The organism is Ruminiclostridium hungatei, from assembly GCF_002051585.1.
In the GTDB taxonomy this organism is placed as follows: Bacteria; Bacillota; Clostridia; order Acetivibrionales; family DSM-1351; genus Ruminiclostridium; species Ruminiclostridium hungatei.
In genome coordinates this window covers 57,672-114,489 of sequence record NZ_MZGX01000014.1, presented here as the reverse complement: position 1 = coordinate 114,489, position 56,818 = coordinate 57,672, and the positions used below count along the sequence as shown (strand labels likewise).

At 42.8% G+C, this 56,818-nt stretch carries 60 protein-coding genes and 2 tRNA genes (2 of these 62 only partly in view); 9 read left to right on the top strand and 53 right to left on the bottom strand.

What is annotated here, in order from left to right; all coding sequences use genetic code 11:
- Positions 1 to 199 carry the beginning of a LacI family DNA-binding transcriptional regulator gene (locus tag CLHUN_RS11645; RefSeq protein ID WP_080064766.1) on the bottom strand. It extends 821 nt beyond the left edge of the window, so the window shows 199 of its 1,020 coding nt (coding positions 1-199); its start codon is at positions 197 to 199; its stop codon lies beyond the left edge, outside the window.
- A gap of 208 nt (positions 200 to 407) precedes the next feature.
- Between CLHUN_RS11645 and CLHUN_RS11640 the strand changes: the two genes are divergently transcribed.
- Genes CLHUN_RS11640 through CLHUN_RS11630 form a run of 3 tightly spaced genes read left to right on the top strand, consistent with a single transcriptional unit; the run spans position 408 to position 3,920 of the window.
- Complete coding sequence (locus CLHUN_RS11640; protein ID WP_080064765.1) at positions 408 to 1,418, top strand: glycoside hydrolase family 130 protein; 1,011 nt, start codon at positions 408 to 410, stop codon at positions 1,416 to 1,418.
- Complete coding sequence (locus tag CLHUN_RS11635; protein ID WP_242656505.1) at positions 1,399 to 2,700, top strand: AGE family epimerase/isomerase; 1,302 nt, start codon at positions 1,399 to 1,401, stop codon at positions 2,698 to 2,700. The genes CLHUN_RS11640 and CLHUN_RS11635 overlap by 20 nt, the downstream gene beginning before the upstream one ends.
- Positions 2,701 to 2,711: 11 nt before the next feature.
- Positions 2,712 to 3,920: a glycoside hydrolase family 130 protein gene (locus CLHUN_RS11630; protein WP_080064764.1), complete on the top strand. Its 1,209-nt coding sequence runs from the start codon at positions 2,712 to 2,714 to the stop codon at positions 3,918 to 3,920.
- On the opposite strand, the gene CLHUN_RS11625 is transcribed toward CLHUN_RS11630, so the two are convergent.
- Positions 3,894 to 4,901, bottom strand: coding sequence for a CobW family GTP-binding protein (locus tag CLHUN_RS11625; protein WP_080064763.1), 1,008 nt, complete (start codon positions 4,899 to 4,901; stop codon positions 3,894 to 3,896). The genes CLHUN_RS11630 and CLHUN_RS11625 overlap by 27 nt on opposite strands.
- A gap of 179 nt (positions 4,902 to 5,080) precedes the next feature.
- Between CLHUN_RS11625 and CLHUN_RS11620 the strand changes: the two genes are divergently transcribed.
- On the top strand, positions 5,081 to 5,497 hold the full coding sequence (locus CLHUN_RS11620; protein WP_080064762.1) for a Fur family transcriptional regulator: 417 nt from the start codon (positions 5,081 to 5,083) through the stop codon (positions 5,495 to 5,497).
- Here the strand turns inward: CLHUN_RS11620 and CLHUN_RS11615 are convergent.
- The 3 genes from CLHUN_RS11615 to CLHUN_RS11605 form a co-directional block, all read right to left on the bottom strand.
- On the bottom strand, positions 5,487 to 6,056 hold the full coding sequence (locus CLHUN_RS11615) for a GNAT family N-acetyltransferase (RefSeq protein WP_080064761.1): 570 nt from the start codon (positions 6,054 to 6,056) through the stop codon (positions 5,487 to 5,489). The two genes, CLHUN_RS11620 and CLHUN_RS11615, sit on opposite strands and share 11 nt — an antisense overlap.
- A 109-nt stretch (positions 6,057 to 6,165) precedes the next feature.
- Entirely contained in the window at positions 6,166 to 7,671 is a 1,506-nt protein-coding gene (locus CLHUN_RS11610; protein ID WP_080064760.1) for a hypothetical protein, read from the bottom strand.
- 128 nt (positions 7,672 to 7,799) lie between these two features.
- Positions 7,800 to 8,267: a phage holin family protein gene (locus CLHUN_RS11605; protein ID WP_080064759.1), complete on the bottom strand. Its 468-nt coding sequence runs from the start codon at positions 8,265 to 8,267 to the stop codon at positions 7,800 to 7,802.
- A 583-nt stretch (positions 8,268 to 8,850) separates the two neighbouring features.
- Here CLHUN_RS11605 and CLHUN_RS11600 point away from each other — a divergent pair.
- Positions 8,851 to 9,777, top strand: coding sequence for a DUF2935 domain-containing protein (locus tag CLHUN_RS11600; RefSeq protein ID WP_080064758.1), 927 nt, complete (start codon positions 8,851 to 8,853; stop codon positions 9,775 to 9,777).
- A gap of 119 nt (positions 9,778 to 9,896) precedes the next feature.
- On the opposite strand, the gene CLHUN_RS11595 is transcribed toward CLHUN_RS11600, so the two are convergent.
- From CLHUN_RS11595 to CLHUN_RS11575, 5 genes are all read right to left on the bottom strand, one after another.
- Positions 9,897 to 9,972, bottom strand: a tRNA-Met gene (locus tag CLHUN_RS11595).
- 211 nt (positions 9,973 to 10,183) lie between these two features.
- Positions 10,184 to 11,362, bottom strand: a complete 1,179-nt coding sequence (locus tag CLHUN_RS11590; RefSeq protein WP_080064757.1) for a MalY/PatB family protein — start codon at positions 11,360 to 11,362, stop codon at positions 10,184 to 10,186.
- A 98-nt stretch (positions 11,363 to 11,460) separates the two neighbouring features.
- On the bottom strand, positions 11,461 to 11,727 hold the full coding sequence (locus tag CLHUN_RS11585) for a hypothetical protein (RefSeq protein WP_080064756.1): 267 nt from the start codon (positions 11,725 to 11,727) through the stop codon (positions 11,461 to 11,463).
- A 148-nt stretch (positions 11,728 to 11,875) separates the two neighbouring features.
- A complete protein-coding gene (locus tag CLHUN_RS11580; protein ID WP_080064755.1) occupies positions 11,876 to 12,343 on the bottom strand; it encodes a phage holin family protein in 468 nt (155 codons plus the stop codon).
- Positions 12,336 to 13,031, bottom strand: a complete 696-nt coding sequence (locus CLHUN_RS11575) for a peptidoglycan recognition protein family protein (protein ID WP_080064754.1) — start codon at positions 13,029 to 13,031, stop codon at positions 12,336 to 12,338. The genes CLHUN_RS11580 and CLHUN_RS11575 overlap by 8 nt, the downstream gene beginning before the upstream one ends.
- 227 nt (positions 13,032 to 13,258) lie before the next feature.
- Here CLHUN_RS11575 and CLHUN_RS11570 point away from each other — a divergent pair, with 227 nt between their 5' ends.
- Entirely contained in the window at positions 13,259 to 13,435 is a 177-nt protein-coding gene (locus tag CLHUN_RS11570) for an aspartyl-phosphate phosphatase Spo0E family protein (protein ID WP_080064753.1), read from the top strand.
- 81 nt (positions 13,436 to 13,516) lie between these two features.
- Here the strand turns inward: CLHUN_RS11570 and CLHUN_RS11565 are convergent, their stop codons facing one another.
- The 16 genes from CLHUN_RS11565 to CLHUN_RS11490 form a co-directional block, all read right to left on the bottom strand.
- A complete protein-coding gene (locus tag CLHUN_RS11565; protein ID WP_080064752.1) occupies positions 13,517 to 15,961 on the bottom strand; it encodes a LamG-like jellyroll fold domain-containing protein in 2,445 nt (814 codons plus the stop codon).
- A gap of 295 nt (positions 15,962 to 16,256) precedes the next feature.
- Entirely contained in the window at positions 16,257 to 18,737 is a 2,481-nt protein-coding gene (locus CLHUN_RS11560; protein WP_080064751.1) for a hypothetical protein, read from the bottom strand.
- A 3-nt stretch (positions 18,738 to 18,740) separates the two neighbouring features.
- Positions 18,741 to 19,295 (bottom strand): putative phage tail protein, encoded by a 555-nt coding sequence (locus tag CLHUN_RS11555; protein WP_242656504.1) that lies wholly within the window; start codon positions 19,293 to 19,295, stop codon positions 18,741 to 18,743.
- Positions 19,279 to 20,334, bottom strand: a complete 1,056-nt coding sequence (locus CLHUN_RS11550) for a baseplate J/gp47 family protein (RefSeq protein WP_080064749.1) — start codon at positions 20,332 to 20,334, stop codon at positions 19,279 to 19,281. Before CLHUN_RS11550 ends, CLHUN_RS11555 begins: the two co-directional genes overlap by 17 nt.
- The gene (locus CLHUN_RS11545; RefSeq protein ID WP_080064748.1) at positions 20,334 to 20,735 is read right to left on the bottom strand and encodes a DUF2634 domain-containing protein; all 402 of its coding nucleotides are present in this window, start codon (positions 20,733 to 20,735) and stop codon (positions 20,334 to 20,336) included. Before CLHUN_RS11545 ends, CLHUN_RS11550 begins: the two co-directional genes overlap by 1 nt.
- Positions 20,732 to 21,076 carry a DUF2577 domain-containing protein gene (locus CLHUN_RS11540; protein WP_340148334.1) on the bottom strand — a complete coding sequence of 115 codons (345 nt, stop codon included), beginning with the start codon at positions 21,074 to 21,076 and terminating at the stop codon, positions 20,732 to 20,734. Before CLHUN_RS11540 ends, CLHUN_RS11545 begins: the two co-directional genes overlap by 4 nt.
- Position 21,077: 1 nt before the next feature.
- Positions 21,078 to 22,040, bottom strand: coding sequence for an XkdQ/YqbQ family protein (locus CLHUN_RS11535; RefSeq protein WP_080064746.1), 963 nt, complete (start codon positions 22,038 to 22,040; stop codon positions 21,078 to 21,080).
- Positions 22,033 to 22,737: a LysM peptidoglycan-binding domain-containing protein gene (locus CLHUN_RS11530; protein ID WP_080064745.1), complete on the bottom strand. Its 705-nt coding sequence runs from the start codon at positions 22,735 to 22,737 to the stop codon at positions 22,033 to 22,035. The genes CLHUN_RS11535 and CLHUN_RS11530 overlap by 8 nt, the downstream gene beginning before the upstream one ends.
- The gene (locus CLHUN_RS11525) at positions 22,737 to 24,683 is read right to left on the bottom strand and encodes a tape measure protein (protein WP_080064744.1); all 1,947 of its coding nucleotides are present in this window, start codon (positions 24,681 to 24,683) and stop codon (positions 22,737 to 22,739) included. The genes CLHUN_RS11530 and CLHUN_RS11525 overlap by 1 nt, the downstream gene beginning before the upstream one ends.
- A 276-nt stretch (positions 24,684 to 24,959) precedes the next feature.
- Positions 24,960 to 25,391, bottom strand: coding sequence for a phage tail assembly chaperone (locus CLHUN_RS11515; protein WP_080064743.1), 432 nt, complete (start codon positions 25,389 to 25,391; stop codon positions 24,960 to 24,962).
- A 16-nt stretch (positions 25,392 to 25,407) separates the two neighbouring features.
- Positions 25,408 to 25,878, bottom strand: coding sequence for a phage tail tube protein (locus CLHUN_RS11510; RefSeq protein WP_080064742.1), 471 nt, complete (start codon positions 25,876 to 25,878; stop codon positions 25,408 to 25,410).
- Between the two features lie 20 nt (positions 25,879 to 25,898).
- Complete coding sequence (locus CLHUN_RS11505; protein ID WP_080064741.1) at positions 25,899 to 27,203, bottom strand: phage tail sheath family protein; 1,305 nt, start codon at positions 27,201 to 27,203, stop codon at positions 25,899 to 25,901.
- 1 nt (position 27,204) lies between these two features.
- Positions 27,205 to 27,411: a hypothetical protein gene (locus tag CLHUN_RS11500; protein WP_242656503.1), complete on the bottom strand. Its 207-nt coding sequence runs from the start codon at positions 27,409 to 27,411 to the stop codon at positions 27,205 to 27,207.
- Positions 27,412 to 27,460: 49 nt separating this feature from the next.
- Entirely contained in the window at positions 27,461 to 27,889 is a 429-nt protein-coding gene (locus tag CLHUN_RS11495) for a phage tail terminator family protein (protein ID WP_080064740.1), read from the bottom strand.
- 353 nt (positions 27,890 to 28,242) lie between these two features.
- Entirely contained in the window at positions 28,243 to 28,395 is a 153-nt protein-coding gene (locus CLHUN_RS22135) for a hypothetical protein (protein WP_165755730.1), read from the bottom strand.
- Positions 28,396 to 28,483: 88 nt separating this feature from the next.
- A complete protein-coding gene (locus tag CLHUN_RS11490) occupies positions 28,484 to 28,939 on the bottom strand; it encodes a sigma factor-like helix-turn-helix DNA-binding protein (RefSeq protein ID WP_080064739.1) in 456 nt (151 codons plus the stop codon).
- 315 nt (positions 28,940 to 29,254) lie between these two features.
- On the opposite strand from CLHUN_RS11490, the gene CLHUN_RS11485 reads away from it, so the two are divergent.
- Positions 29,255 to 29,581 (top strand): helix-turn-helix domain-containing protein, encoded by a 327-nt coding sequence (locus tag CLHUN_RS11485; protein ID WP_080064738.1) that lies wholly within the window; start codon positions 29,255 to 29,257, stop codon positions 29,579 to 29,581.
- Positions 29,582 to 29,681: 100 nt separating this feature from the next.
- Here the strand turns inward: CLHUN_RS11485 and CLHUN_RS11480 are convergent, their stop codons facing one another.
- The 18 genes from CLHUN_RS11480 to purR all read right to left on the bottom strand — a co-directional run bounded on the left by CLHUN_RS11480 (position 29,682) and on the right by purR (position 45,915).
- Positions 29,682 to 30,566: a hypothetical protein gene (locus tag CLHUN_RS11480; RefSeq protein WP_080064737.1), complete on the bottom strand. Its 885-nt coding sequence runs from the start codon at positions 30,564 to 30,566 to the stop codon at positions 29,682 to 29,684.
- 343 nt (positions 30,567 to 30,909) lie between these two features.
- Positions 30,910 to 30,998 (bottom strand) — tRNA-Leu (locus CLHUN_RS11475).
- Positions 30,999 to 31,096: 98 nt separating this feature from the next.
- Complete coding sequence (locus CLHUN_RS11470; protein ID WP_080064736.1) at positions 31,097 to 31,528, bottom strand: S1 RNA-binding domain-containing protein; 432 nt, start codon at positions 31,526 to 31,528, stop codon at positions 31,097 to 31,099.
- Between the two features lie 103 nt (positions 31,529 to 31,631).
- A complete protein-coding gene (locus CLHUN_RS11465) occupies positions 31,632 to 31,910 on the bottom strand; it encodes an FtsB family cell division protein (protein WP_080064735.1) in 279 nt (92 codons plus the stop codon).
- A gap of 109 nt (positions 31,911 to 32,019) precedes the next feature.
- Entirely contained in the window at positions 32,020 to 32,634 is a 615-nt protein-coding gene (yabQ, locus tag CLHUN_RS11460) for a spore cortex biosynthesis protein YabQ (RefSeq protein ID WP_080064734.1), read from the bottom strand.
- Between the two features lie 45 nt (positions 32,635 to 32,679).
- Entirely contained in the window at positions 32,680 to 32,964 is a 285-nt protein-coding gene (gene yabP / locus CLHUN_RS11455; protein ID WP_080064733.1) for a sporulation protein YabP, read from the bottom strand.
- A 128-nt stretch (positions 32,965 to 33,092) separates the two neighbouring features.
- Entirely contained in the window at positions 33,093 to 33,332 is a 240-nt protein-coding gene (locus CLHUN_RS11450) for an RNA-binding S4 domain-containing protein (RefSeq protein WP_080064732.1), read from the bottom strand.
- Positions 33,333 to 33,384: 52 nt separating this feature from the next.
- Positions 33,385 to 33,660, bottom strand: a complete 276-nt coding sequence (locus CLHUN_RS11445) for an HU family DNA-binding protein (RefSeq protein WP_080064731.1) — start codon at positions 33,658 to 33,660, stop codon at positions 33,385 to 33,387.
- A gap of 106 nt (positions 33,661 to 33,766) precedes the next feature.
- Positions 33,767 to 34,570, bottom strand: a complete 804-nt coding sequence (gene mazG / locus CLHUN_RS11440) for a nucleoside triphosphate pyrophosphohydrolase (RefSeq protein WP_080064730.1) — start codon at positions 34,568 to 34,570, stop codon at positions 33,767 to 33,769.
- Between the two features lie 518 nt (positions 34,571 to 35,088).
- On the bottom strand, positions 35,089 to 35,487 hold the full coding sequence (locus CLHUN_RS11435; protein ID WP_080064777.1) for a single-stranded DNA-binding protein: 399 nt from the start codon (positions 35,485 to 35,487) through the stop codon (positions 35,089 to 35,091).
- A 526-nt stretch (positions 35,488 to 36,013) separates the two neighbouring features.
- Positions 36,014 to 36,568 (bottom strand): stage V sporulation protein T, encoded by a 555-nt coding sequence (gene spoVT / locus CLHUN_RS11430; RefSeq protein ID WP_080064729.1) that lies wholly within the window; start codon positions 36,566 to 36,568, stop codon positions 36,014 to 36,016.
- A 154-nt stretch (positions 36,569 to 36,722) separates the two neighbouring features.
- Positions 36,723 to 37,820, bottom strand: coding sequence for a peptidylprolyl isomerase (locus CLHUN_RS11425; RefSeq protein ID WP_080064728.1), 1,098 nt, complete (start codon positions 37,818 to 37,820; stop codon positions 36,723 to 36,725).
- 86 nt (positions 37,821 to 37,906) lie between these two features.
- Positions 37,907 to 41,431 (bottom strand): transcription-repair coupling factor, encoded by a 3,525-nt coding sequence (gene mfd / locus CLHUN_RS11420; RefSeq protein WP_080064727.1) that lies wholly within the window; start codon positions 41,429 to 41,431, stop codon positions 37,907 to 37,909.
- Between the two features lie 11 nt (positions 41,432 to 41,442).
- The gene (gene pth, locus CLHUN_RS11415; RefSeq protein WP_080064776.1) at positions 41,443 to 42,012 is read right to left on the bottom strand and encodes an aminoacyl-tRNA hydrolase; all 570 of its coding nucleotides are present in this window, start codon (positions 42,010 to 42,012) and stop codon (positions 41,443 to 41,445) included.
- A 192-nt stretch (positions 42,013 to 42,204) separates the two neighbouring features.
- Positions 42,205 to 43,164 (bottom strand): ribose-phosphate diphosphokinase, encoded by a 960-nt coding sequence (locus CLHUN_RS11410; RefSeq protein ID WP_080064726.1) that lies wholly within the window; start codon positions 43,162 to 43,164, stop codon positions 42,205 to 42,207.
- 45 nt (positions 43,165 to 43,209) lie between these two features.
- Positions 43,210 to 44,394, bottom strand: coding sequence for a UDP-N-acetylglucosamine pyrophosphorylase (locus tag CLHUN_RS11405; RefSeq protein WP_080064725.1), 1,185 nt, complete (start codon positions 44,392 to 44,394; stop codon positions 43,210 to 43,212).
- A 180-nt stretch (positions 44,395 to 44,574) separates the two neighbouring features.
- Positions 44,575 to 44,835 (bottom strand): septation regulator SpoVG, encoded by a 261-nt coding sequence (gene spoVG, locus CLHUN_RS11400; RefSeq protein WP_004628899.1) that lies wholly within the window; start codon positions 44,833 to 44,835, stop codon positions 44,575 to 44,577.
- Between the two features lie 270 nt (positions 44,836 to 45,105).
- Entirely contained in the window at positions 45,106 to 45,915 is an 810-nt protein-coding gene (gene purR / locus CLHUN_RS11395) for a pur operon repressor (protein ID WP_080064724.1), read from the bottom strand.
- Between the two features lie 319 nt (positions 45,916 to 46,234).
- Between purR and murC the strand changes: the two genes are divergently transcribed.
- Positions 46,235 to 47,638 carry a UDP-N-acetylmuramate--L-alanine ligase gene (gene murC, locus CLHUN_RS11390; protein WP_080064723.1) on the top strand — a complete coding sequence of 468 codons (1,404 nt, stop codon included), beginning with the start codon at positions 46,235 to 46,237 and terminating at the stop codon, positions 47,636 to 47,638.
- Positions 47,639 to 47,835: 197 nt separating this feature from the next.
- Here the strand turns inward: murC and fabZ are convergent, their stop codons facing one another.
- The 9 genes from fabZ to CLHUN_RS11345 all read right to left on the bottom strand — a co-directional run bounded on the left by fabZ (position 47,836) and on the right by CLHUN_RS11345 (position 56,126).
- The gene (fabZ, locus tag CLHUN_RS11385) at positions 47,836 to 48,264 is read right to left on the bottom strand and encodes a 3-hydroxyacyl-ACP dehydratase FabZ (protein ID WP_080064722.1); all 429 of its coding nucleotides are present in this window, start codon (positions 48,262 to 48,264) and stop codon (positions 47,836 to 47,838) included.
- 131 nt (positions 48,265 to 48,395) lie between these two features.
- Positions 48,396 to 49,571 carry a phosphodiester glycosidase family protein gene (locus CLHUN_RS11380; RefSeq protein WP_080064721.1) on the bottom strand — a complete coding sequence of 392 codons (1,176 nt, stop codon included), beginning with the start codon at positions 49,569 to 49,571 and terminating at the stop codon, positions 48,396 to 48,398.
- On the bottom strand, positions 49,558 to 49,956 hold the full coding sequence (locus tag CLHUN_RS11375; protein WP_080064720.1) for a rod-binding protein: 399 nt from the start codon (positions 49,954 to 49,956) through the stop codon (positions 49,558 to 49,560). Before CLHUN_RS11375 ends, CLHUN_RS11380 begins: the two co-directional genes overlap by 14 nt.
- 111 nt (positions 49,957 to 50,067) lie before the next feature.
- Positions 50,068 to 50,880 (bottom strand): flagellar basal-body rod protein FlgG, encoded by an 813-nt coding sequence (gene flgG / locus CLHUN_RS11370; RefSeq protein WP_080064719.1) that lies wholly within the window; start codon positions 50,878 to 50,880, stop codon positions 50,068 to 50,070.
- Positions 50,881 to 50,990: 110 nt separating this feature from the next.
- Positions 50,991 to 51,779, bottom strand: coding sequence for a flagellar hook-basal body protein (locus CLHUN_RS11365; RefSeq protein WP_080064718.1), 789 nt, complete (start codon positions 51,777 to 51,779; stop codon positions 50,991 to 50,993).
- Between the two features lie 122 nt (positions 51,780 to 51,901).
- Complete coding sequence (mreB, locus tag CLHUN_RS11360) at positions 51,902 to 52,927, bottom strand: rod shape-determining protein (protein ID WP_080064717.1); 1,026 nt, start codon at positions 52,925 to 52,927, stop codon at positions 51,902 to 51,904.
- Between the two features lie 206 nt (positions 52,928 to 53,133).
- Positions 53,134 to 54,324, bottom strand: coding sequence for a [FeFe] hydrogenase H-cluster maturation GTPase HydF (gene hydF, locus CLHUN_RS11355; RefSeq protein ID WP_080064716.1), 1,191 nt, complete (start codon positions 54,322 to 54,324; stop codon positions 53,134 to 53,136).
- A 114-nt stretch (positions 54,325 to 54,438) separates the two neighbouring features.
- Positions 54,439 to 55,851 (bottom strand): [FeFe] hydrogenase H-cluster radical SAM maturase HydG, encoded by a 1,413-nt coding sequence (gene hydG, locus CLHUN_RS11350; RefSeq protein ID WP_080064715.1) that lies wholly within the window; start codon positions 55,849 to 55,851, stop codon positions 54,439 to 54,441.
- 29 nt (positions 55,852 to 55,880) lie between these two features.
- Positions 55,881 to 56,126, bottom strand: a complete 246-nt coding sequence (locus tag CLHUN_RS11345; protein WP_080064714.1) for a TM1266 family iron-only hydrogenase system putative regulator — start codon at positions 56,124 to 56,126, stop codon at positions 55,881 to 55,883.
- A 642-nt stretch (positions 56,127 to 56,768) separates the two neighbouring features.
- Here CLHUN_RS11345 and CLHUN_RS11335 point away from each other — a divergent pair.
- Positions 56,769 to 56,818, top strand: the 5' end (the start) of a protein-coding gene (locus tag CLHUN_RS11335; RefSeq protein WP_080064712.1) for a hypothetical protein. The gene runs 343 nt beyond the window's last position; 50 of the gene's 393 nt are visible here — the first part of the coding sequence; its start codon is at positions 56,769 to 56,771; its stop codon lies off the right edge, out of view.

Below are 56,818 nucleotides of genomic sequence, written 5' to 3'. Positions count from 1 at the left end.
CAATTACCAGGCAGAGATTGCGGGTCTGCTGCTGTCTGGTGCTATTTTTATATACATATCCCATGCTTTCAGCCGCAGCCTCGATATTTTTCCTTGTAGCTTCACTTATTCCCGGCATACCCCTCAAGGCAAGCGAAACTGTGTTTTTTGAAATGCCCAGCTTTAGAGCAATGGAATCCATTGTAACCTTTTTTGGCATACTTCCTCCACTTTAATAATAATCTATTGAATTATAGCATAAAAAAAGTATTATTCAAAGCAAAAAATAATATTACGAATACATTACTTTTTGCTTTACATTTAATGTGTAATGCAGTAAAATAATATTACATGTAATACCATATCCTGGAATAAATATTTAAGCCCATGATATTTTGTAATATTACAGCAATAGGGAGACCTGAATAATGAAAATTATAGGAAAAGCGTTAAAAAACATCCCCTGGGAGGATAAACCCCACGGTTTCAGCGGAATTGTATGGAGACATTCCGGAAATCCGATTATCGGCTGGAATCCGACTCCCAGCACCGCCAGGGTATATAACAGTTCGGTAATACCTTGGGGTGATGGTTTTGCAGGCGTTTTCAGAGCCGACCACAAGGATGGCAAAGCCCGGATTCACATTGGCTTCAGCCAGGATGCCATAAATTGGAAAATTGAAGATGACCCGATACATTGGCTTGATCAGTCCGGAAAACCCTATGAGCCCAATTATTCATATGACCCGAGACTTGTTGAAGTGGAGGGGATATACTACATAATATGGTGCACGGATTTCGGGGGAGCTGCACTGGGTTTAGGGATGACCAGGGATTTCAGGACCTTTATACGGCTGGAGAACCCGTTTATTCCATTTAACCGGAACGGTGTCCTATTTCCCAGAAGAATAAACGGCAAGTTTCTCCTGCTCAGCAGACCAAGCGACAGCGGACATACCCCCTTTGGAGACATCTTTCTCAGCGAAAGTCCCGACCTGGTACACTGGGGCAGACACAGAAGAATAATGCAGAAAGGCGGCTCGGGCTGGTGGCAAAGTGTAAAGATCGGGGCCGGCGCAGTTCCCATAGAGACCTCCGAAGGGTGGCTGCTTTTTTATCATGGTGTTTCAGGCACCTGCAACGGCTTTGTCTACAGCTTCGGGGCAGCCATACTTGACATAGACAATCCCTCCCGGGTTTTATACCGCACCCGGGATTATCTGCTGACCCCGGAAAAACCCTACGAAACCTCGGGCTTTGTCCCCAATGTGGTCTTTCCCTGTGCAGCTTTGTCGGATGCGGCTACCGGAAGAATTGCAATATATTATGGCGCTGCAGACACTTACTCAGCACTGGCATACACATGTGCAGAGGATTTAATCAGCTATATCAAAGCCAATTCGGAGTTATTGGCAGGAGATGCTGAAGAATATAGATAGTATTGACCCGATTATTTTAGCTTATATTCTTTTGGACTGGAGGCTGATGATTGCTATGGCTCTGGAAATTAAAAACCTGTTAAATTCTATGCGCTCAGAGTTGACAAACAATATTCTCAAATTTTGGCTGGAGCATTCTTTGGATTTTGACAACGGAGGCTTTTATGGATACATTTCAAATGATCTGATTGTCGATACAAGCCACAATAAGGCATCTGTCCTTAATTTCAGGATACTTTGGACATATGCTGCCGCCTACCGGCACTATGGCGATGAGAAATATCTCATGATGGCTGAAAGAGCCTATAACTACACAGTGAGAAACTTTATCGACCAAAAGTACTCAGGAGTTTACTGGATGCTGGATTTCAAGGGTAATCCGGTGGATACCAAAAAGCAAACCTACTCTATAGCTTTTGCAATATATGCCCTGTCGGAATTTTACAGGGCAACAGGAAAAAAGGAAAGCCTCCAGCATGCCATCGAGCTGTACCACGCACTGGAGACCCACAGCCGTGATCCTGTAAACAAGGGCTATCTGGAGGCTTTTGCAAAGGACTGGTCTCCTATCAGCAATACCCGGTTGAGCTACAGTGATATGAATGCACCAAAATCAATGAATACACATCTCCATGTCCTGGAGGCATACACAAACCTGTACAGGGTGTGGAAGAGCGAAAAACTTGCCGGCAGCCTCAGGGAGCTCATAGATATTACTATTGACCATATAATCGACCCGCTTACCTTTCAGTTCAGGCTTTATTTCGACAATTACTGGATTCCTCTTTCAAAGGCCGTTTCATATGGTCACGATATAGAAGGCAGTTGGCTGTTATATGAGGCTGCGGAAGTGCTTGGAAACGAGGCGCTTCTGGTCAAGGTAAGAGTAACCTCAGTGCTTATGGCAAAAAAGGTGTTTTCGGACGGTATTGATAAAATAAACGGCGGGCTTTTTTATGAAAGAAAGAATGGAATCCTGAAGGACTTCAAGGAATGGTGGGCACAGGCGGAAGCCGTAGTGGGCTTCACAAATGCCTATCAATTGTCGGGGTTGGTTTCCTTTCTTCGAGAGGCCTGTAATGTATGGAGCTTTATCAGCTCCCACTTAATTGACGGCAGGCATGGTGAATGGTTCTGGGGAACAACCGCAGACGGCTCCAGGGTAATCCATACGGAAAAGGTCGGCCCCTGGAAATGTCCTTATCACAACAGCCGCATGTGTTTTGAAATGTTGGAAAGGTTATCAAAAATCGCAGCAGATAATGAAGCTTTATTTGCATAGGAGGAATTATAATGCTCTTCGATGAGAGATTGAAATATCTGGTTCAGCAGCACAACTGCCTGGTTAAAAGAAAAAATAACAGACTGGAAGGCGGCAATGGTATTTTTGACAGGTATCAATATCCCGTAATCACAAGTGAACACACCCCCCTTTTCTGGAGGTATGATCTGGACAGGAACGCAAACCCGTATCTTATGGAGCGCCTCGGTGTAAACTGCGCCTTCAACCCCGGAGCCCTTGAATTGGATGGTAAAGTTCACCTGGTGGTACGGGTGGAGGGAAATGACAGAAAGTCATTTTTTGCAGTTGCAGAAAGTGAAAACGGAATAGACGGCTTTAAATTCCGGGATTATCCCGTAGTCATGCCCGAAACTGAACAGCCTGATGTAAACATATATGACATGAGGCTGGTAAAGCATGAAGACGGCTGGATATACGGCCTTTTCTGCACCGAAAGAAAAGATCCCGCCGCACCCTTTGGAGATACTTCAAGTGCTGTTGCGGCATGCGGAATTGCAAGAACAAAGGACCTGAAAAGCTGGGAGCGCCTGCCCGACCTGAAGACCACCTCTGCCCAGCAGCGCAACGTGGTGCTCCATCCTGAGTTTATAAACGGAAAATATGCTCTATATACCAGACCCCAGGATGGCTTTATCGAAACGGGAGAAGGCGGAGGAATTGGTTTTGGCTATACTGACTCCATGGAAAATGCATATATCGGGGAAGAAATCCTTATGGAATGCAAGGAGTATCACACAATCAAGGAAGTCAAGAACGGCCAGGGCCCGGCTCCAATAAAGACAGCCGCAGGCTGGCTTCACATTGCCCATGGTGTACGCAACACTGCTGCCGGACTGCGCTATGTGGTTTACGCCTTTTTGTCGGAGCTGAGCAGGCCGGAACAGGTTATAAAGCGTCCGGGAGGCTATTTGATAGCACCCGTGGGGGAAGAACGTCTTGGAGATGTATCCAACGTAATATTCTGCAACGGTGCAGTTGCCAGACGCAGCGGAGAAATCTTGATTTATTACGCCTCCTCCGACACCCGCTGCCACGTGGCTGCCACCACAGTGGACAAAATGCTGGATTACGTGATGAATACTCCGGAGGACCCTCTCAGGAGCTATGCCTGTGTACAGCAGAGGATGGCGCTGATTTCAAAAAATCTTGAACTTATCAGGACCGGGAAGGTTTCACTGAACATTGAAAAGCCTGGATAACCGGGACGTGTCAAGCCTTTCTCCCATAACGCTTATTCTTCCTGTATTATCCGGAGCAATCGGCCCGACCTCCATCTCTCCGGGTACATAGTCAAAGTGCAGCCAGCTTTCCCTCTTTGCAGGCAATATTCCCTTTGCCCTTAATATCCTGCCATAATTGTCATTCGCCACCAGGCGCAATATATTTTCAATGTCTGCCCTGCTGAAGTTCCTGGGAGTTTCCACCCCCCAGCTTTCAAATACAGGCTGGAACTGGACCTCCGGCAAGGTATTACAGCTGCAGCCGGAGTCATAATTCTGGTGGGCTATGGCTTGCCTTTCGTTCAGGTCAGGGTTGTAGCATTTTATCTTTAATCTGATGCGGCTTTGCGCAAGGCCTTCTGCCGCCCCTTCCGCCGTTGTAACCATCTGCCTTCCTAAAAACCTGTTCCAAGGAGTAGTAACAATATCCGCCCTCAGATTTTTACTTCGGATATCCCTTACCAAATCGGCCAGCCTGTGCTGGTCCACAAATTGCGTGCGGCTCAGTACTATGGTTTTAGCGTTTATTATCTGCTCCTTATAAAGTTCCCCGAAGCCGTCTGAATACATTTTATATTTGACAGCATCTACAACTGTGGCACATATGTTGATTCCGCCGTCCATTTTCCGGGCTATCTGCCGGCAGGCTTCCAGAACCGCGGAAAGCCTGTCAATACCGGAAGTCTCGATTATCACCCTGTCGGGAGCATTTTTTGCCAGGGCCTCCTTTAATGCCGAGGAAAGATTCCCGTAAGGAGAACAGCATGCACCTCCTACAGCAACTCCCTTTATATCTATTCCCGGGCATTTAAGAATTGCGGCGTCTATACTTATGTCACCAAATTCATTTTGAATTACTGCCAGTCTTTCACGGTGCAGCTGTTCCTTAATGATCTTTTTAACAAAGGTGGTTTTTCCTGCCCCGGGAAAACCTGCAACAATATCTATTTTTACAGCCATTTTCTGCCCCCGTATTACTTATATAGTAAGATAATATTCCGGAAAATCAGAATACATGCTGATAAAATACTGCACCTGCCTCCTTAAATTGTTGATTGACATATAAAAATCGAAGTGATATATATTAACATATGAAGATTGCTCTGCTTCAGCCATTTACAATTGAAAGGAATGTCTCCATGAGAGAAGATATCTTGAAAGCTTCAGATCTGAAAACAACAAAGAACCGTCTTGCCATACTGAATATCCTGGACGCTTCTTCTGGTCCCATGACGGCAGAGGAAGTTTATTCCATAGTTGCAAAGGAGGTTCAAATGAGCCTTTCTACTGCCTATCGTACGCTGGGAACGCTGTCTGACAAGGGTATACTTTTAAAGAATCTGAGCCAGGACGGAAAAACATATTACCAGTTCAACAATCATCAGCACAAGCATCAGCTTGTGTGCACCATGTGCAGTGAAACCATATCCATTGATGATTGTCCTCTGACATGTATGGAAGAGACCTTGATACGCCGGACCGGCTTTATCATAACAGGGCATAGCCTGGAGTTCCTTGGGATATGTCCAAAGTGTACCGGAGGTATCAAAGAGTAGCTTGCTGCCTTCGGGCCAGCCATTCCTCCCGGAGAATCCCATAGTACTTTTCATCATCCCAGCTTCCGCCTTTATACCTTACTTTTCTCAGCTCCCCTTCCTTTGTCATTCCAAGTTTTTTCATTATGTTCTCTGATTTCAGGTTGTTGGCATTACATCTGGCACAAACTTTGTGGAGCTTCAGGCTTTCAAAGCCAAAATCCGTCATGGCCCCGGCAAACTCTGTGGCATATCCTTTTCCCCAGAACTCCTGCATCAGAAAGTACCCTATTTCTCCGCAGCCGCCGTTTTCATTGTGAGAATGCAGTTGAATATCCGCAAAGCCCGCAAAACGGCCATTTCCCCTGGAAAAAGCCGCAAACGCGTAAGAGTTGTTTTTGTTGGGCATATGTCCGACGCTAAGAAAATCTTCAAAGAAAGCCAGCATTTTTTCCCGGCTGAGAATTTCATCAATCCAGGCATATCTCATTATTTCCTTATCAGAAAAAACAGCATAAAACAGGTCAAAGTCTGCTTTCTCAAAAAGTCTGTAGTTAACACGCTGTGTAGCCAGTTCCATATTGCGCACCTCCGGAATATTTCATAAAGCAGTTTACTATTCATAAATCAGGTGTTTATTCTTAATTATTATATATCCAAAACCTGCAAAATAGAATTAATATCGTCCTTCAGGGATAAATACACAATATACCGGCTTCTCTGGGTTTTACGGTATCCATCTTCATCTCTGCCCCGTCCAAGGCTACCGCATATGCATGCAAACCATCGGTGAGTCCCTGTACCTGTACTTCATATGAAGCCGGCACCGGAGCAATGGCGAAATAAACCGAGCTACTGGCAGGTACGGCGGAACTTTGCACATAATACCTGGTTTTTGGGCTGACCGTAAGATCAAATATAAGCACATCAGCAACCTTTGAAGGCACCCTGCCATTGTTAAAAAGCCACACCTGTACAGTATCGGTTTCAGAACGGGCTTCTACAGGTCCGGAGGTGACAGCCTCAATATTTATGCCCTCTGCTGCCGCTGATGTAGCCGATGTTCCTGCTGTGGTGGCTGCCACACTGGCTACGGTGCTTGATACCGCTGCCGATGTAGCTGCCGCACCTGCCACAGTTTCCGCCGCGCCAGCCACTGTGCCGGAGACTGCTGCCGATGTGGCTGCTGCACCCGCCGCCGTTCCGGCTATCCCGGCTATGGTGTCCGATATGGAGGCTGCGGTTCCGGCTGCTCCGGCCGCAATGTCCCCTGCCAATCCAGCAGTTTCTGCCCCGGCTGCTGCCAGGCCGGCCGCTTCTGCCGCTATATCTCCTGCCACTCCCGCAGTTGCAGCTCCTGCCGCTGCCAGGCCGGCCGCTTCTGCCGCTATATCTCCTGCCACTCCCACAGTTGCAGCTCCTGCCGCTGCCACTCCCGCTGCTTCTGCTGCCACGTCCACCAACGCTCCGGTAGTAACTGCGCTTGCCGCAGCAATTCCGGCTCCTTCTGCTGCAATATCTGCTGCCGCTCCGGCGGTTGCTGCACCTGCTGCTGCCGTATTCGCCAATGCGGAGGATGTAAGGGCTATGCCACCTGCTGTCCCGGCAGTACCCGCTGCCACGGTCGCCAAGCCGCTGGCTGTTTGTGCAACCGAACCTGCTGTCTGCGTGGAACTGGCTGCAATTTTGGCCAGTCCGGAGGTGATATCCGACATGGTTCCCGCAGCATCCACCGCCTTTTTTACAGCTCCCAGGGCAGTTTCCCCCAGCCCCACTATCGCCCTCTCCAGAAGGTCGGAAATTGACTTTATGTTTTTAAGGTCATCGTTCAGCTCCGACTTCTTGAGTTTATTCCCAATTGCCTTTAGGCCGTGTTCTCTGTTTAAGAGCAGGCAATATATTCTTATCAATAATTCCTTGTCACTGGCACAGGCAAAATTACAATCCTCTTCATCAAATCTGCCGCATATTTCTGCACAGCCAGGTTTGCATTTGTTGCATTTGCTGCAATTCTTCCTCTGATAGCAATCCTCACAATCGTAAACCCTCTCCTCCACCGGCAGATAATCGCCAGTCCCGCCCGTATCAGCGCCCACACTGTTCTCAGGTGCGATTTCGTCTATTTCAGAAGGTTGAGTTTTTGCTGCTTTTGACTTATAACCGGCTGATTTGCGGAGATATCTCTTTCTTCTCATATTTCTGCCCCTGAGCCCCATACATTATAGTTATAAAATATGCCGAAAAAATTCATATGGCTACAAAAACAATGTGCTGCATAAAGGCCTTGATTTGCAAGCCCTAAGCGCTCCTCCCCAGGGAAGATTTATTTCCTTTGTGTTATCTTGTCCCCTGCTGCATCAACAGTGCCCTTAATCAAAGCAATAGCTTTTTTCAAGAATCCCGGTACAGGTGCACCCATCTTGCCTGCATTCTCTATAATGCTGCCCAGCTCCGTCAGTATGTACCACACTAATATTATGGGGCAAAGCAATACGGTATATGTAAATGGTGGGGATATACCGGGTATGTTGTTGAGTACCCCGCCTATTACCCTATCCAGGACAGCAGCCACCAGGACAACAACTATACAACCCGCCTTATGCCATATACCTTCTCTGCTTATTTTTGAACTCCATTCACCGTTTTTGGCGGCTGCAGCCGAGCCTGTTATCCAATCCCCCGCCAGGCAGGCCCCAAAAACTGCAACAAGCCAGCCAAACCATCCAACTTCAAAAGATAAACCGACAAACGGTGCTGCAATGGCTTCTTTTATAGCATTAATAATTCCCATATTATTCCCTCCATAACTTTCCGCTATTTTAAATTAACTCGTTGTGCTAGTTAAAAATGTGGTAAACAGGCAAGAGCTGCTTGGCTGCTGCTCATTTCTTTAAAGTCGTCCTGGCGTGAGCAAACTTGTCTCTTCAAGACTTTATTAACTAGCACTGCAGGTTAAATTATCAAGGCAGGGATGGAACAACCGCCTCTTCGGCCAAAATGACAGATGTTCTGGCCTTGTATTCTCTTTCCTGCCCGGACAAAATAGCACTGTTGATTAGTACTGTTGATTAGCATTATCATTCTATTGTTACTATTTTATAGAACAATTTGTTCATTTACAATAATATCACACTCTGATCCGATAATAAACATTTTTTGATTTATCCGCATTGTGCCTTTTTATCTGTAGATATTTCAATACTCATTTCTGAATAAAAAAGTTCGGTCTTAATTGTTTTCCTGCATTCTTTAATCCATAATAATTTCTCATTCCAAAATGGAAAGAGTAATCATATAAGAATGAGAGAACCGGATGTAACAGTTTATGTAAACAAACATACAATTATAATATAAAGTTTTTTGGAGGTTGAACTATGCTTTCAAGTATGGAGTTTATAAAACAATCCCTGGGCTTACATTTATTTTTTGCAAGGATTATGAAGGAACACTCATTATTTCTTGAGGCGGGTTTTACACCAAGGGACACCATTTTTACCCAGCAGGCAGATGCTTTTCGCAAACAATTTGATATGCTTTTGGGAGAGGTAATTTCCCTTTCAAATGGCATTGTAAATCCTGAGGTGCTTCAGTCTGGTGAAGTAACAACCCCCTATACCCTAAAAGCAGAAGCAGCTACTTCTTATTTTACAGGAGTACAGATACCCACTGAACTTACGCAGGCAGAGGCTGAATTGATGAGTGGAGGTTCAATAGCGCTCAGCCCCATGCTTGAGAAAAGGGTATATGCGCTTAATCAAAATGCAATGCGTTTAATTGCTGCCTTAATACAGTTTAAGACAAATATTTTATCTGAGGTTTTATCCTGCAAAATGTTTACGGTCAATTATCCCTTGCTGATCACCCACATCACGCGTGAAGCAAAACTATACCTGCTAACGGTCCGGAAACTTCAAAGCAAAGAGGAATTAAATACAGAGCGGGAGGCATACGAACAGGAATTATTTTGGAATAGGCAAATGGCAGAGCATGCAAAATTCATACGTGGCTTACTTGACCCATCAGAAAACGATTTAATCAATAAAGCTAATGATTTTGGAAATGAATTTGACCGGCTGACTATAGAAGCAAAAGCTGCAATGGATACGGCTGTACCACCGTTGGCAAAAGTTACAGATAACAGTTTTAAGGCAACTCTGGAACTACAAAATTTCAAGACCCAAGGTACGCAGGGAATACTTGAATGTAAAGTCAGGTCTATCATTATTCCACTATTAGGTGACCATGTGTTACGTGAAGCTAACCATTACTTACGATTATTGAAAATGTTTAATCCTGATTAAATTTATTGATAGTGAAACAGTTAAAATGTTTAAATTGTAAATTTGTGTGATATTATCCCAAATGTGCCCGAAATAAAACTAAAGGCTCTCAGGAATCTACCTGAAAGCCTTTATATTCATGGTTGCGGGAGCTGGACTTGAACCAACGACCTTCGGGTTATGAGCCCGACGAGCTACCAACTGCTCCATCCCGCGATGTATAAATGTAATAATATTATATGCTGCAGCACTGAATTTATTCATTCCCGCTGACAACTATTATAATTTAACATAAATCATTTATAATTGCAATACCTTTTTTTAAATGTATTTTTCATTTAATTTTACTTATCCTATCTTTTGTGTATCCTGATCCTTAAGTGAAATCCCCCTTATGCTTGTGGAACTTTTATACTTGTATACCCTTTTACGCTTCCAGGGCATCTACAGCCTCTTTAAGCTGCTGCAGCGCCTTTTGGACTATTGCCCTTGGGCACGCAACATTCATCCTCATATAGCCTTCTGCATTTTTCCCGAAATAGGTTCCGGCACTCATGGCAATCCCTGCCTTATTGACCATGAAATCCGTCAGTTGTCTGCCAGTCATGCCAAGCTGCCTGCAGTCAAGCCATATAAGATATGTTCCTTCCGGACGCACAGGTTTGATTTGGGGTATGAAACTGCTGAAATAATCCATTACCAGATTCACATTCCCTTCAATATAAGTTATTAGCTGCTCCAACCACTCCTCTCCATGCTCAAAGGCCGCCTGAGTGCACACCAGACTGAAACAGTTGCTGCATTCAATATGCAGCCTGCCCCATGCCCTGTCAAAGATATTTTTGGTCTCAATATCCGGGAAGACCGTAATGGAATTCTGCAGTCCTGCAAGGTTAAAGGTCTTGGTAGCCGATATGCAGGTAATTGTCAGCTTTCTGATTTCCTCTGAAACAGCAGCAAAGGGTATGTGCCTGTTTCCCCATAAAACCAGATCGGAATGTATTTCATCGGAAATAACCCTGACACCGTATCTGATACATATATCCCCCAGGGTTTCCAGCTCTTTTTTTGTCCAGACCCTTCCCACCGGATTATGCGGGCTGCACAATATCATATACCTGGCTCCCTGCCGGGCTTTTTCCTCTATATCCTCAAAATCCATATAAAAGCATCCGTCCGATTCCAACAAAGGACTCTCCAGCAGCTCTCTTCCCGCATCTCTGACAGCATTATAAAACGGTCTGTACACAGGTGTCTGTATGATAATCCTGTCCTCCGGCTCAGTCAGTTCACTTATAAGCATACAAATTGAAGGAACTACTCCCAGGCTCACACTCATAAGTTTTTCATCCATATCCCAATTTTTACGCCTCTTTTGAAAGGAGCAAACAGTACTGTAATACTTTTCAGGCCTGACTGTGTACCCGAATATACCGTTTTCCGTACGTTCCCTTACTGCATCCAATATGGGCTGTGCAGCTTTGAAGTCCATATCCGCAACCCATAAAGGTATCGCCTCCGGATTGCCGTATAGTTTCTCCAGCCCGGTATATTTTTCCGCTCCGGTTCTGCTCCTGTCAACTATTTCATCAAAATCATATTTCATATGCTTGCACCGCCCTCTCATACCGTACTAATATTTTACTATACTATTGTCCGGCAGGCAATTTTGATGAGGCGGTATGCAAATCCGGATATTCCTGATTACACCTTGAAATCCATACCGTCAATCAGACCCTCAACATAGAGTGCCTTGTAAACCAGTTCGGAAATATCGTTATTCAACTTATCATATTTGTTCAGCAGTTGTAATTTATCATTCTGCAAATTGTCAGCCAATAGCTTTCTTGTCTCAATGAGCGTATTCTGAATATCTATATAAATGTCCTTAAGACATTCCTTATTGCATATACTGGATATCCTGCCGCAAACCAACTCATCTATTGCCATTCTGCCTTCCTGATTGCCCATTAATTACTACCTCCTCGATAAGTACAGATTTGAACTCGAACAAAAATCGAACATATGTTCTTATTTAAGTATAATACTCTCGATAGAGTTTTACAATCCTTTTATTTATAAATTGAGTCCCAATCTTACCGTATTGCCTGAAGAAGCTCTACTTCATATGGGTAAGCTTGTCTCCGGCAGAAGCTACCGTTCCTCTGAACAGTGCCAATGCCTGTTTGATAAAACCCGGCACCGGAGCCCCCATTTTTCCCGCATTTTCAATTATGCTGCCCAGCTCCGTCAATATATACCAGGTCATTGCCAGGGGACAGAGCAACACGGAATAATTGAACGGGAAATTGATGCTGGGCAGGTTGTTTATAATAATTCCTATAATAAAGTCAAAAATAACAGTAACAAGCACCGCTACTATGCAGCCCATCTTATGCCAAAGGCCTTCCCTTGCTATTCTGGATTCCCAGTTTCCGCATTTGAAGGCGGCCAGAAAGCCGGTAAGACAGTCGCCGGTCATGCTTATTATAAAAATCACCACCAGCCAGCCAAACCACCCGAAACATGCCGACAAGGCCGTAAATACGGCTACAATTGCTGCTTTAGCAGCATTAATATTATCCATATAGCTTTCCTCCATAACTTTTTGCTATTTTTATAATCAAGGCTTCAAAGCTGGGATCAATCCCCCTCTTTCTCAGCCAGAAATCATATGAAGTTCCGGCTTTTTCAGCAACTGTTTTCAGTGCCTCCTCAAAAGCCTTCAGTTTTTCAATTTCCGCTTTAACTGCCGGAATAAAATTGCTCTCAGCCTTTTCCTTCGTGTTTCCTCCAAAGTACCCGGTGCCCGGACAGGACTTGTTCTTTACCCAGCAGTGGTATGGCAGCGTTTCTGCAGAGGGTGTGATGTCAAACCGCCTGCACAACAACGCATTGAGCAGTATGATGCTTTCCCTTTGCTCATCTGTCATAATATCCACATCGAAATTTCCTACATTTTCGATGGTTATGGAATTCAGGTTCTGATTTCCGTAGAATCCTCCCCCATCCTTTGTCAGCGGCCTTCCGGTGCAGATGCTCCCGTCGGGGAAGGTGCTGAAATGCTGTGCTATCTCACTCATTTTAAGGGTTTTTACATGGTAGTCCTCCATACCTTTCATAAGCTGAAAGTTGTTGTTTTTTACATCCTTGTAGGAGGGCGCAGCCGTGTGGTGCTGCTGGATGCAACTGAATTTTTTTACGTTTTTAAGGCAGGTGATATAGCTTTTCAGCTCCTGCCTGTCCATCAAAAGGAATTTACCGTCCTGTTTCATACCTGCTGTATCTCCTTAATATTTATTTTTATTCCTTTTCCATCCTTATGTCCTATATATCCTTATATCTTTTATGCCTGTATGTTTATGCAGTTAATGAAAAAGAAAGGGGGGTGCTGCCCGGAATAGTGCCGGCTACCTCCGCCCATGCCAAACGACTCCCGGCTATTGCTTCCATGAATATTTTTACTGAAGTTTCAGCAAAATAACCTTAGGAGGATAACCCTATGTCAGAACTTAATAATTTAATGAATGATATTGAAAAACTGAGAAAGAAGCTGCATGACTTGATTAATGAAAAAAATGTAGACCTGGCTGATCCTGAAATCATAACGGCAAGCCAGATGCTGAATGCTGCCATAACCAAGTATACTGAGATTATAAGCAATAAAACCGGAAGGTGAAAGTCTTTAAATATATTTTATCTGTAGTGCTCTGGTTTTAAAAAACAAAAGGAAACTACCATTATGGTAAGTTCCTTTGTTTTATAAATTCCAGCCCTTTGATTTTCTGCTTACATATCCAATGTACCTTTTTACTGCTGTTCCATACGTTTTCAGTACTCCATTACCTAACGCAACCAACTGATTTTCAGAAGTGGCCTTGTCGATTGCCGGTATTAATTGCTGGTTGGTATTTACAGTAAACACACCTCTGAATTTAACTGAGCTTGCTTGGTTATCCTGCCATATAGCTAATGATTCAGCGAAATTTTTGTAATTGTCACATAAGGCGGGTATTCCTATATTTACAGCCCCATTTGTAATAGCTATAGTCGAAACTGCTCCCCATGAACTTCCGTTCCATATAATTTTATTTAAATAGTAATAATACGTATCCGTTGTTTCTGCTTTTCGCCAAATGACTGTTAAATTACCGCTATCATCAGAAGCTATAGAACCATCAGTTTGGGCCACTGAATTACCACTTGTTAATTTTAGCATAGTGCTCCATGTAGCTCCACCATCTGATGATTCACTGTATCTCATGTTACTTTTATTTGTGTCTGTAGCATCCTTACCGCTCCATACAACACTAATCCTGCCATCACTTGTAATTGTTGCTGATGGATAAGATTGGACATACGCGCCGCCATTATAAACATATTTAGACCCAGACCAAGCAGTACCGTTATAATAATTAACAAATATACAATAACTTGGTGTATTTGAATCCAAATCCTGATATATTATAACTGGATTGTTATTTTTAATAATTATACAAGGATTGGTTACATTTCTATAGCTGCCTACGTTAATATTAGTTATCTGCGTTGGGGTAGCCCAAGTTGTGCCATCCGTGGAGTTTGAATATCGTATGTTAAAACTATTTGGATACGAACTATTTTTTGAGCACCATGCCGCGTGCAATATTCCTGTAGAATCAACTGCAATATACCCTCCTGACCCCACAGCAGTTTGTGTTTCAATAGATACATAGGGAACTTCCGTGTTTGCAGTTGTTGCGGCATCAAAAATCAGACAGGATATACCGTTAATTCCCGTACGCACAGTATGTAATGCAAATATTTTAGTGCCATATGAACAAACCGATATCTCAGGAGATGCAGAGGAGGCTGTATTCTTATAGCACAACTGTTGATACGATGTCCCGTTATCTTTAGACACAAAAAATCTGAATTGCTGTGCTGTGGAATCGTATACTGTTGCAACAATCCACCCATTACTAAGCACCTGCGGTCTTGCATTAGCTGACGTTGTATAGGGTGAGCCAGCTACAATAACCGGATCAGAATGGTCTATTGGTATATTTGCAGCAGAATCTAAAACTAGCTGAGCATCTTCATTACTGTAAACATAAGAGTCTTTCATCACCTGTGATAACAGTGTCAATTCTGGATTATGAGCATATTCATTTACAGGAGGAGTAAAGTCTAAACTCCATCTGGCAGTGCCGGATATCCTGAACTCATCTATCATTCCGGTAAAATACTGTGAAGCTGAAGAACCTGTCGCACCAATATAAGCACTGCTTGTGTTTGATATTAGTGCAGATGAGGTTGTTATTGTACCCACCAGCTTTCCATTCAAGTAAACCCTGATAGAATTTCCCTGCCTGACCACTGCATAATGATACATGGTATTTGCACTGATAGGTGTTACTATTTCCGACGTGATATTGTTATCGCTTGTATATCCGTAGCACCTTATATTACCAAGATGTATATAAATTGTTAGCATCGTATTTTGTTCAGGAGCTCTTTTTGTAAATATAACCCCATCCTGCTGGTTGATATTTGGAGTACGAAAATAAAAATCGATTGTAAAATTATTACTCCCGAAATCAATATCTGCACTGTTTGGAATAGTCACATAACCATTCCCGTTAAAAACAGCACCTTCTCCAAAAGCGCCGGAGCCAAAGGTTACATTTGTGCCTGATATCAGCTTGGGCGTCAAGGATGAATCTGTCACATTACCATTAAAATGCAGTATTAGCTTTGTGTCGGTATCTATTCCACCTGTTCCGGTATACTTGCCAAAGAATCCCAAATTCCCGCCCCCTCTAGGGCGTAAGGTAAAAAAAACAGTGTTATCCACCACCTCCCAATAGCCTTTGTCCAGTGATGTCAGTGAATTTCCCTCTATATCCTTGAGTGGAAGCGAGGTTGCACCCGAGTCCAGGCTTATGGTTATCACTCCCCCGCTTAAGTCCTCAGCCAGTTTGAAGTACAGCCTCTTTGAAAGAGATTGTCGGGCTATATGAATCTGTGTACCCGAAACCGTAGCTGTTTGGTACTCCGCGTCTGCCATACGGGCATCAAGCGCTCCCTCTACATCTTCAATACCGGTTTCCAGCTCCTTCAGCTTCCGGTCTATGATTTCCATATTCTCATTCTGGACTTCTATATCATAAAAATCCTCAGGAGAAGGTTTTGTTAAGCTGTAATTGTCTGTAATTGTAGACAATATTAAAACACCTCATTTCTTTTTTGTTTATGTTATGTGCTGTCAGTCGGCATCGTGTATTGCTAAAACCAAGAAAAAGCTTCATGACTCTGCTAAATAAAAAATACTGAACTGAACCAGCCACTTTATATGTGTGAACAGGTCTGTGAAACTGGCTTTTAAAATATATTCATAAACCTGCCCAAGACTTAGGAATGATTTTTATATGCTTTTTCAATTACATTTATTGTAGCATTATGCGGTCAACAACCAGTTTCGACTATTAGCCTGCTGACACCGCTTAAATCAGTTACCATCATGACCACCCCTTCGATTTTCTACTTACAAAGCCATTATACCTCTTTAGTGAATTACCTAACGTCTTTAAAGTTCCCATGCCCATAGCCATTATTTGGTTCCCAAAAACAGCATTATTTATTGATGGTATTATCTGTTGTGTAGAACTTATATCAAAAATACCTGTGAGCTTCACAGCATTTGACACATTATCTTGGTAAACACAAAGTGGTTCTGTAAAATTGTTACAGTTATCACAGAATGACGGAGAAGCTACCCTCCCACTGGAGTTGCTTGTAATTGCTGTAACGGAAGACCATGAGCTAGAAGAATTGGTATATACTACTTTATATATCTTACTCCAAGTACTTCCGGAGTCTAAGTAATGATGCCAATTCACCCATAAGTTGTTATTTAAATCCCCTACTATTGTAGGAGTATAATTACTATACCCCGCGGATGTATCAAATGTTAATTTTAAACCTGTTGACCAACTCACCCCCCCGTTGGTTGATTTACTGTAAAAAATATTAAATGTACCGCTGGAGGAAGAATCAACACCATACCACACAACATGAATAGCACCATCGCTTGTCACAGTTGCAGATGAACTATATTGGCCAAAACTTCCCCCATTATACAGGATATTAGAGCCGTAGTCAGTTCCCACCCAAGAGCTGCCGTTGTAGTAGGATATCATTATGCAATTAGCACTGCCAGAATAAGTCTGATTATAAATTATTATTGGGTTATTAGCTTTCATAACAAGTACTGGATACTGTCTATCATATCCAGATGTATTTACATTTGTTATTTGTGTAGGGGTAGCCCATAAGTAGCCACCATCTATAGATTTGCTATACCTGATATTAAAACTATTTGCATAAGTAGCATTTTTGCTACACCACGTTGCCTGCAGTGTTAATGTAGAATCCATTACTAAATAGCATCCGGCTCCAATAGTATTTTGTTCCTCAATATCTCTTTTCATGGAGTATATATTGGTGTTAGTTTGTGTTGAAGCATCAATAGTCCACAAACATATTGTGCCTTTTGAACCACTGCTGCTAAACCTCCATGCTAACACATATATGGAGTTGCCCGATGAGGCAAAACCAATACTTACAGAGGAGCCAACTGATAAAGCACCTGATGAATTAACAGTACCGTTACTTATAGTACATAAAGTTTCCCAATCCACCCCTCCATTTTTTGAAACTCTTATAATTATAGTTTTATTTGTCTCATCCATGACGGGGACAACAATCCACCCATTAACAAGTACTTGGGGTCTGGCAGAACCTGAAGTTAAAAATGAAGAGCTAGCTATGGAGGTTGGGGTAGAAAAGTCAACTGACATACTTTGAGCAGAGTCTAATGTAAGCTGCACATTTTCATTGCTATGTATATAAGACCCTTGTGTAACCCTATTTACCAAGGTTATAGGGTTCTCCACCTCAAAATCAAGTACATAGTTTATATAGTCTAAATCCCAGATACTTGTGGTACTGTCATTGTACGCCCCAAATGATATATAATTCTGGGAGCCGGCATAACTCACACTATTGTAAGATATTGTGGAGCCCGCCTGAACATCATTGATGAATACTTTTAAACCAGACCCGCTACTAAGTTCTATGCTTCCTACGAAATAACTACTGAACACGAACCCACTGGCTAATGTAATGTAGCCAGAGCCATCATAATATATTATATCTCCTGAACTTCTAAAAGCTACAAGGCATACCCTAACGCCATCATTAATATATACTCTGAAACCAGCCCCATTTGTGCTTCCACTGCTCACCTTCACTCTGAAAGTTACCTTTTTAGTTTTAGAGGGTACAACTAGTCCTGATGAGGATGTATAAGATATATTATTACCATTTGTATTACCACTGTTACAACTTAATATTCCCCCAGCTACAGATTCAGTTGGGCTTCCACTTGTTGTTTTTGTCCATGCAGGAGCAGAATTTTGTGGTAAGGCTATTGCGTCATATTTTAAATCCCAATCGGTATTACCTATATATTTAGCAAAAAAACCTACATCTCCTGAACTGCCACTACGCATAAAAAAATTGCTACCTACCCTCACTAATGCCAGGGGTTTGTTTGCCTTGATATCTCCTGCTGCGACTGCCGAACCATCCTGTTTCAGTATGGTTAAGGCCCCAAGCCCATTAATGTTAAGAGAAGGGGTTGTCCCACAATCAATATGCGGCAGAATTGTAAATTGCTGACCGTCAATATACACTGTTGGAGCGGGGGTAAGAGTTAAAATATATGCAGTCAATGTCCCTCCCGTAACTCCAAAGCCTGCATTGCGCACATAATCCCCCATATGCACCCCAAGCTGTGTCTGTACTTCGTCCACCCCTGTTTCCAGCTCCTTCAGCTTCCCGTCTATGACCTCCATGTTCTCATTCTGCACTTCAATATCATAGAAATCCTCCGGTGAAGGTTTGGTTAAATTGTAATTGTTTGTACTTGTAGCCATGAATTAAAACACCTCGTTTCTCAATTGTTCGTGTGAATAGGTTGAAAGTTCCGCATGAGTATGGCCCGCCAGCTTTGAATGACTGCTGTAGAGCAGGCTTAAATCAATAACCATATTTGCAGGCACGATTCTCCTCAGCAGGCTGCCCACCTCTTCAAACTTTGCTTTTGCGGCCATAGCCACTCTGACGGCCAGGGTATATTCCCCGTTCCTGATTTCTACCAGATAGCCGTCCTCTCCGCATAAGGCTGCCAGTTGCTGTTCCAGTATCCTCCGGGTATAGGGCAGCTTCTCATTGAGTCTGGCCAGTATCCTGAACCTTCTTATATCCAGGGTGTCAGAGCCCTTGGGCAGAAGTCCCAATATAGCTTCCCAGCGTTTGACCCCGGGTTCTCCCGAGTCATTTACAAACTGGTTTTTCAAAAGCTCCTCATATACGTCCCAGGCGTAAAGAAGTTCAGGATTTTCAGCCTCTGCCAGCGCTCCGAACTCCCTGAACTCCTTTAAAAAGTCAGGCAGATAATTTATGGTATTTATTTCTCTATCCAACCATATCACCCCTTACAGGAATTGCATCCTTGTCCAACACCAAATTCTGCTCGGCACCATTGAGCCTGGTACCCGAAATGTCCAAAACCCCGGGAACATTCAGCAGTCTGGTTTCAATCTGGCTTATGCGCACTATGAGGTTCTGACTGTCCGCCCAATTCCTGCTGAGCTCCAGAAAGTACTCATCAATGACCGCTTCCGCATAATTTTTCACATCCTGCCAGGCCCAGCCCTGCTGATAGCTGATAACAGTTTCGATATCAACCTGCTGCCGTTCCACACTGGCAACAGTCACACTATGCCCAATCGGAGCCAATCCAACCCCATTCCCCTGGTTCCCCAAAGGGTCAATTCTGGACTGGACCTCCAGTATAAGCTCCTCCGAGGGCTTTCCAAACTGTGAATCTATGAGCACCAGCTTGACGGTGCCCCCTCCGTTCCAGACAGGATAAACCTTCAGACCCCCCACTCCCTGTATTTCATTCACCTTTTGCCTGTAGTCGGTAACATTCCCTCCAAAAGCCTGTGAATCCAGAGTTGAAAAATACCTGGCTCTGAGCTGCTCTGTATCCTCCTCGTCCTCACCGGGAATCAATATTTCAGTCAGCTCTGCGCTGCTCAGACCATCTATATAATCCACCGGCAGCAAGGTGCCGAAATTGCGGTTTCCCTCCGCTCCGGGAGTTTCACAAACAAGTTTGTACTGAAAACCGGTTAGCTGCTCAGTTACAGCATAATTCAGATTCCCCAGGGAAAACCTTGCTCCTATGGGAACATTCACATTAAATTCACCTCTGAGCACTGCCTTTGAAGCTGCTCTGGGCACTACTCCCCGTTCAGCCGCCCTGCGGATAAGATAAGCTCTGGATGCAGTGTCGGCAAATGCCTCATTCATAATCACATCAGCTTCAATATATATCTGCGCCAGCTCTGCCGCCGCAGGTGCAAGTGCGTCAAATATCACAGAGCCTTCGCGCTTGTCAATGGTATTTGGAATGCGGTCCAGCATTCTCTGTAAAAGCACTTCATAGGTTAAATTCTCATACATCAAAGCCTCACCTCCTTTTCAACGGCAATGCCGCCCTCTGTTGTGACTGCCGTAAATGCTGCCGTAACCCTTCCCTTATCTGCAGAAAATGAGAAGTCAACCACCTCCGTAATCCTGTCATCCCGTAGAAGAGCCTCGGTTATTTTTCTTTCCAGTTGGGAATAAACATAGGGCACAGGCTGCCCAACCAGCTCCACCAGCTCTGCACCGTAGTTCCAGCTATATATCACACTGTCATACCTCTCAGTATTGAGAATCTTATATATAGCCTGCCGGATTGCCTCACTGCCGTCCAGCATTCCCCATATCCTCTTTTCCTCCAGGTGCATCCTGTAGGTCCCGGAAGGTTGCCTGACATATTCAAGGTCAGGCTGCAAATCCTCATAAACAAACGGAATCATATATTCACCACCTTATCCAATACAACAAAATTTTGTCCTCCCTGCATTTGAAGCATGATTACAGAATCCCCCACCACCAATCCATTATGAACCAGGAACTTCTTTCTTCCCTCATATGTATGCCGGTGAGAGTCGCTCTCTCCTGTAAAATGGGAAACCGTCATGTCCAGCTCATAATCTCTCACATTGCTGGTAAGCACAAGCTGCTCCTCATTCAGAACAAGCCTTTGCTCAACACTGATTTTCAGTGGTGAAACCCCTGTAACCTCTCCAAACACCAGGGACACAGGTTTTGATGCATTGACCGCCCCTATGGCTGCAAGCTTGATTAGTTCGAGCATATCAGGCAATAGTGCCACCTCCTCTTAATGTCATATCCATAAAGTGCTCATTGACTTTAAAGGTGTGCTTGACTGATTCAACCAGCATGTAATTCTTGAGATTGATATCTCCAAGGTCCAGCTCCACACCAACACTGCTTCCACCCCGGACACGGATGTCTCCCAGGGCTCCTGAAACTGAAAGATTCCGGGTTTTTTGATTGTACAGTGAAAGCAGGGCATCTGCCTTGGCTTTACCATTTGTCTTCTCATTTATGGTTTCGAAGTATTGAAGCACTCCCCAATCTCCCATTCTTTTGCTGTCTTCTGCAATGTAGATGTCCCTTTTGCCGGCTTTTTCATTGTTATATGCCAGCTTTATCCGGTTATAGGTTTCTCCGTCTATGGAGGAGGTATAATCAAAATCCTGTATCGTGCTTTTATTAATGAACACTTGCAGGCTCATGGACTCTATATCCTTAAGCGTTAATTTTCCATAATCGTCATAAAGCACATAGAGCTTCTTTTTATTTTGCAGGGTCAAATCCAAGGCGGTTTGAATTATGTCAAACAGGGTTTTGTTATCTTCAAGCCTGCGTTCAATGACATAGCCGGTATTTTCTATAACACCGGTTTTCAGCCGGAAATCCCCGGCTATCTGTTTCACCAGCTCACCGGCTGTCAGTTTCTTATAATTATAGGTATCCTTATTCTTAAGATATCTCAATTGATCGTAGGCTGTGACCTTGATAGTCCCGTCAGAGTTGCGCTTTTTAGTGAAGACGAAACCCAGGAACAGATTTACACCGTCCACTGAAAAGCTGACCCTGTTGCCCTCCTGGAAGCTCAGAACTCCGTCCTTGACCACTGTAAATTCCAGCTTGCCGGGTACCCCCTTTCTGGCTGTTTCCCAGGTGACACCCTCCAGCACCCTTGGCTCGTAAAGCTTACTGCCGTTTTGGATGGTCATTTTAAGTTCAGCCAAGTTTGATCACCTGCCCCTCCCTTATAAAGTTGGGATTGCTGATACCGTTTAATTTTGCAATCTGAGGGTATTTTGAACCGTCTCCCAAATACTTTTTGCATATGCCCCAGAGGGTATCCCCTCTTTTAACGGTGTAGGTCAAAGGACGTAAATCCTTATTGTTTACAGGTTTATCCTCCTCAGCGAGCTGGGCTGGGCGTTTGTCCCTGTCCGGGCCGGGTTTCAGGCCATAGGGGGCATATTGCTTAAGTCTCACAGGTACTAAGATATCAAGGCCGTTTGAGGCATCCTCTATGACGCTGTATTCCTCCAGGGTTACATCCATATCAGCTTTTGTTTCATAAAGCTTGTCTCCATCGGGAGTATACCTTTCTATTTTGAAAGGAAATGGAGTTGTGCGTTTTTTCAGACTCTCAAACAGTCCAAGGTATTCCCGGGCTTCAATAAACCTTTTCAACCTGTTTGAACCGGAAGCCGCCATAAGCTCCCATTCACTGCTGCCATACACGGCGAAGGGATAGCTGACCTGGGGAATGAGCAGCTCAAAGCTGAATTCCGTCAGGCCGGGAGGCTTTATTATGTTTATCTCTCTCCCGTTCATAAGATTCAGGGTGCTGTTCTGATTTTTTACTTTCATCTCTATTTTTGAAGGAACCACCGGCATCAGTATTTCATTCATATACAATAAATACGCCATTAGCCCTGCACCCCCTCTGCGGCAACCGACATGGTTTCATAAATCCTTTGCTCCATATATGAAACAACTCCGTCCAAATCCAGCGCGGAGTTTACGTTATTGGTAATGCCCCCCATTTCAACACTGATTTCAGCAGTAGTAAACCTGTTGATAGCATCCCGTTCAGCTATATCACGCATATATACCAGGTTCTCCTCGGATATGGCCATTGAGTCCTTCATTGCCCCGGTATTGGCGGCGGTAGACGCCAGATTGGCACTGTCTTTTCCGTCCTCGGGTTTATAAGGGTCTACAGGGGATTTGAGTTTATCGGTTAAGTCAGTGAGCTTTCCGGGATCAAATATACCGGCAACGCTCTTCTGAAGCTTGTCCCCGGTAGAATATCCCGCCTTATAGGCCTCATCAAGATCTTTCATTTCCAAGCGCTTGATGACCTTGTAATCCTCCGGCTTTTCTCCAAGCCAGTCCTGCATGCCGTTCTGGAGCTTTTCTATGCCGCCTGCCATATTTGATCCAAATACCATGTCTATGGCAGAGGCTATGGTTTTCACATAATCAAGTATATTTGTAAAAAGATTAACAAAGAGCCTTTTCACGGAATATACAGGATTTGTAAATACATTTGCAAAGAACTCCACAAAAGCGGCTATATTGTTCCACAATCTGGCAAACATGTTGTAAATGTTCGCTCCCATCATGGCAAAATAACCCATGATAACTCCTGTAGCCGAAATACTGGTACCCGCAAAGTGGTTGATTGCCGCCACCACTGCGTAAAACAGGACTATCAAGGCAATTATTCCAAGTATTATCCAGGTTATTGGGCAGGCAAACAGGGCTCCGTTCAGCGCCATCTGAGCTGCGGTGGCAGTGCCTGTTGCAAGTGCCATTAATAAGGTTGCAGCAGCTTTTATTCCCTCTGCTATTCCCACTGCCACAGTTACAGCCTTTGAAATCAGCATGGCCACTGCAAAGGCGGCAATTGCTCCTACTATTCCCCATATTACAGGGGCAATCAATCCCCAGTTGGCGGAGACAAACGAGGCAATCTGGGTAACAAGATTGAATACATTATTTAAAAAGTTGCCTAGAATGCCTATTCCGTTAATAATACCTGTCACCATGGCCTGTCCGTCTTCGCTGCGCAGGAAGTTGACCACCTTCTCCATAACAGGCGACAGGGCATTCCAGGCTGTGTCGCTTATTCTGCTCCAGATGCTTTGAAAGGTCACGGGCATTTGTCCAAATCTTTCATTTATTTTATCTGCCGCATTAAGCATGGAGTTTTTCAATACGTCGGCAGATACACCCTGTGACATCAAAGCCTCCGGGGACTGTCCGGTATAACCCGACAGGGCCTGTACCAGTCCGGGAGCCTGCTGCATAACGGAAATCAGGTCTTCTCCCTCAAGCCTTCCTGCTGCCATTGCATTTGTAACCGTTTCAATTCCCGCAGCGGCCTTTTCCTGGCTCACTCCTGCAAAGGCCTTATTCATCAGCTCTGTAAAGCTAATTATTTCATCATTTCCCTTAAAATTTGCTTTTGGTGCCGCCGCCAGCTTTGTAAAGGCAGTCAGCGTATTGTCATACCCACCGCCGGAATTCTGTGATGCGGCAAACAGCTTCTGACGGAGCATTTCAGCGTTATCGCCCCCCGGCTGTGCAGCAGAGGTGAGCGCCGCCTTCTGGTATGCAAATTTATCAGACAGCTCCATGCCCGCCTTGACCTTTCCTCCAATCCCCCTGGCAAACTCCATGACCTTATCGCCCACTGCTGCCATCTTTTTAAATTTGTCAATTACAGTCTCCGTTTTTTCGGAAACCTTGTTGAGTTCAACTTGCAGCTGCATTACACTGGTTGTCACAATGTTTATGGATTTGTTCATTGAACTGAACATACTAGCTGAACTGCCTGTTATCTTTAAGGCATTTTCTATTGTAGCCATTATTAATCACCAGCCTTTATATGAAAGGGAGTGGGCTCATCCAGAGCAGCACTCCCCCGCTACTTGCCTTTTACCTTATATTTTTGTTTATTGTTTTTTATCTCTTGCCTTTGGCTTTGCTCCTCTTCATTTCTTTCCTGTCCCCTTCGATTTTCAACTGGATGGCTGCCGTAATAAAAGCCCTTTCTTCTCGGGGAAGGCTCAGAAACCGGCCAGGTAATATATGAAATTTATGAAGGCAATAATATGCTATGTTGGAATCACTATCGCCTTCGTTTATGAGTTTTTTGCTTCATCTACCAGCTCTTCCATAGAAACATCGAAACCATTGATTTCCTGTATTTTGGCAATAAAATCCGCATATTCTCCCGGCTTGAGCATGGCTTTGAGCAGGGAATCCGCACCCATGCAGCCGTAGCTGTTCTGAAGCTCGGCATTGTTCAGGTTGGGATAAACCGTACACTTGGCTGCAAGCCTTCCCAGGTACAGGTTATAATCGGTTTCAGGCGTAAACTGGTTTTTCTTGCCCGGGACCTGCACCTTCCGGGTGCAGGCCTTTCTGATAGCTTCATCCTCTTCCGAGGTAATACTGCTGATCTCCCATTCTACAGGGATTCCTTCCTCATTGCAGAATCTTTTTGAGGCAACGAACCTTATTGTCTCATTTTGAAAAGCATTCTGCTTTAAAAAAGCGCTCAGGTTATTCATATTTGGTCTCCTTAACTTATATTTTCATACCGGGGAGCTGGCTGAAGGACTCTCTGATTTCAAAATCCTCAAAGGTGAAATCCATATCCTCATCCAAATATTCCGCATCCGCATCAAATTTCGTCAGAATACCTCCATCAACATTGCAGTCCTTAAGAAGTACAGTCTGCCTTCCAACTCCCGATCCGGCATCCTCATTGGTGACCAGGATATCAAAATATAAATCCTGTCCTGTTTTTTTGTAGTTTGCCAGCATTTCTCTGAATATGGAGGTATTGTAATGGAAGGTCGCAGAGCCTGTACCCTTCCAGCCTGTGGACTTGTTCCCCTTGCCGGTCCTTCCCAGTATGGGTACTTCGCTCTTTGTCTTTTCAACACTTGCTTCCAGATTTATTGCCTGCATGAAATTGTACCTGTCATCACCGATAAATATATAGCACTCAGCCATGGACGCACTTATAGCGTCTTTTGCATTCATTGTCTGCATAGTTTCTCCACTCCTTTTAATTATTGTATGATAGTGAGCATGTAAAGCTGTTCCATTGCATTGGTTATGGTAACCGCATCCTGGATTACAACGGCTTTCTTGTCTTCTCCCTTGGATATGACAACATCTTCGGGATTAAAGTTTTCAATTGCCCTGATTTTCTCAAGTTCCTGATGCTGCCTGACAATATCATTCCACAGAGATATCCTGCCCGCAGGATCGTTGGGCATGCTTCCGCAGTATTTGGTATTGAAGAGCACCGCAATATCATTTGCAATCTGGTCAAGCACCCTGATAGTCTGGTTGCTGCCAAAATTGCCGTTCTTGTCTTCATTAAAAGAGGTAAAGCTGTTAATGTCGGTCAAGACCCTGATGCTGTCACCAACCCTGTGAAGTATGAATTTTCCGCCCCTAATAGCCTCTTCAAGCTCTGCTTGCCGGTAATCCGCCTTGACCTTGAATTCACCGTCATAAATCCTGTTGGTATTGGATTTGTTTACTGCGCAGCCTGCCGCAGCACCGGTGGTCCAATATACGAGAGAGGCAGGATTGGAATCCCCGGTCACCTCATTCTGAAGATTGATGACACCTTCGAAGTCGGCCTCCGTCCTGTATACTACTGTCTGGAACTTGACTCCGGCTTCTTCCCTCATTCTCCTGGTAAACTGGACGAATAAGTTGTTTATTTCAGTTGAAGTGGAGGGGCAGCCAAGGGTGTTGAAGGAAAACGGCTCGATTTTATCCAAAAACAACTGGTATTCCTCACCCGTCACAGCTTCACCGTTTGTTCCTCCGCTCAAAGGAGTACCGCTTGTAACTGAAATTTCCGCGGCTGCTTTAAAATCCACAAAATCGTTGGCTTTTAAGTCCGCCATGACGGCTACGGTCTGCAGGTCGACTTTTAATGTTCCCACAAGGGTTTGAACATCATACAGGCTGTCGTTATCAACATTTTTGGAAATGACGATTTTTATATCATTACCTCTCACACCTGAATATTTTGCTTCAGCATAGGTGCAAGCAGCCTTTTCACCGCCATTGAGCCTATAGAAATACCCTGCTCGAATGTTCTTGAACAAATCCCTTAAGCCTTTCAGCTTCTCATGTCCATTTCCATAGCCAAAAATTTTAAGTGAGTCCTTGTTAAACTGTTCGGCATCCACCTTGAACACCCTGCCTTCAATTCCCCAGTCGAGCAGCAGAGGCATAGCTGCAAGTCCTCTCTCACTTAAAGTGCCCGCTGCCTTTGCAGCGCTTATAAAATTGATGTAACTTCCCGGCAGAATCTTATTCTGCGTTAAAAATGTTCCTCCTCCAAGTGCCATACTATTTCACCTTTCCTTTCATAAATTTATCAATCATGCTGTCAACCTCTTCAAAGCAGTACGGCTTGTCCTCTGCAAGCAACGCATTGACCAGATCCTTCCGGTGCAGGTACCTGCTGCTTGAGACAAGCTGTTCCTTTGAAAAAGCTGTGGTTTTTACTGCTTCTGCTGCCTTTTTTCCCTTGCCGGTATTCAAATTCAAACCCATATTAACCTCCTAGTGCCGTCTTGTTTCATATTTGCACCGTTTTGTGCCGTCATTCTACCTTCAGCCTGCTGTCAAGCTCCACATCCTCCATGGTTTCCAAAGCATTTGCCGGTTCATAGACATGGTAATTGTAATTCACATAAAAATGTAAAACCTCGCCTATGACCTCACAGCTCATTTTGCTTCCCGTAAACATGTCACCTTCTGCAGCCACATATTCCAGAGCAGTATTCAGCCTGGGGATCATAGCATTGATCTGGGCTTTCTTTCCGCCCGTACCCGGATGATATTCAATAACAAATTGCTGCTCCCTGAAATATCTTTTTCCAATCATTTTTTTCTGTTTGGAAGTATTCAGAAAAATAAAAAAACAAGGCAAATCAAAACCTTGTTCCTGAACTTCCTTATAGATGGTGAACCCTTCGCCAAGCTCCGCATTAATCTTTAATGCAATGGCGTCAATAAATACATTGACCATTTACTTCCCTCCAATGTTTTTTAAAGCTGCTTTTCTCACTTGCTCTATTCCCCCTTTCCCCCAACTGCCTTCATCAACCACTCCTCAGGCATAATTCCTTACACGAGTGGTCTGTAACACCTAAAAGTCACATATTGCCGACGGTTAAATTCTGCGCAGAATTTCGTTGTCGTTCTTGCCGATACATGCAGTATTGCCTTCGTCCTCCGCCTTACCCTGCAGAAATTTTCCACGCCGGCAATATACGTTTTAGATGTTACAGACCACTAGCATCATACATCATATGGACTGGTATTGTTTGGTATACTTTATTTCAGATTATATTTTCCTTTAAAACCCGGATAAACCGGCTTTTATTGCAGGAACTCAAATACACCTTGTGAGAAGAGCTGCCCTGTAGCATATTCGCTTTTATAAAAGCGGCCCGCACGAGCTATTTTAACCCGCCAGTCTTTGGCATCCGACTTGCTTGCCGTGCCAAAACCCTTTTCATGCAGGTCTTTCATAGAATATCCCGTTTCGGGCCGAAGATTTAAACAAATTGCCTTAGTCATGTCATTTGCACAAGCCGCACTTGCATAATCTTTTACAATACTATATTACATCATATATACTGGTATTGTTTGGTATACTTTTCAGAAATCTGTCATGCTTCTTTCTGACTGTTTCCCATGAATAGCTCATACACTCCCCGGTCTGTTCCCAGGTGAGTCCGTCTATATACCTGTATGTAAGTATTTGCCTGACATTGCTGTCCTGTATGCTTTCGATGAACTGAAAAGCCCTGTTCACCTTTGACATAAGCTCCTGGGTCTTTGTCCTGATTTTCATTGCCATTTGGTTTCTTTGCTCCAGGCATTCTTCCGACATTTCTTCACGTCCTACTATGGTGAAGGTTCGCGGCAGATAGGGAAACTGGGCCATACTTCCCTTTACCCTGTCGGACACCACTGTCTCACTGTCACCATAGCTCAGTTCCTGAAGTTTTTGTCTTAAAAGATTTATTTCCTTTTTCAACTGATTTATTTCTGTTAATTCCTGTTTAATCATAAGTTATCTCCTTATCAATGCATCAACGCTTCTCCGTTTGGGAACAAAGAGGGCATCATTACATCCATAATGCCCTTCTGCCCCTTCTCCTGCATTTACAGTAGGAAATCCGAGCCAGCTCCACATATTTTGGCGGGAATTCGGTCTGTTAAACGCACAGCTTTATTTAGTTGTCGCAGTTTGGGAACAATATTATAATAACATTCCATTTGCTGGATGTCAACAAGAATTTCTCCAATCGGAAATTTTTTATTTACATTCGGAGACAATATATATATAATAAACTTGTTACGACTTATACAGGAGGTTTTACATATGGCAGCAACTAACGACCGGATAAAGGAGCTGAGACTCCAATTGGGATATCCCGTTGATGAATTTGCAAGAATGCTTGGTATTCATAGAAGTTCTGTGTACAGGTATGAAGGAGAAAATGAAAAAGAGGCCAGAGATGTCCCCATCAGCATTGCCATTCTCATATCAAAAAAGTTCAATGTGAGCCTGGATTGGCTGGCCGGAGTTTCAAACTCAATGTATCTTGACCAGTCTTCCAATGAATTGACCGAGCTTTACGAAACCTTATCCGAAGAGAATAAAAAAGAACTGTTCAGCTATGCCAGGTATCTGAAAGCCAAACAGTAACAGCATGTGTAAACATATTCGTCTCAACTGGAATAAAGCTTTTATGGAATACCTTAAAAGCTTTATTTTATATATTTTAGCAGGTACCAGGCTGGGTTCTTTATTTTTTGACAGCAGTAAAATCACCAATCTTTTTCCCTGCGTCCTGGGCAGGGAAATTACTTCCTGCAAATATATCTCCGCTTAGAGTTTTATTATCAAGCTTACATTTTAAATCCACCAACAAGCCATTATAAGCATTAATCCACTGATATCCTGTCAGAAGCAATGTTTTATTGGCACTATCATATTCCGTTTTCATTAAACATGCAATGGGTTGCAATGAGGGTATTACGGTATCCCCAATAAAATACAGTTTTGCTTCTGCCGTATCCTTATCCGTTAAGTATATATCTATTTCAATTCCATCAACATCATTAAATCCTGTACAGGTACCTTCGTATTTTCCCACTATGGTGTCCAGTACAGATTTGCTTTCTGCAGGGACAGGACTATTTATTTCTTCTTTGGTAAAAGTGATTTTGATATAATAGTTACCCCCTGATATTTCTTTAAAAATGACTTTATATAGATATCCTTTATTTTCTGTTGTTATTACATCGCCCAGATCAATCCATTTTGTATGACTGCTTTCCTGGGAGGAAGTAAAATTTATATCTACTGAGTTACGATATATATTCTTTACTGCAATAACTATGCCGGAATCCTTATCGGCAAATGTTTCCCCTTCTTTAATAATAACTTCATTGGAATCCGTTGCTTCTTCAGGTTGAGATTTATTTGTTGAGTCGGTGCGATTTTTTATTTGAAGATCCTTTGCATTGGTGGAAGAGAGAGCAGTGCTTCCGTTTATTACAATATTTTGCTGAGAATACTGATCCATATTAAAAAAACCTTTAAATTGCTGCGAAATGAGGTGTGTTGTGAGTTCAACTATTACACCGATCAATACGGGAATTATAATTAATTTGGCAAGCTTCCTCATCAAATGACCCTCTTGACTAAAACATTATATAAAACATCAACATACTACCATATTTTTTAATAATGGTCAATATCTGGTAATCCCGTATATTGTTGCAGCAATCATTCCCTAAAATCTACCTCATTATTAAAATTCTACTGTTGCCTTTATATACTGCCGTCAATAATAAAATCGGATTAAATTATCATAGCGTTGCAATCAGACCACGCAATCACACCACAAAAAAAGACAGATATTTTTATCTGCCTTTTAAAATTTTAATATAATCTTACAAATTAAAAAACCGCCCAGCCTGGCGGTTTTTTGCTTGACAGTCATCAATCTCGCCGTCAAACATATAAGTTGGTGCCGAAGACCGGAATCGAACCGGTACGGGGTGTTAGCCCCGCAGGATTTTAAGTCCTGTGCGTCTGCCAGTTCCGCCACTTCGGCACGGATTATCAACAGCGACTAGATTATTATAATACTATAGGCACACCAGTGTCAACACCTATTTATTGCTATATCACCATTATTTTAATTGTACATTTTCAGTATTGAGCAGATTTTCTATAGCCGCCGCTTCCGCGTTTTGAATCCATACTTTTCTTAAGATCATGAAGCTTTTCATCACTGTCCTTCATAAACTTTGCCAGGCGGTCTTCAAAAGATACATTACCGGAAGAATTTTTAGAACTGCTCCATTCCACTTCTACAGGAATCTTGGATACAACAACGGGAGGCTTCTGATCAAAAGCCTTTTTTATGGAAAGACTGACTTTGCCATTCGGATCAACAGTTAAAACCTTGACTTTTACAATCTGATTTTCTTTAAGATGGGAACCGATATCTTTAACATATTCCTGGGCAACTTCAGAAATATGCACCAGGCCTGTCTTACCTTCCGGCAACTGAACAAATGCCCCAAATGCAGTAATACCGGTAACTTTACCCTCAATAATCTGTCCTACTTCAAGCGGCATAAAATAAGAGATCCTCCTCAATTTCAACCCAAGATGGCCTAGCACTTTAATAGATTAAAACAACTCGATTATATAGTATATGCTTAAAACAGTCAAGCAGTAGTTATTTGTTGGTGTCCACGTATATCTTTTCTCCGTCTTTAACATATCCCAGTTTTTCCCTGGCGATTTTCTCAGCAAATTCGTCAGTATTTATCTGGGACTTCTGCTTGGAAAGCTGCTGTTTTTTTACAGTCTCAGCATGAATATTTTTTTCAAGCTGGGCATGCTGTGCATTTCTCTCTTCAATGCTGGACTGCTGGTTATAAAAAGTATATCCAAAGTAGCAAAATGACACTATAAGTATCAATGTCCAAATATTAAACTTCTTTCGTTTTTTCATAGAAACCCCTCAAATTAACCATCTTTTGTAAATTTCTTATAATACGCAGTCGTTCACTATTATATTCTATGCCTGAGAGAAAAATCCTTCTGCAAGGCGAGTTTTTTTATCAATTTTGCTGAGAAGCCTTGGATTTTTTTACTTTTTGCCTTCTTTTACGGTTTTCGGCTATTTTTTGCAGCCTCTTACGGGCTTTCGCAGTTGTCCGGACTTTTACAGTCAGGACCTTTCCTCCCAGTTTACGGGTCTTCCCCTTCAGGTCGGCCTTTTTAAAAGCCTTTCCCAGGCAGCTCCCCAAAAACCTGAATAATTTTTCTATCAGTCTGAAAATAAAAGCCACGGGAATCGCTATGATTTTGTAGGCCAGCTTAAAAGGGTAGCTTACAGCCATCCATATAAATTTAAAGATTTTGATAATCAGTCTGATTACCATCATTGAGGATTTTATAATCAAATTGCTCAGCAGTGATTCATAAAGCATTACCCCTATAACATTCCCGATGAATATAAATCCTCTCATCTGACCGCTGTTGCTGTTATAAACCGTTATAAAGAGGAATACTGCTACAGTGAGCCAGTATAATATATCCTCAAGCCCTACAAATATGACTCCGGTTTTTACTGCCCTTCTTTTTATCCTCAAAAGGTCATAAAGAAAAGCCGCAATTGCTCCGGCCAAAATTGCATATAGGAATATGTAGACCTGTTCACCAATTGATATCATTTGATATACCTGCCAGCCTTTACATTATGTATTTGCAGCAACACCTTATTTAAACATCTTTCCAAAGAACGACTTCGATTTGGTATTTTCACCATCACTATATTCAAGAGAAAATATGTCGCCTTCAACCACCAGTTCATTACTATCCAGATTAAGCTTATTTATGTGCAGGTTCATCCCTCTGATAATCAATACTCCCAAATCTGTTATTGCGATAATACTCTCTTCATTAAAGCTTTCAACATCTGTAACTCCTGTAACACTCAGCCGCTCCCGGTTATCCAGCAGCAGCGTCTGATTTTTAGGTTTTATCATCTTCTTCTCTTCCATCACTTGACCCTCCCTGTATGCAAAATAGACTAGCCCTTGCTTACTTAATACATATGCTGGAATCGATTAAAAAATGATTTTTACATAAAAAAACCGGTACTGCCTTTTAAGGTAATACCGGTTTTTTATCATTTCAAAATGTACATTTCCTTTGCATCGTCCTTTGCAACATGTTCCGATACTCGGGTTATTTCAATTGTAGTAGTGTTATTACCAAATTGAATTTCGATTATATCTCCCACTTTTACTTCTGAGCCGGGCTTTGCAATCTTATCATTTATTTTTACTCTCCCCTGCTCACATACCTCATTTGCAACAGTTCTTCTTTTTATGACCCTGCTGACCTTCAGATACTTGTCAATTCTCATAATTCCCCCATACGTACACAAAAACATTAAATAAATTCTTTCTTGAAGGCTGCTATTGGTTGAGCATTTCCTTCAGGTCCTTACCTGCCTTGAAAGCCGGCACCCTGCTTTCCGGAATATCAATTTCCTCCATGGTCTGAGGGTTCCTGCCTTTTCTTGCGGCCCTGGTCTTTACCTCAAAGGCTCCGAAGCCCACAAGCTGAACCTTGTCGTTATTCACCAGAGCCTCTTCTACACTTTCAATAAGGGCACTAAGCGCCTTTTCAGAATCTTTTTTTGACAGTCCCGACTTTTCGGCCATACTGTCCACCAACTCAGTTTTATTCATTAGTAATTCCTCCCATATGGTTATTACACTATGATTTTAACCAATTTCACATTGTTTATTCATTTTTGTCCATAAACAATGGAACATATACCGCATTTCCGGAGGATTACTTTGCAGTCTTTCCATTTTGGCTCATTTTCAGCTTTGCTTCTTCCCAGAGCATATCCATTTCCTGGAGACTCATTTCTTCAAGCTTCTTTCCCTGCTCCGCGGCACACTTCTCTACTTGCTCAAACCTTCCTATAAACTTGTTTGTGGATTGTGTAAGAGAAAGCTCAGGGTGAACCTTTAAGAACCTTGAAAGATTGACAACTGAAAAAAGTACATCCCCCAGTTCGTCTTCCATGCCTGAACTGCTATTTTTTTTGAATTCCGCCTCAAGCTCATCTATTTCTTCCCTGATTTTTGCAAATACGTCTTCAGGGTTCGTCCAGTCAAAACCCACCTCGGCGGCCTTCTGCTGAACCTTGAAGCTTCTCATGAGTGCGGGCAGATTGTTTGGTACGTCCTGAAGCACCGAAGTCTGATTTACCGTTCCTTTTTCCCGCTTTTTGATTTCTTCCCATTTCTTAAGCACTTCGCCTGAGGTTTCGGCACTTTCATTGCCAAACACATGGGGATGGCGGTGTATCATCTTGTCACAAACCCCGTTTATAACATCCTCTATGTTAAAATCTCCATTTTCCTCGGCAATGCGGGCGTGAAATACTATCTGCAAAAGAACGTCTCCCAGCTCCTCACACATTCTGCTCTTATCATTAAGATCAACCACTTCAAGATATTCATAGGTTTCTTCAATCAAGTACTTCTTAAGACTTTCATGCGTCTGCTCCCGGTCCCAGGGACAGCCCTCCCTGCTCCTCAAAAGCTTCATTATGTCAATTAATCTTTCAAGCTTTCCGCTGTTCATTTTATCTCCCATCTACGCGTATAGCGCATACATAAATAGTAATGAAAGACACGTAGTGGTTTTCACTGCGTGAAATCCACTATGACCTACCACATGTATCTTTCACGCTATCTCCATTTCTTCATTCCCATCTCAGGTTAAATGAGTTACAGTGTCCTAGTACAACATTCAGTAATCCTGGCACATAATCCGGGTATATTTTTTTGAACTACATCGTTGTCGTCGATTGGAATAAAGCAATTATTCCGCACTCCTCCGCCTTGTATTTCCAAAAAATCTCCTTCAAATTTATGCACCCTATTTGTTGAATGTCGTACTAGCTTTAATTACTATAATAACCAGTTGTTTCTTTGGTTATTATACTACTTCTTTCCACCTTGCAACAAGTACCCATATTAAGTCCTGTCCACAGGAAGCAGGAGGATGGTATAATATTTACTGCACAAAAAAGCAGGCAGAACCATACAGCCCGAAGACGTATGGTTTTGCCCGCTTTTGGCAAATGATGAAATATATTTTTAAACTGCCTCCTGGCCGGAGGCTTCCTCCCCTTGGCCGGAGTCGGGTTCGAGGTTGTCCTCGACATCCAATTCTCTGTATTTTGCATCAGCAAAAAAGACTTTCTCTGCAATAACCTCCGTAACATAGTGTTTACTTTTTTGCTCGTCTTCCCACGTTCTTGTGTGAATACTCCCCTGCAACGCCACCCTGTGGCCCTTTGCAAAGTATTTGCCCGCAAATTCCGCAGTTTTCCCCCAAACTACAATTGGGATGAAATCTGTGGACTTTTCAGCAACTCCTTTCTTGGGGTCCCTGTCCACAGCCAGCACAAACGAACCTACCGCCGTTGTCTTCTTTGCAGTATAGCGCAGCTCAACATCCCTGGTCAATCTTCCTACGAGACTAACATTGTTCATACAAACCTCCTTTGCTCCAGAGGGAGCATAAATATATTCATTACATCCCGGCATGTTCATAAAGTCAGTTTCCTGAAGTACAGACTTAAGACCCAAGCCTTTGAAACCTTCAAGACAAAATGCTTGAAAGCACATATTGCCCTGGAAGGGCAAGACTTCAACCGTAATTGACTTTATGACTGCCGAAAATTTTAAGCTGATGGTCAAGTAACCGCTTAAATAAAAGTATGGCCGGAAACCCCGGTGGTGACGGGCGAAAAATAAAGAAAAACTTAAAATCCACGGGTATGCAAAAATATAAAACCCGAAATAATCATTTTTTTAAAAATACTCTGGAAAACATTATGGCAGAGATGCCATGAAAGAATCATAAAACTTATAATATAATTATACATATTATGTATTTATTGTCAACACAATAAACTGCGGGTGGCATAATAAATGGGAAGACTGTTTTACAATCTTCCCCATTTTTTGAACTTTCATTTCACAACTGAATTTTAAAATAACCTATCGAATAGAATACTTATTGTTCCATCTGTCTTCCTAAAAAGCTTGCAGCGGATTGAGCCAGCTTGGCCTCAACTTCTCCCATCTTTACATTGGAATCTGTAGAAAGCATAATTACAGCTCCAATTGGATCACCCTCGGATATTATCGGAGAAACAACCTGTGAGGCATACTTTCTTTCTCCGTTTTCATCTGCCAATATAGTGATTGCCTTTTCTTCCGGAGACTTTATAAGTAACGTAGTCTTTTCCTCAATTGTTTTTTCTACATCACTGCTCAGTTGTTTCTCTAAAAATTCTTTCTTAGATGCACCTGAAACAGCAATAACAGTGTCTCTATCAGTAATACAGGTAATGTGTCCGCTGGTTTTATGCAGTGATTCCGCATACTGAGTTGCAAAGTCACTTAATTCACCTATTGGAGAGTACTTCTTAAGAATTACCTCCCCCTCCTTGTCGGTAAATATCTCCAGGGGATCACCCTCCCTGATTCTCAGGGTTCTTCTTATTTCCTTCGGTATTACAACTCTACCTAAATCGTCAATACGTCTAACTATTCCAGTTGCTTTCAAATTATATTACCTCCTTAATAGGTTATTTTAGTCATAGTATTGTAAAGTTGATGATTTTTTATACATTATTGGAAAGGCAGGTTAAATAATAAAAAAAGAATCACTTGCGTGATTCTTTTTACTGACCCATATGTGTTAACAATATTGACAAACCTTATATTTTGTAAAGAGTCTTGTCAACCTTGGCGATAACATCATCCTTTGTCTTTATGGCATACTTGTTGTCTTTCTTAAGTTCATCAATCTTCTTGGTAAATTCTTCGCTTTGCTTCTGTGCCAGAAGTGATGACTTTATATTCTCCTTCAAATCATCAAAAGGAGTTGGAACTCTTTTATGGAACTGCATTACATGATAGCCGTAGTCGGATTCCACTATATCTGAATCCCCTGCCTTATGATCCTTAAAGGCCCACTCTTCAAAGGAAGGTACCATTTCCCCTTTTCCAAAGGTATATTCGCCCTTGTTCTGGGTAACACCAGGATCTTCAGAATTTGCCTCGGCTAAAGCCGTGATATCCTCTCCTGCCCTGACCTTGGCAAGGAGCTCATCAGCCCTTTTCTTGGCCTCTGCTTTTTTTCCTGCACTTACAGGAGCCTGAGTGTTACTGTCAAGAGTAGAAATAAGGATATGTGTTACAGTAACCTTGTCAAAATTCGTCTTGTTGTCATCATAATACTTCTTGACATCGTCATCAGAAACTATTACTTTGCTTGTAATGGAATCACGGTACTTTTGTGCAAGTGTCAAATCCTTGTATATGTCCTTCAACTCGGACAAGGTAACACCGTAATCGTTTTTCACTCCGGTTTCAGCAGCATTTCTGCTGCCATAGTTGGTAATCTGCTCGTTAATTGCTGCGTCTATATTTTCCAAATCCTTGGAATCAAGCTTATATCCTGCTTCCTTTGCCTTTATGAGCTGAATCTTGAATTCCTGTATCTGCTCTAAAGTACTTTTCTTTACTGCATCCTTTGCTGTCTCGGTGCCCTTTTTGGTATCCCACTTGTAGGTCTCGGGCGTTGTTGTGGTTGTGAGGTTGTTAGTTGAAATAAACTGGTTCATACCAAATTTAGTAAAAAAAGTATACTCATATTTTGTAACTTTTAAATTATCGACTGTTGCTACATCTACTGACCACGGCTTGAGTACAAAGAGAACCGCTGCGGCTGCTATAATGATTACTGCTGCAGCAATGATACCTATTAATAGGCCTTTTGATTTCTTTTTTACAATTGCATTTTCATTTTCCAAAGGTAATCGCTCCCCGTTTTGTATTAGTAAACAATGCTTGTACAAACTTAACTTTTGCAAAACACTACTGTTACAATTATATTCAATTATTGGTCAGACTGCAATTTAATAATGTCATGTAATAAAATCTTAATATTTGCCAAAATTTCTCTGCCGGCGGTATTATTCAGTCTGAAGCTTATATACGGACTGCTTCCGGCATTGAGCATTATCCTCCTGGGGTATTTGTCCATGAGCTTGCCAAGATACATTGGAAGAGCCACCGCAGATTTATTCAGTTGGAAAATAACCGTTTCCTCCTTCTGCGTAATACTGGAGAAACTGCATTGCCGGGCCAGTACCTTTATATATGCAATATCCATCAGGCTCTCAACTTCCTCCGGAATGTCCCCATAGCGGTCTATCAATTCATCCCTGATATCAATTACATCATTTTCATTCTGTATATTTGCAATCTTTTTATACATGTCAATTTTTAGTTCTTCCGAACTGATATATTCATCATCAATATATGCGCTTACATTGATATCAATGGACATTTCCTCATCAAGGGGCGCTGCCGAATCACCGCTTATCTCGTGCACGGCCTCCTCCAGCAGCTTGCAGTACATCTCGTAACCCACCGTTTCCATATGCCCGTGCTGCTCAGGGCCCAAAAGGTTTCCTGCCCCTCTGATTTCCAGGTCTCTCATGGCTATTCTGAAGCCCGAACCAAATTCGGTGAATTCCTTAATCGCCTGTAGCCGCTTTTCGGCAATTTCAGACAGTGCCTTGTCCTTTCTATAGGTTATATAGGCGTAGGCCAGCCTGTTGGAGCGGCCCACACGTCCACGAATCTGATATAGCTGTGAAAGCCCCATTCTGTCCGCATCCTCAACCACAATCGTATTGACATTGGGCATATCAAGCCCGGACTCAATTATGGTGGTACAAACCAGCACATCAAATTCACCGTTTATAAAGCTGTACATGACATCTTCCAGCTCTTTTTCATTCATCTGTCCATGGGCTGTGGCTATTCTGGCTTCAGGCACAAGCCGCTTCAGCTCCTCAGCCTTTAATTCTATACCCCTGACCCTGTTGTAGAGGTAGAAAACCTGTCCGTTTCTTGCCAGTTCCCTTACAAGGCCGTCTCGTATCAATTCTGCATTATGTTCCATTACATAAGTCTGCACAGGATATCTTTCCTCCGGCGGGTCCTCCAGCACACTTATGTCACGGATACCCACCAGTGACATGTGAAGAGTCCTGGGAATAGGTGTGGCTGTTAAGGTAAGCACATCAACATTGGGCTTTATGGCTTTCAGCTTCTCCTTGTGAGTGACGCCGAAGCGCTGTTCCTCATCCACCACCAGAAGTCCCAGGTCTTTAAACTCTATATCCTTTTGCAGCAGCCTGTGAGTTCCCACCAGAATATCAATATTGCCGGTTTTCACAGACTTAACTATCTTTTTCTGCTCCGCTGCCGTCCTGAAACGGCTCAACACATCCACGGTCATGGGAAAATCCGTCATCCTCTTTTTAAAGTTCTCATATATCTGCTGTGCCAGAATGGTGGTGGGAACCAGATACGCAACCTGTTTTCCGTCCATTACGGCCTTGAAAACCGCTCTTATGGCCACCTCCGTCTTGCCATACCCCACATCTCCGCAAAGCAGCCTATCCATCAGCCTTGCAGATTCCATATCCTTCTTTATCTCATCTATGCATTTCAACTGGTCATCGGTTTCATCAAAGGGAAACAGTTCTTCAAACTGCCTTTGCCAGACAGTATCCATTGCAAAGGCATGCCCTGTTTCCGCCTTGCGCTTTGCGTACAGCTTGATAAGTTCTCCTGCCAGCTCCCGGAGAGATTCCTTAACACGGCTTTTTGTCTTGGCCCATTCAGAGCCCCCAAGCTTGTTTACCTTGGGAGTCTTCCCCTCGGTTCCTATATACTTCTGAATCAGGTCAAGCTGATTTGTGGGAATGTATAGAAAGGCTCCTTCCTGATAGCGTATTTTCAGGTAATCACGTTTTATTTCACCTACTGCAAGCTTCTCTATTCCGATATACTGACCTATTCCATGTGCCTGATGCACTACGAAATCTCCTACATTCAGGTCGGAAAAAGCCTTTATTTTTTTGCCGTCGTGCTTTGACCGGGCCTTTTTAATCCGTTTGTCCTGGCCGAAAACCTCCTTGTCGCTGATGACTACAAAGCCGATGGTCGGATACTCAAAGCCCTTTTGCAGGCTGCCCCGGGTTACAACCACTTCACCTTCCTGTATATCTTTTTGATAAACATCGGAGTAGTTTGACATTATGTCATTTGTAGCCAGCGTTTCCACCAGCCTGTGACCTCTTCCGCTGGGGCCCGACAAAACCACTATCCTGCAGTTTCTGTCCTTCAGGAGCCGTATGTCATTTATAAGCAGTTCCATGTGATTCTGATAGGAGCTCCCCTGCCTGCAGGGTATGGATATTTGGACCGCGGGACGCAGGAGTGAATTATTCGAAGCTATGGCTGCCAGCGTGACCGATCTGAAGGTTCTTATCTTATTCAGTATCTCGTCAAAGCCGTGGGTCCAACTGGCTCCCCCCGGCAGCATCGTACCCTTTTCAAGCAGGCTTTTTGCCAGTTCCTCCTGTTCCAGGGAAACATTCTCGATCCTTTGAGAAATCCTGACGGTTTCGTCAAGAACAATCACCGGTTCCCCGGTGATGTAATCCAGTATGGACTGCGGCTTCTCCAGAATATATGGAAGGTACCTGTCTATTCCTGCAAAGTAATGATCCTCGGCCATATTTTCCAGGTCTTCATTCACTCTGCGCACAATATTGGATACTGCTTCTGAATTTCCTTTTTTATTCAATTTGTTAACATAATCTTTCAATTCCTTCTTTACCCTGGCTGTTATACTGTCAGTTGCTCCCGCCTCATAAACCACGTCCCGGGCAGGTGATACCACACAGGCTTCCACCGAATCGGTGGACCTCTGGGAGGTCTCATCAAAATATCTGATGGAATCCACTTCCGTGTCAAAAAGTTCTATACGAAGAGGGTGCTCATAGTTTACGGCATAAATGTCTATTATACCTCCGCGTATGGCGAACTGAGCCTTGCCCTCTACAATTTCCACCCTCTCATAGCCATTATGAACCAGCCTTGCTGCAACTTCTTCCAGCACAAGCTGCTTTCCCAGCTCAATTTCAATAATTCCTCCGGCAAACAGTTCCAATGGCGCTATCATCTGAATCAGAGCCTCAGCCGGAAGCACAATAACCCTGTAGTCATTTTTAACACAGCGCAGCAGGGTTCTGACTCTTTGATAAATCAGGTCATTGCTCCTGGCCTCTACATTATACAGCATGGTTTCCTTTGGAGGAAAATACAGCACATCCTCCCCCAGGAATAGTTGGAAATCCTCGTAGGCCCTCCTGGCCTGCATTTCATTATAAGTAACATACAGGCCTTTTCTTTGCAAGTGTGTAAGCATGGAGTATACAATATGAACTTTTTGAGAATCGGAAGGCCCGAGTACGGATACAGGCACCCTGTTTTCCCTTATCTCCTCCAACAGTGCCTTGTATTCGTCAAGCCTTAAAAGTGGGTCAGCAAATAAATCCATTTCTTCCTCCATTACTTGTTATAGCTGTTCATGGCTTTTTCAACACCGCTTCGAACTATGGCCATGGCCGCATCAGCCGCCCTTGCCACACTTTCGTTTATAACCTCCCGGTCTTCCCTGGAGAACTTGCTGAGGACATAATCCGCAAGGTCCCACTTTTCAGGTGCACGGCCTATGCCTATACGCACTCTCGGGAAATTGTCCGATTGCAACTGGTAAATTATGGATTTCATACCGTTATGGGTTCCAGAACTCCCCTTGGCTCTCACTCTGATTTTTCCGGGCTCCAAATCAATATCATCATATATGACCACAAGCTTTTCCACAGGCAGCTTGAACCATGAGGAAACATCCCTGATACTTTCGCCGCTGAGATTCATATACGTCTGGGGTTTTAGCAGAATCACCCTGACACCGTCCAGCTCCCCTTCCCCATATACTCCCTTAAAGCCTATTTTGGACAGCTTTATATTAAGTTTTCCCGAAAGGTAGTCAATTGTATCAAAACCTACATTATGTCTGGTATTATCGTACTTTGATCCCGGATTGCCCAGTCCGGCAATTAAAAAAATATCTCCCAAGGCTTCCTCCTGTCCGGCAAGCTGCACTTGTCATGCACACCAGCTATTCATTATATTACCCGTCAAATTCATTATACAAACTATTTATGACAACCAAGTCTAAAAGGGCGGTTCAAAAAACCGAACCGCCCCATAGTATTTCTCAAATGTTATGATATTAATTACTTCATTCAATCTCGGATTCTTTAACAGCTATATTTGAGTGAAAAGCGTGCTTATGGATATGTCTCCGTAAATTCTCTCAATGGCTTCCGCAAAAACTCCTGCTACAGATAAAGCCTTTATTTTGTTTATTTTCTTATCTTCATTAAGTGTGATAGTGTTAAGTACAACCAGCTCTTTTATGGCAGAATCCTGAATCCTCTGGATTGCCGGTCCTGACAGCACTGCGTGGGTACAACAGGCATAAATTTCCTTGGCACCTGCATCCATCAGGGCATTTGCACCATTTACTATTGTTCCTCCGGTATCCATAAGGTCATCCACCAGAATACATTTCTTATTCCTGATATCACCGATAATGTTCATTACTTCTGATACATTTGCCTTGGGACGCCGCTTATCTATAATGGCCAGCGGACAATCAAGCCTCTCGGCCACCTTCCTGGATCTGGTAACGCTTCCCACGTCCGGAGATACCACTACAACATCGTCCTCCCCGGCAAACTTCTCCTTAAAATATTCAGCTATAATGGGTACTCCCAGCAGATGGTCAACCGGAATGTCAAAGAACCCCTGAATTTGAGGAGCATGCAGATCCATGGTCAGAATCCTGTCGGCTCCGGCAATAGTTAAAAGATTTGCAACCAGCTTTGCTGATATTGGATCTCTGGCTCTGGCCTTTCTGTCCTGTCTGGCATAGCCGAAGTAAGGTATTACTGCGGTTATCCTCCCTGCAGACGCTCTTTTTACGGCGTCTATCATTACAAGAAGTTCCATCAGGTTATCATTTACAGGCTGACAGGTTGATTGAATAATAAATACGTCAGAACCTCTTACAACTTCTCCGACGTTTACCGCAGTTTCCCCGTCACTAAAACATCCAACACTCGCAACACCTACAGGAATACCGATTTTTTCAGCAATTTCATTTACCAATTGCCTGTTGGAGTTTCCTGTAAATATCTTTATGTCCTTACCATGCAAATTCATTTCAACTCTCCTTTTTTTATCACACTTATTTATGGTATATTTTTATTAGCGTTTCATATTTTTCTTTATTACCCAGCCTTCCTTTATAACCTGACGCTCTCTTGCAATTGCAAGGGAATTCTCAGGTACTTCGTCGGTAATAGTAGAACCTGCTGCTATATAAGCATCCTTATGAACAACCACCGGTGAAACGAGATTTGTATTGCAGCCTATGAAGGAATTGTCTCCAACGACAGTCCTGTTCTTGTGCTTGCCGTCGTAATTCACAAATACAACGCCGCAGCCGATGTTTACATTTGATCCCACTTCGGCATCACCCACATAGGTAAGGTGTGATATTTTGGTACGGTCACCTATAACGGCCTTTTTAATTTCTACGAAATCGCCTATTTTAACATTACTTCCAATCATACTGCCCGGTCTCAGATATGCAAAAGGTCCCACATGGGTCTGGTCTCCCACGGAACTGTCAATTGCCACTGAATTGACCACCTCTGCATTATTTCCGATTTTACAGTTTGAGAGCCTTGAATTCGGCCCGATTGTGCAGTCCTCGCCAATAGCCGTGTTACCTTCCAGTATGGTATTTGGAAGGATGATAGTGTCCTCTCCTATATAAACATTTGCATCAATATAGGTTGATGCAGGATCCATAATTGTAACGCCTGAAAGCATTATTTCCCCGAGGATTCTGTCTCTAAGCACCGAAACAGCTTCCGCAAGTGCTATCCTGTCAGTCACAGCCAGGAATTCCCTATAATCCTCTGATAAAATTTTATTGGTATCTTTTAATGAAAGAAAAATTTGTTTTAATACTTCCCTAGAAAGGTTCAGAACATCCAATGCATCCAGTTTTGCCGTCAACTCACTGCTATTAAAAATATAGATTGCTGCTTCACTTATGGCTTCTCTCCGGCAACTTCCAAATATGGCCGATGCGCTGTTTCCTTCCGTTTTATGCCTGTCCAGAAGGCCTTGAATGGTTTCGGAAGCTATTAAAGGTTGATCCGCCCAGTTAATAACAACCATATCAGCTTTGCCAACCAGTTGTCTGAATTTCTCCAATTCTTCAAATGTAATGGCCTGTATGTCAGTTGTAATGCCTGTCATGCTTGAGGCTGACCATTGCTGAATACTTTGTCCTAATACATTATGGCTTTCCTTCATGCTTTTTGATTTAAAAGCACTATTATTATTGTCGGATATAACTAATCCCAAAATCTTTATCATTATCAAAGCCCCCACTGTATTTTACAGGTTATATTCTCTCATTTTTATCAAATAATTTCAACCCATTAACATTAACAAAATTTATTATAATATTATTTATTTATCTTATATAAAAATTTTATCAACTTTTTTTCACAAAAAAAAGAATACTCCTTGAAGTATCCTTTTAGTTTTCTTGGATTACTCTTGTAATGAACTCTCAAAACTGGCCAAAATTGCAGTTTGGAGCTTTTCTCTAGCAGTTGCGTTAATTGGATGAGCTATATCTCTGAATTCACCATCCGGTGTCTTTCTGCTGGGCATCGCTATAAACAATCCATTTTGGCTTTCAATTATTTTGATGTCATGAACTACGAATTCATTATCAAAAGTAACTGAAACAACTGCCTTCATTTTTCCCTCGGTATCAATCTTTCTGATCCTTATGTCTGTAATCTCCATAATGACGAACCCTCCAAGAAATATTTTAAGTTAATATAAGTATTCGCCATTTTGGTAAATATTCCTGCTTTTTTGCGTATATTTTTACATTATTTTTGTTTATTTTACAGGTATATTCGACTTTTTCCTTATAACAGCGTGTTACCGGGCTTTAATACTGTTATTTTAAACTGCCTCTTTAGGTCTTCAAACTGAAAAAACCTTAATCATTTGCAAAGCAGGCAAATAATTAAGGTTTAATTAAATAATACTTCCATAGTTTCCATGCAGCTATATATTTGGCTTTATATCAATAGTGGTATTTTCCTGCAAATCGGCATTTAAGGTTACCAGTGAGTAATAGTTTCCCACCAGCTTCTTATTAGGCTGATTTGTTTCAATAAGGACGCCGATGCCCACAACTTCACTGTCAAACTGGTTTGCCATCTCGATAATGCCTTTGGAGGTTCCACCGCCCTTCATGAAGTCATCAATAAACAAAAGTTTGGAATTCCTTTTCAACGACTTCATTGGCAGTACCATCGTCTGAATCTTCTTAGCCGAAGCCGATACATAATTTATGTTTACCGATGCACCGTCTGTTGCTTCATTGTAATGACGCACAATCACCAGCGGTACATCCAGATATTGGGCAGTAGCAAATGCCAGCGGAATTCCTTTTGTTTCAACTGTTATTACGCAGTCCAGCTCAAGCTGCGAAAACCTGCTGGCAAACATCATAGCTATCTTGTTAACCCATTGCGGATTATATATGATGTCCAGCATGTACAGATAGCCTCCCGGCAAAACCCTCTCAGGATTCGAAAGCTCCCTGGACAGTTCTTTCAAAGTTATCTGCATATCCTTTTCACTTATATAAGGCACATATTTCACTCCGCCGGAAGCTCCTGAAATAGTGCAGATATTTCCCAGCTTGTTTTTGTCAAAGGTCTTTTGCAACAGGTCCAGGTCTTCGCTGATTGTAGATTTGGCCGAGCCGAACATTTCAGAGAAATACCCCAGGGTAAAAACCTTATTCGGATGATCGCACAAGGTTTTGATGATTACCGCAAGTCTTTCATTTCTTTGGATTTTATCCATGTTATCTCCCCACAATATTTTTACATTAATAATCATTATACAATAAAACATAGAATAATAAAACTCAAATTGTTATTAATATTCGGAAAAATATAATTATATGGGATATTTAAAAAATATTTTTAAATTACAGGTCATATAATATTACCACCATATATTTTTCCTGCCGGCGCACAATTTTATTCCTTTTACATTTGGAAGAAAATAAGGTATTATTTTTATGTCCGGGAATTCAATTGGCAATAATTTATAGTGCAGTGAACTCTCTTTAATCGAGTTTAATAGTATATATAGTAATATCACAAAGGAGTGTTTTCTTTTGATTAATTGTTTAAACCTTTTAGATTCCGAAAATATTAAATACGTACATTTTATAGGCATAGGCGGCTCAAGCATGAGTGGCCTGGCAGAAATACTGCTGAGCCAGGGTTACAAGGTATCCGGCTCGGATATAAAATCTTCAAAAGCAACTCAGAAGCTTGAAAATAAAGGAGCGCAGATTTTCATAGGCCACAGTTCCGAAAACATTGCAAATCCGGATCTGGTGGTTTTTACGGTAGCTGTAAAGGAGGATAACCCTGAAATGCTCCGTGCCAGGCAATCGGGCATTCCGGTAATTGACAGGGCGGAGCTGCTGGGACTTATTATGAAGCGCCATTCTTTCGGCATAGCAGTTTCAGGAACCCACGGAAAAACCACCACCACCTCTATGATTACAACAATAATGCTTGAAGCCGGAACCGATCCTACGGCACATATAGGAGGGGAGCTGGACTGTATCGGCGGCAATACGCGGATTGGCAACTCACAGTATTTTATAACCGAAGCCTGTGAATATTACGGCAGCTTTCTAAAATTCTTTCCCTTTATGGCTGTTATATTAAACATTGAAGTAGACCATGTGGACTACTTCAGAGATTTACAGCATATAAAGGACACCTTCGGCACATTTATTTCCCTGGTTCCGCCTGACGGCTATGTTATAGCCTGCGCCGATGATGAAAATACTCTTTCGGTCATCAGCGGCAAAAACTGCAACAAGATTACTTACGGTGTAAAGAATCCCCAGGCCACCTGGACAGCCAAAAACATCACATACAATCAGTCGGGCTGCGCATCCTTTGAAGTCTTCAAGGAAGGAAGCCTGCTGGGCGCTGTTTCTCTCTCCGTACCCGGACCGCACAACGCCAGCAACGCACTTGCTGCCATAGCTGCATGCCATACCTGCGGCTGCAGCATGGAGGACATTGCCGCCGGCCTCCTGAAGTTCGGAGGCAGTCATAAGAGATTTGAGCTCAAGGGTCTGGTTGACGACATAAAGGTAGTTGATGACTATGCCCATCATCCCTCGGAAGTAAAAGCAACACTGAATGCTGCGGCCAATACGGTACACAATAAAATCTGGTGTGTTTTTCAACCTCACACCTATACCAGGACAAAAGCCTTTATGGATGAATTTTCCCAGGCCTTTGGAAATGCTGACAACATTATAGTTACAGATATTTACGCCGCCCGGGAGAAGGATCCGGGAGACGTTCACTCCGGAATGCTGGCTGAAAAAATATGCGAGCAGGGCGGTAATGCCTTGTATATGGGAGACTTTCAGGAGATAGCTCAGTTTCTGGACAAAAATGCAGAATCCGGGGATCTCATACTTACAATGGGAGCGGGAGACATAGTGAGATGCGGCGAAATGTTTCTGAATCTGAGGGCAAACAAATAATTCAATTACAATATATTTATTGGTACTCCCGTACAGAATAAAATCTATGGCTGCACACAAAGAACTTACTGAAATTATAAGATTCGCAACAATTTCAGTAAGTTCTTTTAAGCATGCTTCCCATTGATTCTATTTATACTCGAGCACTATCACAACTATAAAATTGAATTAATTATTTTTGGCCTTTACCCATATATTCAGCCCTTGGTCATTGCAAGCTTTATTTCTCCCTCCGCGGCAACCTTATCGCCCACCGCCGCCCTGACCTTGGCCTTGGTTACCCCCAGCTTCGTCAGCAGTATTTCGGCCTCAAGCCTCAGCACATCTCCAGGCTGTACCTGGTACTTGAATTTAAGCCCGTCAATACCGGCAAAAACTCCAAGCTTGCCCTTGTTCTCCTCCAGCACTGCAACCGCTATTCCCGCTGTCTGCGCCAAGGCTTCCACAATAAGCACTCCGGGCATTATGGGAAACTCAGGAAAATGCCCCTGAAAAAATGGCTCATTCACAGTAACATTCTTTATTCCTACAGCTTTTTTTCCAGGCTCCAATTCTATTATCTTATCTACCAGTAAAAACGGGTATCTGTGGGGAAGAATTTCTTTTATCTGTTTAATATCAAGCATAATCCGGCACCTCTCGATTTAATTGTTGAATGCACCGGCTTTTTCCAAATAGCCGGAAGCATAAATTATGACCTGGTAATATATTCTACAGCAACTTTAAAAATCCTTTTTAAAGTTGAAAATAAATTTATTTATGGCCCGTCCTTTATTCTTATTATGAAGGCAGATGCCACAGGGCGCTCCATTCCTCTGTCCGAAGGCCTGTTTTTAAGGGTTCCCTCCACAAGCATCTGAGAGCTTGCTCCCCCATCCAGCATGGCGGCCTCTTCTACACCCAGCTTTATCATATACTCTGCAAGTTCCTTGCCGGTGAGTCCGGTACTGTAGCCCGGCTGTCTTCCGTCGGCTACAATAAGCAACAGGCGGCCGTCGGCCATTATACCTACCGCAGTTCTCGGGTCCCTGTTCAGCAAAGTACCTGCCCACCTGTCATTTTCGGGAACAACCGCCTTGCCTCCTTTGACCAGCATGCTGCCGAAGCTGAAGGCCTGATATGCAGTTCCAAGGTCGGGCAGTATTTTTATACTCAATGGGTCACCGGCTTTTATTCCCAGTTCTCCGGGCAGTGTGGCCTTTTTCCCGAAAAAACTGACAAGCTGGGTGTCCTTTGTCAGTCCCACCTGAACCGCATCATAATATACATCTGTTACAATACCGTTCCGGACCCGTACGGAAGTGTTTTTGACTTCCGCCCTGTTTGTAGAGCCATAATCACTTGTGTACAGTATTATATTTCCATCCTTCCCCGAACGGTTCAGCTTATTTATACTTATACTTTCATTTTTAAATAAAAATGACATTACAGAAGTAATTTTTTCAAACCTCGCCCCTGACTTGTCCATAATAAACACCGGATCATAGCCCGTTGCAGCCATCAGCAGTTTCCCATCCACCGCAGCCATTCCCACCGGATCCCCATATTCATAGCTAAAGCCCCCGTTTATGGCTGCATATGCACCTGTTCTCGCGGAAATTTCAGATAGTTTCTCAAAGCCAAATACATTGTCATAGGATAAAACAGGCTTGAATTCAATCCTGTGGTCCGAGGGATCAAACTCCAGTGTAAATATTTCCTGTCTATACCCGCTGATAACGGTAGAAATATGTTTATACTCCAATGGCAGAGGGTCTGTCCTGCCGGAAGGCAAATCTCCGCTTTCCGTGTCCCCGGCCGTGGTATCCGCTCCTGCCGGCTGCAAGTTTTCCCTGAAAAATAAAAATTGTCCTGCATGAAAGAATATGAAGGACAATGTCAATAACCCAATCAGAACTATAATTATAATCAATTTATGATTACTTTTTTTCATCAACCACTCCTCCGGAAGCTTCTTCCGAACTGTCGGTCTTTAAATACTGCCTTGCCAACTGCTTGTACATATAGTCCCCCAATCCGATGCCCTTCTGTGACATAACTTCCACAAGAGTTTCATCCATCATGGTATCGTACATTTCGGTACCGTAATCGCTCTGCAAATAATCGGATTTTGGTACTGTAGCCTTCATCTGCTTGTACATCATATTCAGAAAAATACCTTCAAACTCTTTGCAGACCTGCTTTAATTGCGCGTCGTCACCTTTTTGGGCTGCTTCCTTCAATCGTTTCTCAAAGCTGTCAGCTTTTGCTCCGGTTCGATTAACCTGTGCACTGTCAACCAGGCTTTTGGCATTTACATCTATTCCGCCTATTCCCATGAAATTCTCCTGTCCGTGTGCAAAAACAAATATTTCACACCAAGAATGGTATTTTGACTTTATCCTTTATACCTTTATTCTTTATATATGAACTGATTCCTTTAATACTGCTTATCTCTTAAGATTATTTGCTATCTGAAGCATATCGTCAGACTGCTGTATGGCTTTTGAACTGACCTCATACGCTCTCTGGGCTACTATAAGCTTTACCATTTCATCCACCACCGATACATTTGAGGCTTCAAGATAGTACTGTGAGATAGTGCTTTTACCGGTTGTATCCTGACTTGCCTGAACAGGCTCTCCGGTTGCTGAATTCCTCTCAAACAGATTCTTTCCCACCGCCTCCAGGGCATACTTGTTTGGGAAGTGGACCAGTCCCATATTCTGTCCCATGGCAACTGTCTCACCTTCCGCATTCTTATAGCTGATCTGCCCCTGTGAATCCACTATCAGGCTTGTTATGTCCACATCTGAATCAAAAACAATTTCCTGTTCGGTATCATCCAGTACTGAATATCCGTCGGAGGTTGTCAGCTTTCTCATTCCATCCTCTGTAACACTTATTTTAAAGGAACCGTCTCTGGTATATCTTATGACACTGTCAGAACCTAGTATGGTGAAGAAGCCTTCTCCCTCTATGGCAAAATCCAACGGTGAATCGGTTTTGTCAACATTGCCCGACTCAAAATTTCTAACGGTAGCATTTACAGCAGTTCCATGTCCAACCTGTAAGTTCACAGGCTTTCCGCTGCTGTCCAGCACATATGCCCTGCTCATTGTCTCATACAGGAGATCTTTAAACTCTGCTCTTTCTTTTTTATAGCCGGTTGTATTCACATTGGCCAGGTTATTTGAAATCACATCCACATTAAACTGCTGGGCTTTCATACCTGAACCCGCTGTCCATAAAGCTCTCATCATAGTTTTAATCCTCCTGAAGGAAACATAAGTGTACATTGTTCCAATTAATAGTGTCCATGTACCTGTTGGCAAGCCTCAAATAATTCATAAAAAAATCACAAAGACATTTCTTATCTTACAACTCCCACTTCATTAACAGCCTTTTCAAGCAGGGAATCCTGAGACTGAAGCAGCTTTTGGTTTGCTTCATATGCCCTCATTACAGTAATCATATCTACCATTTCATCTATAACGTTAACATTTGATTCCTCACTGAAGCCCTGCATAACCTTCCCGGTAAAAGCCGAGGTTTCACTTCCGGAATTCTCTATCAGGTTGTCCCGGAATTTGCGAAGCTGTGTGGCATCACTGAACTGAGTTATCCTGAGTGCATCTATTACAACACCGTTTTGAACGATATTTCCGCTGTCATCTACAGCAAATTCACCAGGTTCCAGTGTTACAGGGCCATTCTGCCCCAGAACGAAATTACCGTCCCTGGTAACCAACTGGTTATTTGAATTTAACACAAAGGAGCCGTCCTTTGTATAGTACTCTTTTATATTGTTGTTATCCGAAGGGTCAAGCACACCGATTGCAAAAAAAGCCGGACTTGCTTTCTCACCTCTGTTGTCATCGCTTATGGCAATGTCCATCCTGTTGTTGGTCTGGTTTAACTGGCCTTGAGTAAAATATGTATATATCTCACCCACATCGCTGCTAAGCTCCATAGAACCAATATTGGACGAATTTTTGGAATCATTGATCCTCTTGGTCAAAAGCTCCGGAAAGCTTTCAAAAACCACGGTGTCCTTTTTGTAACCTGCGGTATTCACATTGGCCAGGTTATTTGTAATGACATCCATCTTTTTGCTGTTTGCAATCATACTCCATGCAGAAGTATATAAACCTCTAATCATGAGAAATCTCCTCGTATAAAAGTCATCAATTAATTATCGGTATTATGCCATGTTTACTTAATACAAATTATATAAAAAAGAGCCGGCTTATATTTCCAAAGCCAACTCTTCATATATTCAATTTACCTCCTGTTGCCCCTGCTTTCAGACAAGGCGGTTTCTTCAATTGCTTCTATGTTGTCCAGCGCCTTCCCTGTTCCCAGCGCCACACAGGATATGGAATCATCCGCTATGATGACATTTATACCGGTTTTTTCCTGAAGGAGCTTATCAAGTCCGTATATCAGGCTTCCTCCCCCGGTCATCACTATACCCCTGTCGCTAATGTCGGCGGCTAATTCCGGCGGCGTGCGCTCCAATACCGAGTGAACGGCTTCAACAACACTGGAGATAGGTTCCTCAAGCGCCTCCATCATTTCAGTGGACGATATGGTTATGGTTTTCGGGAGACCGGAAATCAGGTTTCGCCCTCTTATGTCCATAGTCACTTCCTGAACTCTGGGGAAAACTGTGCCAATGTTGATTTTGAGCTCCTCGGCAGTTCTTTCGCCTATCATTATATTGTGCTTTTTGCGCATATACCTTACAATCGCCTCGTCAAATTTGTCTCCGGCAACCTTTATGGAAGTACTCACAACAGTTCCGCCGAGAGATATGACGGCTATATCTGTGGTACCTCCGCCCATATCAACAACCATGCTTCCACAAGCCTTTGCTATGTCAATACCTGCACCAATGGCCGCAGCTATCGGTTCTTCAATCAGGTAGGTTTTTCTGGCCCCGGCCTGCATGGAGGCATCTATGACGGCACGCTTCTCAACCTCGGTAACACCGCTGGGTACACATACCATTATCCTCGGCTTGAAGAATCTCCTGCTTCCAGTGACTTTGTTTATAAAATACTTCAGCATTCGCTCGGTAATGTCATAATCGGATATGACACCCTCCCGCAAAGGCCTTATGGCAACTATATTTCCGGGGGTTCTGCCCAGCATTCTTCTGGCTTCTTCACCTACCGCCAATAATTTATTTGTATTCTTATCTATGGCAACAACGGAAGGCTCTCTCAAAACGATACCCTTACCCTTAATATAAACAAGTACTGTAGCAGTTCCCAAATCTATTCCTATATCCTGTCCAAAACCCAAATATAACAACTCCCCTTAAAACAATTTGATAGCTAACAAGAATGTACATTATTTATATAGATATTAAATACCACATAAAATATTACAATTATTCAAGTTAAATTTATCTATTATTTATATTATCATATTAATTTAATTATGCAATATTTTTGTAAGCTTTTGATAAGTTATAAGGTTTATTTAAGCATTTTGTCATTTATTTCCTGCTACAGCGCCACCTTGTCCAGGATGTTGCTCATCTTTGCAATGGCTATTCCATAATTGCAAACCGGCACATTCTGTTCCTGCGCAACCGCTATACGTGTAAGTACGTATTTTCTGTTGAACATGCAGCAGCCGCACTGAATAACCAGAGAATATTTTGACAGGTCTTTGGGGAAATCTGTACCGCTGACTATATCAATGGTAATGCCCTCTCCAACCTTTTGCCTGAGCAGTCTCGGCAATTGAATACGCCCTATATCTTCACTCAGAGGCGCATGTGTACAGGCTTCGGCAATTAAAACCGCCGAGCCTTCCGTCAGTCTGTCTATGGCTCCTGCTCCCTCAACATAGGCTGCTATATCTCCCTTGTATTCTGCGAACAGCACGGAAAAAGAAGTCAGCAGGCTTTCTTCGGGCTTTAGGGCATATACTTTTCCAAATACCTGCGAGTCGGTTATTATGAGCTTCGGAGGCTGCACCAATGTCTTGAGCGCCTGTTCCAGCTTGTCTGTGGTGACACTCATCACCAGACACTTAATGTCAAGCAGGTCCCGTATAATCTGAACCTGCGGCAATATGAGCCTTCCCTTGGGAGCCTGGATGTCCTGGGGCATGACCAGAAGCACAAGGTCGCCTTCCTCTACCAGATGGGAGGTAATACTCTTTATTTCAAAATCCTCAGGAACGGCCTTTATCAGTTCTTCTCTCACTCTGTCAAGCCCGGTTTTTTCCCTGGCGCTTATTATTATTGGCGAAAGACACAGCGCCTCTTTTACACACTTTTCAATTTCTGCTGCATTTTCTATAACATCTGCCTTATTTATTACCGGGATAACAGGTATCTTCCTCTTTCTCAGTTCTGAAACCCATTCCTTCTCAAGTGAAAGCTGGGTGTCGCAAAAAAATACTATTGCCACATCAGTTTTCAAAACAGCTTTTTTAGTCTTCTCAATTCGCATTTCTCCAAGGGTGCCTTCATCATCAAAGCCGGCAGTATCTATAAACATCACCGGGCCCACGGGGTGCAGCTCCATTGCTTTGTACACCGGGTCGGTTGTAGTTCCTGCCACCTCCGAAACCAAGGCAATATCCTGGCCCGTAATGGCATTTATCAACGAAGATTTACCGCTGTTTCTTCTTCCAAACAAGGCAATGTGAAGCCTGTTTGCACTGGGGGTGTTGGTAAGACTCATGTTAAAAATCATCTCCTATCCGTGCTGTATATGCACTCAATCAAAATATTTATCCCTTAGCTGCCAATTAATCTTTATATAAAATTTAATAAAACCTTGCTGCATAAGATATTGTTAAAATCTGAAATCCCTTTTCCCCTTGTGAAGCTCATTCAAATGTTCTTTCACAATCCTTTTAACATCAGGGTTTCCAAGTGTTTCAACCTCACCTGCTATCATTTTTTCTCCAAGGTTCCTTGTATCCGGAGAGGCATAATCCTCCAAATACTCCTTAAGAGTCATAAGGGCATTGGGTTGACAGACATTTGCAATGGCGCCGCTTTTTACAAGTCTCATGAACCTGTCGCCGGTTCTTCCTTCACGATAGCAGGCGGTACAGAAACTGGGAATGTACCCTAGTCTCATAAGCCAGTTGACTATCTGGTCCAGGGTTCTGGTGTCGTTAACCTCAAATTGAGCCGTATTTTCTGTCTCTTTTTCGGCATACCCCCCCACACTGGTTGAGGAACCTCCGCTGATTTGGGAGACACCAAGCTTAAGACATTCCTCACGGGTCTTTTCCGATTCCCTGGTTGACATGATTATTCCTGTATAGGGCACTGCTATTCTTAAAATTGCAACGATTTTTTCAAATATTTCATCAGGGATGGCATTTGAATACTCGCTGATATCCACATCATCAGCAGGCCTTATTCTTGGAACGCTTATGGTATGCGGGCCAACACCCATTGCATCCTCCAGATGCCGGGCATGCATCAGCAGACCTACAAAATCATACTTATACAGGTTCAGTCCAAACAGGACACCCAGGCCTACATCATCAATCCCCGCCTCCATGGCCCTGTCCATTGCCTCGGTGTGATACGCATAATTGTGCTTGGGCCCCTTTGGATGCAGGTCTTCGTAGGTAGGCCTGTGGTAGGTTTCCTGAAAAAGAATGTAAGTACCTATTCCGGCAGACTTAAGCTTCCTGTAGTTTTCCACGGTTGTCGCGGCTATGTTGACATTTACACGCCGGATTTCACCGTTTTTATGTTTAATGCCGTATATGGTTTTTATGCTTTCAAGTACATATTCTATGGGACAGTTTTCAGGGTCTTCCCCTGTCTCCAGAGCAAGACGTTTATGTCCCATGTCCTGCAGAGCCATTACCTCCCTCACGATATCCTCCTGTGAGAGCTGCCTCCTTGCTATGTGCCTGTTGGACCCATGATAGGGACAGTATCTGCATTCATTTATACAGTAATTTGACAGATAAAGCGGTGCAAACATCACTATACGGTTTCCATAAAACTTCTGCTTTATGTGCTCCGCCAGGGTGAATATCCTGGCTTTTATCCCTTCAAGCTCACATTCCAAAAGAACTGCAGCCTCTTTATATGTCAGACCTTTAAATTGCCCTGCTTTTTCCAGTATTTCCTCAAGCAAAGCAGTATTTTCCCTGTTCTTGCCTGCAAATTCAAGTGTATTCAATATTTCCTCATGGTCAATGAACTCCGTTGCCACCATTGATTTGCTGTTATACATATTGGTTACAACCTCCGTTAATTATACAATTAAACCTTCGAATAGACAGTTTTGATATTGATACCGGGAACCATACCCAGTTTCCCGGAAAGCGAACTTATCACATCGTTGGGTGCGTCTATCACAACGCTTATGATACATACATCCTTTTGACGATAGGGTATCCCCATTCTTCCTATTATATATTTCCCAAAGTCGTGCAGTATGCTGTTCAGCTTGTCTGTGGCTGAAACGTCGTCAACTATGATACCTATCAGTGCAATTCTTGTCTCCATCACTGTACCTCCGTGTCTGATGTTTTAACTCCATGCCCTAATTATTTATCCAAAAAATATATATTCCCCCGGACAATAATTAAACCCTGGGCGCAAAAACGGCACAGGGTTTTTATCTTATCCGAAAAAATATTCCTCCAGAAACACACAGTACCGTCTTTTAATTCGGGACTAACCCTCGTAAGCAGAACGATATAAATATTAACTTTTACGGCACGAGCCTTATAACAGCTTGATTTGCTCATGCCACGCCCCTCACTCTCAGCAGCGGCTTTGAGTTTGGAATGCTTATGTAAATGGCAACATATTCAATGAGAATATATTGATAATATTTTAACACACACCCTGATAAATATCAAGAAAATAAACTTATTGTGAATTTTTCAGAGTTATCTTGAAAATTATTATCCGCAACACTACAATTAAATAAATATGATTTGCAGCGGAAGTCTGATACCTGCGAAAAGAAACTTATTAATTTAACCTGTTGTGCTGATTAACAAAATCTTTAAGAGACAAGCATTTATTTGAAGCTCGTCCGGGAGTGGGCAGCATCCAGGCAGCTTTTGCCTGTTTACCACATTTTTAACTGGCACAACGAGTTAATTTATAATATTAAAAGCTTTTTATGGAGGACAGTTTATGAATTGGTTCAGAAAATTTATGTATGGAAGATATGGTGTTGACCAGTT

Excerpts from the sequence above, each read along its gene's own strand:
- CLHUN_RS11480 (WP_080064737.1), bottom strand. The coding sequence starts at position 30,566 with ATGAGGAAGCTTGCCAAATTAATTATAATTCCCGTATTGATCGGTGTA.
- CLHUN_RS11470 (WP_080064736.1), bottom strand. The coding sequence starts at position 31,528 with ATGCCGCTTGAAGTAGGACAGATTATTGAGGGTAAAGTTACCGGTATT.
- CLHUN_RS11585 (WP_080064756.1), bottom strand. The coding sequence starts at position 11,727 with ATGGGCAATCAGGAAGGCAGAATGGCAATAGATGAGTTGGTTTGCGGC.
- CLHUN_RS11445 (WP_080064731.1), bottom strand. The coding sequence starts at position 33,660 with ATGAATAAAACTGAGTTGGTGGACAGTATGGCCGAAAAGTCGGGACTG.
- mfd (WP_080064727.1), bottom strand. The coding sequence starts at position 41,431 with ATGGATTTATTTGCTGACCCACTTTTAAGGCTTGACGAATACAAGGCA.
- CLHUN_RS11545 (WP_080064748.1), bottom strand. The coding sequence starts at position 20,735 with ATGATTCCGTTTGTTTATGAGGATTTGCAGCCTGACCTTGAATATGTC.
- CLHUN_RS11615 (WP_080064761.1), bottom strand. The coding sequence starts at position 6,056 with ATGGAACTGGCTACACAGCGTGTTAACTACAGACTTTTTGAGAAAGCA.
- CLHUN_RS11500 (WP_242656503.1), bottom strand. The coding sequence starts at position 27,411 with ATGGGTTTGAATTTGAATACCGGCAAGGGAAAAAAGGCAGCAGAAGCA.
- flgG (WP_080064719.1), bottom strand. The coding sequence starts at position 50,880 with ATGATGAGAGCTTTATGGACAGCGGGTTCAGGTATGAAAGCCCAGCAG.
- yabP (WP_080064733.1), bottom strand. The coding sequence starts at position 32,964 with ATGGAAGAGAAGAAGATGATAAAACCTAAAAATCAGACGCTGCTGCTG.
- CLHUN_RS11590 (WP_080064757.1), bottom strand. The coding sequence starts at position 11,362 with ATGAAATATGATTTTGATGAAATAGTTGACAGGAGCAGAACCGGAGCG.
- CLHUN_RS11560 (WP_080064751.1), bottom strand. The coding sequence starts at position 18,737 with ATGGCTACAAGTACAAACAATTACAATTTAACCAAACCTTCACCGGAG.
- CLHUN_RS11635 (WP_242656505.1), top strand. The coding sequence starts at position 1,399 with ATGCTGAAGAATATAGATAGTATTGACCCGATTATTTTAGCTTATATT.
- CLHUN_RS11605 (WP_080064759.1), bottom strand. The coding sequence starts at position 8,267 with ATGGGAATTATTAATGCTATAAAAGAAGCCATTGCAGCACCGTTTGTC.
- CLHUN_RS11435 (WP_080064777.1), bottom strand. The coding sequence starts at position 35,487 with ATGAACAATGTTAGTCTCGTAGGAAGATTGACCAGGGATGTTGAGCTG.
- CLHUN_RS11450 (WP_080064732.1), bottom strand. The coding sequence starts at position 33,332 with ATGAGAATTGACAAGTATCTGAAGGTCAGCAGGGTCATAAAAAGAAGA.
- CLHUN_RS11610 (WP_080064760.1), bottom strand. The coding sequence starts at position 7,671 with ATGAGAAGAAAGAGATATCTCCGCAAATCAGCCGGTTATAAGTCAAAA.
- CLHUN_RS11515 (WP_080064743.1), bottom strand. The coding sequence starts at position 25,391 with ATGAATAACCTGAGCGCTTTTTTAAAGCAGAATGCTTTTCAAAATGAG.
- CLHUN_RS11640 (WP_080064765.1), top strand. The coding sequence starts at position 408 with ATGAAAATTATAGGAAAAGCGTTAAAAAACATCCCCTGGGAGGATAAA.
- CLHUN_RS11550 (WP_080064749.1), bottom strand. The coding sequence starts at position 20,334 with ATGTATGAGAATTTAACCTATGAAGTGCTTTTACAGAGAATGCTGGAC.
- CLHUN_RS11490 (WP_080064739.1), bottom strand. The coding sequence starts at position 28,939 with ATGATTAAACAGGAATTAACAGAAATAAATCAGTTGAAAAAGGAAATA.
- spoVG (WP_004628899.1), bottom strand. The coding sequence starts at position 44,835 with ATGGAGATTACAGACATAAGGATCAGAAAGATTGATACCGAGGGAAAA.
- CLHUN_RS11410 (WP_080064726.1), bottom strand. The coding sequence starts at position 43,164 with ATGAATTTGCATGGTAAGGACATAAAGATATTTACAGGAAACTCCAAC.
- CLHUN_RS11495 (WP_080064740.1), bottom strand. The coding sequence starts at position 27,889 with ATGGTCAATGTATTTATTGACGCCATTGCATTAAAGATTAATGCGGAG.
- CLHUN_RS11570 (WP_080064753.1), top strand. The coding sequence starts at position 13,259 with ATGTCAGAACTTAATAATTTAATGAATGATATTGAAAAACTGAGAAAG.
- CLHUN_RS11580 (WP_080064755.1), bottom strand. The coding sequence starts at position 12,343 with ATGGATAATATTAATGCTGCTAAAGCAGCAATTGTAGCCGTATTTACG.
- CLHUN_RS11505 (WP_080064741.1), bottom strand. The coding sequence starts at position 27,203 with ATGGCACTTGGAGGAGGAACATTTTTAACGCAGAATAAGATTCTGCCG.
- mazG (WP_080064730.1), bottom strand. The coding sequence starts at position 34,570 with ATGAACAGCGGAAAGCTTGAAAGATTAATTGACATAATGAAGCTTTTG.
- CLHUN_RS11600 (WP_080064758.1), top strand. The coding sequence starts at position 8,851 with ATGCTTTCAAGTATGGAGTTTATAAAACAATCCCTGGGCTTACATTTA.
- CLHUN_RS11620 (WP_080064762.1), top strand. The coding sequence starts at position 5,081 with ATGAGAGAAGATATCTTGAAAGCTTCAGATCTGAAAACAACAAAGAAC.
- hydG (WP_080064715.1), bottom strand. The coding sequence starts at position 55,851 with ATGTATAACAGCAAATCAATGGTGGCAACGGAGTTCATTGACCATGAG.
- CLHUN_RS11575 (WP_080064754.1), bottom strand. The coding sequence starts at position 13,031 with ATGAAACAGGACGGTAAATTCCTTTTGATGGACAGGCAGGAGCTGAAA.
- CLHUN_RS11630 (WP_080064764.1), top strand. The coding sequence starts at position 2,712 with ATGCTCTTCGATGAGAGATTGAAATATCTGGTTCAGCAGCACAACTGC.
- CLHUN_RS11510 (WP_080064742.1), bottom strand. The coding sequence starts at position 25,878 with ATGCAGACAATGAATGCAAAAGACGCTATAAGTGCGTCCATGGCTGAG.
- CLHUN_RS11540 (WP_340148334.1), bottom strand. The coding sequence starts at position 21,076 with ATGCTCGAACTAATCAAGCTTGCAGCCATAGGGGCGGTCAATGCATCA.
- CLHUN_RS11525 (WP_080064744.1), bottom strand. The coding sequence starts at position 24,683 with ATGGCTACAATAGAAAATGCCTTAAAGATAACAGGCAGTTCAGCTAGT.
- CLHUN_RS11365 (WP_080064718.1), bottom strand. The coding sequence starts at position 51,779 with ATGATTAGAGGTTTATATACTTCTGCATGGAGTATGATTGCAAACAGC.
- CLHUN_RS11345 (WP_080064714.1), bottom strand. The coding sequence starts at position 56,126 with ATGGAGACAAGAATTGCACTGATAGGTATCATAGTTGACGACGTTTCA.
- fabZ (WP_080064722.1), bottom strand. The coding sequence starts at position 48,264 with ATGCTTGATATTAAACAGATAAAAGAAATTCTTCCCCACAGATACCCG.
- CLHUN_RS11465 (WP_080064735.1), bottom strand. The coding sequence starts at position 31,910 with ATGAAAAAACGAAAGAAGTTTAATATTTGGACATTGATACTTATAGTG.
- CLHUN_RS22135 (WP_165755730.1), bottom strand. The coding sequence starts at position 28,395 with ATGAAAGACCTGCATGAAAAGGGTTTTGGCACGGCAAGCAAGTCGGAT.
- yabQ (WP_080064734.1), bottom strand. The coding sequence starts at position 32,634 with ATGATATCAATTGGTGAACAGGTCTACATATTCCTATATGCAATTTTG.
- CLHUN_RS11380 (WP_080064721.1), bottom strand. The coding sequence starts at position 49,571 with ATGAAAAAAAGTAATCATAAATTGATTATAATTATAGTTCTGATTGGG.
- CLHUN_RS11625 (WP_080064763.1), bottom strand. The coding sequence starts at position 4,901 with ATGGCTGTAAAAATAGATATTGTTGCAGGTTTTCCCGGGGCAGGAAAA.
- hydF (WP_080064716.1), bottom strand. The coding sequence starts at position 54,324 with ATGAGTCTTACCAACACCCCCAGTGCAAACAGGCTTCACATTGCCTTG.
- CLHUN_RS11485 (WP_080064738.1), top strand. The coding sequence starts at position 29,255 with ATGGCAGCAACTAACGACCGGATAAAGGAGCTGAGACTCCAATTGGGA.
- CLHUN_RS11530 (WP_080064745.1), bottom strand. The coding sequence starts at position 22,737 with ATGGCGTATTTATTGTATATGAATGAAATACTGATGCCGGTGGTTCCT.
- CLHUN_RS11405 (WP_080064725.1), bottom strand. The coding sequence starts at position 44,394 with ATGATAAAGATTTTGGGATTAGTTATATCCGACAATAATAATAGTGCT.
- CLHUN_RS11375 (WP_080064720.1), bottom strand. The coding sequence starts at position 49,956 with ATGGGAATAGGCGGAATAGATGTAAATGCCAAAAGCCTGGTTGACAGT.
- purR (WP_080064724.1), bottom strand. The coding sequence starts at position 45,915 with ATGGATAAAATCCAAAGAAATGAAAGACTTGCGGTAATCATCAAAACC.